Source organism: Phenylobacterium sp., from assembly GCF_036502675.1.
Taxonomy (GTDB): Bacteria; Pseudomonadota; Alphaproteobacteria; order Caulobacterales; family Caulobacteraceae; genus Phenylobacterium.
Genome location: NZ_DASXYF010000129.1, coordinates 1 through 40935, shown reverse-complemented (window position 1 = coordinate 40935; position 40935 = coordinate 1). Strand labels below are relative to the sequence as shown.

Annotated in this window: 47 protein-coding genes, 1 tRNA gene and 2 pseudogenes; 22 read left to right on the top strand and 28 right to left on the bottom strand. The window is 71.7% G+C overall.

All coding sequences use genetic code 11. The annotated features are described in order from the left end of the window. The 3 genes from VGL30_RS17150 to VGL30_RS17140 form a co-directional block, all read left to right on the top strand. Window positions 1–257, top strand: a 257-nt coding sequence (locus VGL30_RS17150) for a GNAT family N-acetyltransferase (RefSeq protein WP_331541238.1), incomplete at its 5' end; no start/stop codon positions are given. A gap of 68 nt (window positions 258–325) precedes the next feature. Continuing rightward, window positions 326–1138 (top strand): enoyl-ACP reductase, encoded by an 813-nt coding sequence (locus VGL30_RS17145; RefSeq protein WP_331541237.1) that lies wholly within the window; start codon window positions 326–328, stop codon window positions 1136–1138. A gap of 443 nt (window positions 1139–1581) precedes the next feature. Then, entirely contained in the window at window positions 1582–2826 is a 1245-nt protein-coding gene (locus tag VGL30_RS17140; protein WP_331541236.1) for a UbiH/UbiF/VisC/COQ6 family ubiquinone biosynthesis hydroxylase, read from the top strand. A gap of 83 nt (window positions 2827–2909) precedes the next feature. On the opposite strand, the gene VGL30_RS17135 is transcribed toward VGL30_RS17140, so the two are convergent. The 4 genes from VGL30_RS17135 to VGL30_RS17120 are packed head-to-tail and all read right to left on the bottom strand — an operon-like array spanning window position 2910 to window position 5272. Continuing rightward, the gene (locus VGL30_RS17135; protein ID WP_331541235.1) at window positions 2910–3107 is read right to left on the bottom strand and encodes a Trm112 family protein; all 198 of its coding nucleotides are present in this window, start codon (window positions 3105–3107) and stop codon (window positions 2910–2912) included. A gap of 9 nt (window positions 3108–3116) precedes the next feature. Next, the gene (locus VGL30_RS17130; RefSeq protein WP_331541234.1) at window positions 3117–3776 is read right to left on the bottom strand and encodes an LON peptidase substrate-binding domain-containing protein; all 660 of its coding nucleotides are present in this window, start codon (window positions 3774–3776) and stop codon (window positions 3117–3119) included. Between the two features lie 17 nt (window positions 3777–3793). Next, on the bottom strand, window positions 3794–4687 hold the full coding sequence (locus tag VGL30_RS17125) for a co-chaperone YbbN (RefSeq protein WP_331541233.1): 894 nt from the start codon (window positions 4685–4687) through the stop codon (window positions 3794–3796). Between the two features lie 36 nt (window positions 4688–4723). Beyond that, complete coding sequence (locus VGL30_RS17120; RefSeq protein ID WP_331541232.1) at window positions 4724–5272, bottom strand: prolyl-tRNA synthetase associated domain-containing protein; 549 nt, start codon at window positions 5270–5272, stop codon at window positions 4724–4726. A gap of 85 nt (window positions 5273–5357) precedes the next feature. Here VGL30_RS17120 and VGL30_RS17115 point away from each other — a divergent pair, with 85 nt between their 5' ends. Together VGL30_RS17115 and VGL30_RS17110 are read left to right on the top strand one after the other, a co-directional pair. Further along, window positions 5358–6101, top strand: coding sequence for a DUF6065 family protein (locus VGL30_RS17115; RefSeq protein ID WP_331541231.1), 744 nt, complete (start codon window positions 5358–5360; stop codon window positions 6099–6101). An 88-nt stretch (window positions 6102–6189) separates the two neighbouring features. Further along, window positions 6190–6264, top strand: a tRNA-Gly gene (locus VGL30_RS17110). 207 nt (window positions 6265–6471) lie between these two features. Here VGL30_RS17110 and dnaA read toward each other — a convergent pair. The 5 genes from dnaA to mutM all read right to left on the bottom strand — a co-directional run bounded on the left by dnaA (window position 6472) and on the right by mutM (window position 11303). Beyond that, window positions 6472–7911: a chromosomal replication initiator protein DnaA gene (gene dnaA, locus VGL30_RS17105; protein ID WP_331541230.1), complete on the bottom strand. Its 1440-nt coding sequence runs from the start codon at window positions 7909–7911 to the stop codon at window positions 6472–6474. Between the two features lie 436 nt (window positions 7912–8347). After that, window positions 8348–8617: a 30S ribosomal protein S20 gene (gene rpsT, locus VGL30_RS17100; RefSeq protein ID WP_331541229.1), complete on the bottom strand. Its 270-nt coding sequence runs from the start codon at window positions 8615–8617 to the stop codon at window positions 8348–8350. A gap of 105 nt (window positions 8618–8722) precedes the next feature. Beyond that, entirely contained in the window at window positions 8723–9499 is a 777-nt protein-coding gene (locus VGL30_RS17095; RefSeq protein ID WP_331541228.1) for an enoyl-CoA hydratase, read from the bottom strand. 30 nt (window positions 9500–9529) lie between these two features. Beyond that, window positions 9530–10390: a TraB/GumN family protein gene (locus VGL30_RS17090; RefSeq protein WP_331541227.1), complete on the bottom strand. Its 861-nt coding sequence runs from the start codon at window positions 10388–10390 to the stop codon at window positions 9530–9532. A 49-nt stretch (window positions 10391–10439) separates the two neighbouring features. Further along, on the bottom strand, window positions 10440–11303 hold the full coding sequence (mutM, locus tag VGL30_RS17085) for a bifunctional DNA-formamidopyrimidine glycosylase/DNA-(apurinic or apyrimidinic site) lyase (RefSeq protein WP_331541226.1): 864 nt from the start codon (window positions 11301–11303) through the stop codon (window positions 10440–10442). A gap of 90 nt (window positions 11304–11393) precedes the next feature. Between mutM and VGL30_RS17080 the strand changes: the two genes are divergently transcribed. Further along, window positions 11394–12146 carry a class I SAM-dependent methyltransferase gene (locus VGL30_RS17080; protein WP_331541225.1) on the top strand — a complete coding sequence of 251 codons (753 nt, stop codon included), beginning with the start codon at window positions 11394–11396 and terminating at the stop codon, window positions 12144–12146. 4 nt (window positions 12147–12150) lie between these two features. Continuing rightward, window positions 12151–13656 carry a 2-polyprenylphenol 6-hydroxylase gene (ubiB, locus tag VGL30_RS17075; RefSeq protein ID WP_331541224.1) on the top strand — a complete coding sequence of 502 codons (1506 nt, stop codon included), beginning with the start codon at window positions 12151–12153 and terminating at the stop codon, window positions 13654–13656. A 423-nt stretch (window positions 13657–14079) separates the two neighbouring features. Here ubiB and VGL30_RS17070 read toward each other — a convergent pair whose 3' ends face one another. Then, a complete protein-coding gene (locus VGL30_RS17070) occupies window positions 14080–14643 on the bottom strand; it encodes a hypothetical protein (protein ID WP_331541223.1) in 564 nt (187 codons plus the stop codon). A 116-nt stretch (window positions 14644–14759) separates the two neighbouring features. Between VGL30_RS17070 and coaBC the strand changes: the two genes are divergently transcribed. Both coaBC and dut read left to right on the top strand, forming a co-directional pair. Further along, on the top strand, window positions 14760–15950 hold the full coding sequence (gene coaBC, locus VGL30_RS17065; RefSeq protein WP_331541222.1) for a bifunctional phosphopantothenoylcysteine decarboxylase/phosphopantothenate--cysteine ligase CoaBC: 1191 nt from the start codon (window positions 14760–14762) through the stop codon (window positions 15948–15950). Beyond that, window positions 15947–16399, top strand: a complete 453-nt coding sequence (gene dut / locus VGL30_RS17060) for a dUTP diphosphatase (RefSeq protein WP_331541221.1) — start codon at window positions 15947–15949, stop codon at window positions 16397–16399. The genes coaBC and dut overlap by 4 nt, the downstream gene beginning before the upstream one ends. A gap of 1 nt (window position 16400) precedes the next feature. On the opposite strand, the gene dapB is transcribed toward dut, so the two are convergent. Beyond that, complete coding sequence (dapB, locus tag VGL30_RS17055; RefSeq protein ID WP_331541239.1) at window positions 16401–17165, bottom strand: 4-hydroxy-tetrahydrodipicolinate reductase; 765 nt, start codon at window positions 17163–17165, stop codon at window positions 16401–16403. 98 nt (window positions 17166–17263) lie between these two features. Next, the gene (thpR, locus tag VGL30_RS17050) at window positions 17264–17797 is read right to left on the bottom strand and encodes an RNA 2',3'-cyclic phosphodiesterase (RefSeq protein WP_331541220.1); all 534 of its coding nucleotides are present in this window, start codon (window positions 17795–17797) and stop codon (window positions 17264–17266) included. A gap of 158 nt (window positions 17798–17955) precedes the next feature. On the opposite strand from thpR, the gene VGL30_RS17045 reads away from it, so the two are divergent. Beyond that, a complete protein-coding gene (locus VGL30_RS17045) occupies window positions 17956–18705 on the top strand; it encodes a Bax inhibitor-1/YccA family protein (RefSeq protein ID WP_331541219.1) in 750 nt (249 codons plus the stop codon). Window positions 18706–18779: 74 nt separating this feature from the next. Here VGL30_RS17045 and VGL30_RS17040 read toward each other — a convergent pair whose 3' ends face one another. The 3 genes from VGL30_RS17040 to acnA all read right to left on the bottom strand — a co-directional run bounded on the left by VGL30_RS17040 (window position 18780) and on the right by acnA (window position 23028). Next, window positions 18780–19115, bottom strand: a complete 336-nt coding sequence (locus VGL30_RS17040) for a DUF2794 domain-containing protein (RefSeq protein ID WP_331541218.1) — start codon at window positions 19113–19115, stop codon at window positions 18780–18782. A 338-nt stretch (window positions 19116–19453) separates the two neighbouring features. Beyond that, window positions 19454–20170 (bottom strand): DUF1223 domain-containing protein, encoded by a 717-nt coding sequence (locus VGL30_RS17035; RefSeq protein ID WP_331541217.1) that lies wholly within the window; start codon window positions 20168–20170, stop codon window positions 19454–19456. A 170-nt stretch (window positions 20171–20340) separates the two neighbouring features. Continuing rightward, the gene (gene acnA, locus VGL30_RS17030) at window positions 20341–23028 is read right to left on the bottom strand and encodes an aconitate hydratase AcnA (protein ID WP_331541216.1); all 2688 of its coding nucleotides are present in this window, start codon (window positions 23026–23028) and stop codon (window positions 20341–20343) included. Between the two features lie 209 nt (window positions 23029–23237). On the opposite strand from acnA, the gene ccmA reads away from it, so the two are divergent. The 7 genes from ccmA to VGL30_RS16995 all read left to right on the top strand — a co-directional run bounded on the left by ccmA (window position 23238) and on the right by VGL30_RS16995 (window position 26933). Then, entirely contained in the window at window positions 23238–23840 is a 603-nt protein-coding gene (gene ccmA, locus VGL30_RS17025) for a heme ABC exporter ATP-binding protein CcmA (RefSeq protein WP_331541215.1), read from the top strand. Continuing rightward, the gene (ccmB, locus tag VGL30_RS17020) at window positions 23837–24502 is read left to right on the top strand and encodes a heme exporter protein CcmB (RefSeq protein WP_331541214.1); all 666 of its coding nucleotides are present in this window, start codon (window positions 23837–23839) and stop codon (window positions 24500–24502) included. The genes ccmA and ccmB overlap by 4 nt, the downstream gene beginning before the upstream one ends. 69 nt (window positions 24503–24571) lie before the next feature. Then, window positions 24572–25114, top strand: a complete 543-nt coding sequence (locus VGL30_RS17015) for a Spy/CpxP family protein refolding chaperone (protein WP_331541213.1) — start codon at window positions 24572–24574, stop codon at window positions 25112–25114. A gap of 103 nt (window positions 25115–25217) precedes the next feature. Next, the gene (gene ccmC, locus VGL30_RS17010; RefSeq protein WP_331541212.1) at window positions 25218–25946 is read left to right on the top strand and encodes a heme ABC transporter permease CcmC; all 729 of its coding nucleotides are present in this window, start codon (window positions 25218–25220) and stop codon (window positions 25944–25946) included. Next, complete coding sequence (gene ccmD / locus VGL30_RS17005) at window positions 25943–26092, top strand: heme exporter protein CcmD (RefSeq protein ID WP_331541211.1); 150 nt, start codon at window positions 25943–25945, stop codon at window positions 26090–26092. Before ccmC ends, ccmD begins: the two co-directional genes overlap by 4 nt. Beyond that, window positions 26089–26619 (top strand): DsbE family thiol:disulfide interchange protein, encoded by a 531-nt coding sequence (locus VGL30_RS17000; RefSeq protein WP_331541210.1) that lies wholly within the window; start codon window positions 26089–26091, stop codon window positions 26617–26619. Before ccmD ends, VGL30_RS17000 begins: the two co-directional genes overlap by 4 nt. 62 nt (window positions 26620–26681) lie before the next feature. After that, window positions 26682–26933, top strand: coding sequence for a hypothetical protein (locus VGL30_RS16995; RefSeq protein ID WP_331541209.1), 252 nt, complete (start codon window positions 26682–26684; stop codon window positions 26931–26933). Between the two features lie 53 nt (window positions 26934–26986). On the opposite strand, the gene VGL30_RS16990 is transcribed toward VGL30_RS16995, so the two are convergent. The 8 genes and pseudogenes from VGL30_RS16990 to VGL30_RS16955 all read right to left on the bottom strand — a co-directional run bounded on the left by VGL30_RS16990 (window position 26987) and on the right by VGL30_RS16955 (window position 33910). Next, window positions 26987–27523, bottom strand: a complete 537-nt coding sequence (locus VGL30_RS16990) for a MarR family winged helix-turn-helix transcriptional regulator (RefSeq protein WP_331541208.1) — start codon at window positions 27521–27523, stop codon at window positions 26987–26989. An 86-nt stretch (window positions 27524–27609) separates the two neighbouring features. Next, window positions 27610–28194 (bottom strand): inner membrane-spanning protein YciB, encoded by a 585-nt coding sequence (locus VGL30_RS16985; RefSeq protein WP_331541206.1) that lies wholly within the window; start codon window positions 28192–28194, stop codon window positions 27610–27612. Further along, window positions 28191–29129: a signal recognition particle-docking protein FtsY gene (ftsY, locus tag VGL30_RS16980; RefSeq protein ID WP_331541205.1), complete on the bottom strand. Its 939-nt coding sequence runs from the start codon at window positions 29127–29129 to the stop codon at window positions 28191–28193. Before ftsY ends, VGL30_RS16985 begins: the two co-directional genes overlap by 4 nt. A gap of 107 nt (window positions 29130–29236) precedes the next feature. Continuing rightward, a pseudogene (gene mtaB / locus VGL30_RS16975) lies at window positions 29237–30484 on the bottom strand (tRNA (N(6)-L-threonylcarbamoyladenosine(37)-C(2))-methylthiotransferase MtaB); the annotation flags it as partial. Then, a complete protein-coding gene (gene dapF, locus VGL30_RS16970; RefSeq protein WP_331541204.1) occupies window positions 30481–31308 on the bottom strand; it encodes a diaminopimelate epimerase in 828 nt (275 codons plus the stop codon). The pseudogene mtaB and the gene dapF, both read right to left, overlap by 4 nt. 73 nt (window positions 31309–31381) lie before the next feature. Then, window positions 31382–31879, bottom strand: coding sequence for a PadR family transcriptional regulator (locus VGL30_RS16965; RefSeq protein ID WP_331541203.1), 498 nt, complete (start codon window positions 31877–31879; stop codon window positions 31382–31384). Between the two features lie 197 nt (window positions 31880–32076). Continuing rightward, on the bottom strand, window positions 32077–32973 hold the full coding sequence (locus VGL30_RS16960) for a hydrogen peroxide-inducible genes activator (RefSeq protein ID WP_331541202.1): 897 nt from the start codon (window positions 32971–32973) through the stop codon (window positions 32077–32079). Window positions 32974–33058: 85 nt separating this feature from the next. Next, window positions 33059–33910 carry an aspartate/glutamate racemase family protein gene (locus VGL30_RS16955; protein WP_331541201.1) on the bottom strand — a complete coding sequence of 284 codons (852 nt, stop codon included), beginning with the start codon at window positions 33908–33910 and terminating at the stop codon, window positions 33059–33061. Between the two features lie 146 nt (window positions 33911–34056). On the opposite strand from VGL30_RS16955, the gene VGL30_RS16950 reads away from it, so the two are divergent. Beyond that, entirely contained in the window at window positions 34057–34413 is a 357-nt protein-coding gene (locus tag VGL30_RS16950) for a hypothetical protein (protein ID WP_331541200.1), read from the top strand. A 15-nt stretch (window positions 34414–34428) separates the two neighbouring features. Here the strand turns inward: VGL30_RS16950 and VGL30_RS16945 are convergent, their stop codons facing one another. The 4 genes from VGL30_RS16945 to VGL30_RS16930 all read right to left on the bottom strand — a co-directional run bounded on the left by VGL30_RS16945 (window position 34429) and on the right by VGL30_RS16930 (window position 36308). After that, window positions 34429–34965, bottom strand: a complete 537-nt coding sequence (locus tag VGL30_RS16945) for a methylated-DNA--[protein]-cysteine S-methyltransferase (RefSeq protein ID WP_331541199.1) — start codon at window positions 34963–34965, stop codon at window positions 34429–34431. A 94-nt stretch (window positions 34966–35059) separates the two neighbouring features. Beyond that, entirely contained in the window at window positions 35060–35485 is a 426-nt protein-coding gene (locus VGL30_RS16940) for a hypothetical protein (RefSeq protein WP_331541198.1), read from the bottom strand. After that, entirely contained in the window at window positions 35482–35898 is a 417-nt protein-coding gene (locus tag VGL30_RS16935; protein ID WP_331541197.1) for a hypothetical protein, read from the bottom strand. Before VGL30_RS16935 ends, VGL30_RS16940 begins: the two co-directional genes overlap by 4 nt. Next, a complete protein-coding gene (locus VGL30_RS16930; protein WP_331541196.1) occupies window positions 35895–36308 on the bottom strand; it encodes a hypothetical protein in 414 nt (137 codons plus the stop codon). Before VGL30_RS16930 ends, VGL30_RS16935 begins: the two co-directional genes overlap by 4 nt. Window positions 36309–37192: 884 nt before the next feature. Between VGL30_RS16930 and ffh the strand changes: the two genes are divergently transcribed. From ffh to rimM, 3 genes are read left to right on the top strand one after another with little or no spacing between them, the layout of a single operon-like run. Beyond that, window positions 37193–38722: a signal recognition particle protein gene (gene ffh, locus VGL30_RS16925; RefSeq protein WP_331541195.1), complete on the top strand. Its 1530-nt coding sequence runs from the start codon at window positions 37193–37195 to the stop codon at window positions 38720–38722. Window positions 38723–38742: 20 nt separating this feature from the next. Continuing rightward, window positions 38743–39285 carry a 30S ribosomal protein S16 gene (gene rpsP / locus VGL30_RS16920; protein ID WP_331541194.1) on the top strand — a complete coding sequence of 181 codons (543 nt, stop codon included), beginning with the start codon at window positions 38743–38745 and terminating at the stop codon, window positions 39283–39285. A 15-nt stretch (window positions 39286–39300) separates the two neighbouring features. After that, a complete protein-coding gene (rimM, locus tag VGL30_RS16915; RefSeq protein WP_331541193.1) occupies window positions 39301–39810 on the top strand; it encodes a ribosome maturation factor RimM in 510 nt (169 codons plus the stop codon). Window positions 39811–39813: 3 nt separating this feature from the next. Here rimM and VGL30_RS16910 read toward each other — a convergent pair whose 3' ends face one another. After that, entirely contained in the window at window positions 39814–40671 is an 858-nt protein-coding gene (locus tag VGL30_RS16910) for an acyl-CoA thioesterase II (RefSeq protein WP_331541192.1), read from the bottom strand. A gap of 92 nt (window positions 40672–40763) precedes the next feature. On the opposite strand from VGL30_RS16910, the pseudogene VGL30_RS16905 reads away from it, so the two are divergent. Further along, window positions 40764–40935, top strand: a pseudogene (locus VGL30_RS16905) (tRNA (guanosine(37)-N1)-methyltransferase TrmD); the annotation flags it as partial.

Below are 40935 nucleotides of genomic sequence, written 5' to 3'. Positions count from 1 at the left end.
CCTTCATTCCCGGGCTCTCCAACCAGGGCGCCGAGCGGGCGCTGATCGAGGCCGTGCGCGTCGAGGCGGGCCTGCGAAGCCAGGGCGTCGGCGGGGCGATGGTGCGCTGGGCCGCGCAGGCGGCGCGCGAGCGTGGCTGCGCCTTCATCGAGCTCCTCACCCACAAGAGCCGCGAGGCCGCCCAGCGGTTCTACGCCCGGCTGGGCTTCCAGCCGAGCCACGAGGGCATGCGGTTGACGTTCGGCCCGCCAGCCTGAGAGGCTTGCGCATTGGCGCGCGCCTCGCCACAACCAACCCACCTGCACGACGCGATGGGGATACCCGGATGGCCGAAGACTACGCCCTGCCCAAGGGCGAGCTGATGAAGGGCAAGAAGGGGGTCGTCACCGGGGTGGCGAACCACCAGTCCATAGCCTGGGGCATCACCGCCCAGCTGGCCGCCCAGGGCGCGAGCCTCAGCCTGCTGCACCTGCCGGGGATGGAGCGCCGGGTGCAGCCGCTGGCCGACAGCATCGGCGTGACCAGCCTCGCCGCCGCCGACGTGGCCGACGACGCCTCCATGGACGCGGCCTTCGCCAAGGTGGAGGCCGACCTGGGGACCCTGGACTTCTTCGTCCACGCCATCGCCTTCGCCAACAAGGACGAGCTGAAGGGCTCCTTCGTCGAGAACACTACCCGCGAGGGCTTCCTGCGCGCCCTCGACATCTCCGCCTTCAGCTTCGTCGACTGCGCCCGCCGGGCCGCCAGGCTGATGCCGAACGGCGGCTCCATCGTCACCCTGACCTACCTGGGCTCCGAGCGCGCCATCCCCAACTACAACACCATGGGCGTCGCCAAGGCGGCGCTGGAGGCGGCGGTGCGCTACGCCGCCCGCGACCTCGGCCCGCGGGGAATCCGCGTCAACGCCATCTCCGCCGGCGCCATGCGCACCCTGTCTCTGGCCGGCATCTCCGGCGGCCGCTCGATGCTGGCCCAGGGCCGCGCCCTATCGGCGCTGAAGGACGACACCCGCATGGAAGGCGTCGCCGGCTGCGCGCTGTGGCTGCTCTCCGACCTCGGCCTGTCCACCACCGGCGAGGTGGTCCACGTCGACGCCGGCTTCCACATCATGGGCCTGCCGGACGACGCGGGGGCCTGAAGACTTCGCCTTCGATGGGGCGGGGCGCGCGCTGGGAGTGGAGGCGCCTCGCAAGCGCTTACGGCCCTTTACATCATTAGCGCTTTGACGGGTCTTAAACAGCACTTCGGTGCTCCGATGTAGTGACTGTTAAATCAATGACTTATCGGAATTATGCTGAGCTGTAAGCGCCTAACAGGCGGATGCATTGCGGGTACTCCCCCGGGCGGCGCGGGTTCGTGTTGAACGGCAACGACATCTGCGGAGCGTGCGGACGGGGGCTGGCAAAGGATATCTCAAGCGTCGCCGCGTGACAAGAACATATGAGGAACATATAATCGTTTCTTCCTTCCCCCTGGAGGGGGGAAGGGTCGGGGATGGCCCCCTCGAGGGGGAAGTGAGCGGCTGTTCGCAGCGCCACTGTCCTCTGGACGCAACGCGCCGATCGTGGGCGTATCCGCCGCATGGGTGAGACCTTCGACGCCGATGTGATCATCGCGGGCGCCGGCATGGCCGGGGCCACCCTGGCGCTGGCGCTGCGGCAGGCGGGGCTGACCCCGATCCTCGTCGACCCGGCCCCCTTCGAGGCCCAGGCCGCGCCGACCTTCGACGGCCGCGCCTCGGCCGTCGCCTACGCCTGCTTCCGCCAGTGGCGCGTTCTGGGCGCGGGCGAGGCGCTGGCGCCCCAGGCCCAGCGCATCGAGCAGATCCTGGTCACCGACGGCCGCGCCCCGGGCGCGGCCTCGGGCGGGCCCTCGCCGTTCTTCCTGCGCTTCGACGCCGCCGAGATCGCCGAGGGCGAACCCCTGGGCTACATGCTGGAGAACCGTCTGATCCGCGCCGGCCTGGCCCAGGCCGTCCACGACGCCGGCATCCAGGTCCTGGCCCCGGCCAAGGTCGAGCGCGCCAGCTTCGGCCCGCGCGCCGCCACCGTCGTCCTGGGCGACGGCCGCGAGCTTGCCGCGCCGCTCGTCGTCGGCGCCGAGGGCCGTGGCTCGGTCATACGCCGCGACGCGGGGATCAATGCGGTGGGATGGGACTATCGCCAGGCCGCCGTCGTCGCCACCGTCCGCCTGGCCCGCCCGCACCACGGCGTAGCCCACGAGTACTTCCTGCCATCGGGACCCTTCGCCATCCTGCCGCTCACCGGCGACCGGGCGAGCCTGGTCTGGACCGAGTCCGCCGCCCGCGCCCAGGCGCTGAAGGAGGCCCGCGACGAGGTGTTCCACGCCCACCTGCGCCGCCGGGTCGGCGACCTGATCGGCCCGGCCGAGCGCGAAGGGCCGGTGTTCACCTATCCGCTGGCCCTGCAGCTCGCCGAACGGCTGAGCGCGCGCCGTGCGGCGCTGCTGGGCGACGCGGCGCATGGGGTCCACCCCATCGCCGGCCAGGGGCTGAACCTCGGCCTGAAGGGCGCCGCGGCGCTGGCCCAGACCCTCGTCGAGGCCTTCCGGCTGGGCGAGGACATCGGTTCGGAGATCGTGCTGGAGCGCTATGCCCGCTGGCGGCGCTTCGACACCGCCACCCTCTCGGCGGGCATGGACGCCTTCGTCCACCTGTTCTCCAACGACAACCCGCTGGCCCGCCTGGCCCGCGGCGCCGGCATGGCGGCGGTCAACCGCATCGGTCCCGCCCGCCGCTTCTTCATGCGCGAAGCCGGCGCCGCGGCCGGCGACCTGCCGCGCCTGCTGCAGGGCGAGGCGCCGTAGCCCGTTCTTCGCGCCCTGCACAAGATCTGGCGGGTCGCCGCTCCGCTCTGGCCGGGATGAGCGGAGTTTGGCGCCCGCGACGCCTATTCCCCCTCGGCCAGGTCCCGCGCCTCTTCCGGCAGCATGATCGGCGCGCCGTCGCGGATCGGATAGGCCAGCTTGGCGGCGCGGCTGATCAGCTCGCCCTTCTGGCGGTCGTATTCCAGCGGCCCGTGGGTCACCGGACAGACCAGGATCTCCAGCAGGCGCGGATCGACCTCTTGATCGGGGGCAAGGCTCATGGGCGGCGTCTATTGCATGGAATGCGAGTCGTCGTCGCCGTCTTCCAGCGCGTCGATCTCCAGGAGCGCGGTCAGCACCTCGTAGAGCCTGGCGAAGTCCCGCGCCTCCAGCAGCGCCTGCTTCTCGGCCGGCGCGAAGGGCAGGCCCATGGCCAGGCTGTTCACCAGGGCGTCGATGGGGGCGCTGTTGGCGGTGTCCCAGTCGATGTCCAGGTTGCGATGGTTCAGGTAGCTCTTCAGCGCCCGGATGAAGCGGCGCCGGTCCACCTGCGGCGACCGCCGGTCGGCGGTGAGGTCGGCGGCGAACGGGTCGAACCCCGCCCGCACCTGGCGGTAGGGCGTCGGCGTGCTCAGCTCCTCGCCGGTCTGGAAGCGGCAGACGCCGGTGAGCGTGATCAGGTAGCGCCCGTCCGGGGTCTCCGCATAGCTGGTGATCCGCCCGGCGCAGCCCACGTGCGCCAGGCTGGGCCGCGAGCGGTCGCCGCCGGGCCTAGTCTGCACCATGCCGATGATCCGGTCGCCGGCCATGGCGTCGTCCACCATGTTCAGGTAGCGCGGCTCGAAGATCTGCAGGGGCAGCTCGCTGCCCGGCAGCAGCAGCGCCCTGTCCAGCGGAAACACCGGGATCACCTGCGGCAGGTCCATCGTGCGCCGATAACCGCCCTGCATCGGGCCCTCCCGGGTTCTTAAGAGAACAGGATCGACGACAGCCGCCGCCGCCCCTGCCTGGCCACTTCGCTCATCGGCCCGGCGGCCTCGAAGACCGTCAGCAGCTGCCTGCGCGCCGCGTCCTCGTTCCAGGCGCGGTCGCGCTCGATGATCGTCAGCAGGTGGTCGGCCGCCTCGTCCAGCCGCCCGTGGCCGGCCAGCGCCTTGGCCAGCTCGAACCGCGCCTCGAGGTCGAGGCCGTCCGCCGCCACCCGCCGCTCCAGGTCCGCGGTCTCGGAGGGCGCGCCCTCGGCCAGGGTCAGGGCCGTGCGCACGCTGTCCAGCTCGGCGTCCTTGGCCCCCTCAGGCGCCATGTCCACGATCTGCCAGGCCTTCTCCGCGTCGCCGCCGTTCAGGTAGAGCCGCGCCAGGCCGGCGATGGCCTTCAGGTTCTCCGGCTCCTCCTGCAGCACCTGGGCGAAGGCCTGGGCCGCGCCGCCCAGGTCGCCCGCCGCCAGGGATTCCTGCGCCATCTCCAGCAGCTCGGCCGCCGGCCCGCCGCCGGCTGGTTCCGCGAGCCGGGCGATGAACGCCTTGATCTCGCTCTCCGGCACCGCGCCCATGAAGCCGTCCACCGGCCGGCCGTCGGCGAAGGCGAACACCGCCGGGATCGACTGCACGCGCAGCTGCTGGGCGTAGGCCGGGTTCTTGTCGATGTCGATCTTGACCAGCTTCACCGCGCCCTTGGCCGCGGTCACCGCCCGCTCCAGCGCCGGGCCGAGCTGCTTGCACGGTCCGCACCAGGGGGCCCAGAAGTCGACGATCACCGGCTGCTGGCGCGAGGCCTCGATCACGTCGGCCATGAAGCCGGCATCGGTCCCTTCCTTGATCAGGTCTGCGGGCTTGGCGTGGGTGTCCCCGATCAGGGTCATGGATCTTCCTCGTCTTCGGCGGCGCGGTCCTGGGGGTTAAATGGTCGGCCCCCCCGCCGCGTTCAACGCCGCCGCGCCGCCATGGATAACCCGCATCGCCGCGAAGTCCACCACCAGCGGCGAAACCCCGACCGCCGCCAGGAACCGCGCGAACCCCGCCCGCGACAGCGCCGTGGTCGCGGTGTTGGTCAGCGGGTGGAAATTCACCGTCTCCGCCTCGGCCAGCGTCCGGTCGAGCACGAAGCGCACCTTGTGCTCGGGGTCGTTGACCAGCGCCAGGGCGGTCACCGATCCGGGCGCCACCCCCAGGGCGGCGGCCAGCCGCTCGGCGCTGCCGAACGACAGCCGCGCCGACCCGATCACCGGCGGCAGCGCCTTCAGGTCGATCTCGGCGCCATCCGCCGCCGAGATCAGCCAGAGCTGGCCCTTGGCGTCCTTCAGGAACAGGTTCTTGCTGTGGGCGCCGGGCAGCCGGGCCTTGACCTCCGCGCCTTCCCCGACCCGGAACACCGCCTCGTGCTCCAGGGTCGGGTGGGCGACGCCGGCGGCGTCCAGCAGGGCGATCAGGTCGGCGCGGGTTTTCATCGCCTTCCCCATACCCGAACTGGACGGGAAGGCGACCGCCTCGCTACAGCACGTCGGACACCCCCTCTGGTCATTGAGCGTCCTCATGAACCTCGAGTGCTACCCGGTCACCGAACGGCCGCCGGAAATCGTCGCCGGCCGTCCCCAGCGCGCCTGGATGGACCGCTTCGCCGCCCGCCACCCCTACCGCTGCCTGCCGCTGGCCATGGCCAACTCCACCGGGTGGGAGATCCTCTGCCCGATGGGCTTCACCCTGGAGTGGAACGGCGGGGTGCGGCAGGAGGACATCCAACTCAAGCCCGACCACCCGCACCCGGACTTCCACAAGTTCGTGCAGTCGCACTTCAGCCACGGGGTGGCGACCTTCCACACCGGCTACCTGTTCCGCACGCCGCCGGGCTGGTCGATGTGGGCCATGGGGCCGCCTAACCACATCAAGGACGGGATCCAGCCGCTGGCCGGCCTGGTGGAGACCGACTGGCTGCCGTTCCCCTTCACCATGAACTGGCTGTTCACCCGCCCGGGCCGCGTGCGCTTCGAGAAGAACGAGCCCTTCTGCTTCATCACCCTCACCCAGGACAAGCCGATGGCCGACATCCAGCCGGTGATCCGCGCCATGAGCTCCAACCCCGAGCTGCGCGACCAGTACGACGTCTGGGAAAAGCACCGCACCGAGTTCAACCAGAGGATCTTCCGGCAGGACCCCGACGCCACTCGCGAGGCCTGGCAGCGCTACTACTTCAAGGGCGAGTTCCCCGAAGAAGTGGCCCCCGCCGCCCCGAACCACGTCAACAAGCGCCGCCTGAAGTCGCCGAGATTCGGCGGCTAGGCGCGCCGGCTTGCCAACCGATGGGGCGTCTGCCATAAGCCGCCTCTCGAAATTTCGGGGCGGGCCAAGGCGCACGACCTCGAGGAGCGCGGGCGTAGCTCAGTGGTAGAGCACAACCTTGCCAAGGTTGGGGTCGAGAGTTCGAATCTCTTCGCCCGCTCCAAATTTTCCGCGGCGATGACGAGCCTTCCGACGGCGTGAGCGCCGGGTCCCGGCGTCTGCGATCCGCCTGGGCGGGGGCGCCGCCGCCGCTTTTTCCGGCCTTGCGGAAGCGCGCGACGGCGCGCGCCCGAATAAACCAGGCCTTTGAAAAAAACCCGATTTATTCAGCGCGCGGTATGGCCGCGTCTCTTCCCGGGCTTCGTCGGCTTCAGCCCCTCAGCTTGCGCAGCAGGACGTCCAGGTCGCGGGCCAGGGTCGGGTCCTCGCCTTTCAGGGCCTCGATGCGGCGCACGGCGTGCAGCACCGTGGTGTGGTCGCGGCCACCGAACCTGCGGCCGATGTCCGGCAGCGAGCGGGTGGTGATCTGCTTGGCGATCCACATGGCCGCCTGCCGCGGACGGGCCACGGCGCGGGCGCGGCGTTCGGAGATCATGTCCGCCTGCTGCAGGCCGTAGTGCTCGGCCACCGCCTTCTGGATCTGGTCGACGGTCACCCGCTTCTCGGAACACGCCAGGTGCGGCTTGAGGATCGCCTGCGCCTCGTCGAGGCTGAGGCGCGCCAGGTCGGCGCCCACCCGGGCCACCAGGGTGTTCAGCGCCCCCTCGAGCTCGCGCACCGAGTCGGTGAAGCGGTCGGCCAGGAATTGCAACACCTCGGAGCGGGCGGAGGGCACGAAGCGGCCCTGCTGCGCCAGCGTCGCCAACTTGCGCTCCAGGATGCCCAGGCGCAGCGTCCGGTCGGCCGGCTCGACGCCGCAGACCAGGCCCGACTGCAGGTGCGAGCGCAGCCGCGGGTCCATCTCCGACAGCTCGGTGGGCGAGCGGTCGGCGCTCATCACCACCCGGCGGCCGTCCTCCACCAGGGCGATCAGGGTGTGGAACAGCTCCTCCTGGGTGGAGGGCTTGCCGGCCACGAAGTGCACGTCGTCGATCAGCAGCAGGTCGGCGTTGCGCAGGTCGTCCTTGAAGGCCGCCGTCTGCCGGTCCTGCACCGCGCGCACGAAGGTCGAGGTGAAGCGCTCGGCGGTCAGGTAGACCACCCGCTTCTCCGGCGCCGTGCGCATGGCCTCCCAGGCCATCGCGTTCAGCAGGTGCGTCTTGCCGAAGCCGTAAGGCCCGTGGAACAGCACCGGGTTGAAGTGGCCGTCCGACCAGGACGCCACCCGCCGGCCCACCGCGAAGGCGAACTCGTTGGCGGGGCCGGACACGAAGGTGTCGAAGGTGAACCGCTCCTGCAGCCCCTGCTGGCGGGCGGTGCGCACGATGTGGGGCGAGGCGGCCGCCTCGGCGGCTTCGAGCGCACCGCCGGCGGGCCGGGCCGGCAAGGCGTCCGGCATCTCCACGGAGGCGGGCTGGGCGGCGGCGTCGAACTCCATCCGCGACTTCAGGTCGAGGGGACGGCTCAGCGGGTCGTTCTGCGCCCATAGCTCGCTGATGCGGCGCCACGCATGGCGGCGGATCCAGTCGCGCGCCACCCCGGTGGCCGCGACCAGGCAGGCCTGGGCGGGGGTCTCGCGCAGCGACGCCTGGCCCAGCCAGGAGCCGAAGGTCGCTTCCCCCAGCTCATGCCGCAACACCACGCACGCCTTGGTCCAGACCGCCCCCCCTGGCGTGTCGGACACGGCTCCCGCGTAACCCCCCGTCGTCATCGTCTCCACCTTCAGCGCCCGCCCGGTCATACCGTTCGCAACCCCCACTGCTGCGTCGTGATTTGTTTAGGGTATACAGATCCTTACCCGGCGAACGCTTCCCGCTCGCCAGCGCCGTTTTTTTGATCCGAGTTCAGATTGAATACGCCTAAGACCAGCCAGACTAGTCGGGGGCCCTGGCCGGTCAACGGGGATTCTTCGCGCCGTCAATCGATATTTCGATTGACTCGCCGCAGGCCCCGGAGCCGCAAGGGAAACTTGTAAAACAACCTCCGAACGCTGAGCGGAATCGCCGCACCCGTCGCACCCGGAGGGCGCGACGGGCAGCCGAAAACGGCCCCTGGATAGAGGCCGTGATCAAGCCGGGTATGGCGGAAAAGAACGACCGGGTCGGACCGGTCCGACCGGCTGGTCGGGGCGCGAGCGCCCTGCCGGATCAGGCGACGGAAAGCTTCTTCAGCTGGGCCGCCAGGCGCGAGACCTTGCGCGAGCCGGTGTTCTTGTGGACCAGGCCCTTGGAGACGGCGCGCATCAGCTCCGACTGGGCCTCGACGAAGGCGCTCTTGGCCAGGGCCGCGTCGCCGGCGGCCAGGGCCTCCTCGAAGCGGCGCAGGAAGGTGCGGACGCGCGAGCGGCGCGCCTTGTTCACGGCGGTGCGGCGTTCAATCTTGCGGACCGCCTTCTTGGCGCCGGGCGTGTTGGCCATAAGTCAGCTCTCAATACGGATCGCGCCCGACGGCGCCGGGCGGTGAAAATCGGAGGCGCGGATATACGGGAAGCCCCGCCTGCGGTCAATGCGCTGCTGGAGGTCCTATTGCGCCTTGAAGACCGGCTTCCGCTTCTCGACGAAGGCGGCCATGCCCTCGGTCTGGTCGTCGAAGGCGAACAGGGAGTGGAACAGCCGCCGCTCGGTCTTCACCCCCTGGGCCAGCGGGGTCTCGAAGGCGGCGTTCACCAGTTCCTTGGCCATCATCACCGCCAGCGGCGAGAGGGCGGCGATGGCCTTGGCCGCGGCCATGGCGGTGGGGATCAGCTCGGCGGCGGGCACCACGCGGGAGACCAGGCCGCAGCGCTCGGCCTCGGCGGCGTCCATCATCCGGGCGGTCAGGATCATGTCCATGGCCTTGGACTTGCCCGCGGAGCGCGGCAGGCGCTGGGTGCCGCCGGCGCCGGGTATGACCCCCAGGTTGATCTCCGGCTGGCCGAACCTGGCGGTATCGGCGGCGATGATGAAGTCGCACATCATCGCCAGCTCGCAGCCGCCGCCCAGGGCGAAGCCGGCCACCGCGGCGATCACCGGCTTGCGGCAGCGGGCCGCCGCCTCCCAGTTGCGGGTGATGAAGTCCTCCTTGAAGACGTCGGCGTAGGACTTGGAGGCCATCTCCTTGATGTCGGCGCCGGCGGCGAAGGCGCGCTCGGAGCCGGTGATCACCATGCAGCGCACGGCCTCGTCCGCCTCGGCGGCGGCCAGCGCCGCGGACAGCTCGTCCATCAGCTGGCTGTTCAGGGCGTTCAGCGCCTGGGGCCGGTTCAGCCGGATCAGGGTCACGCCCTCGGCGGTCTCGACGATGAGGGTTTCATAGGTCATGGCCGGCTCCTGCTTGTGGTCGATCGGGGCTTAAGGCCCCTCGACGGAATAGCCAAGGGCCCGGAGGCGGGCCGGCAGGCCCCCGGACCCGATCAGGTGGCCGACGCCCACCACCACCACCGTCCGCCCCTTGCCCGCCAGCCGGGCGGTGAGCGGCCCCATCCAGCGGGCGTTGCGGTCGGTCAGCATGCGCTTGAACAGCGCGGGCGAGGCCTTGCGCAGGGGCGCCAGCGCCTCGCGGTCGAGCGCCGCCACGTCGCCGGCCATCCAGGCGGCCAGCAACTGCTCGTACTGGTGCGGATCGGTCTCCATCTCGCCCAGGGTCTCGTCAAGCGAGGCGATCTGCTCGGGCATCGGCGCGCCGTCGAACAGCGCCACCTGCTCGGCCGGAGTCTCGAAGGACCGGCGGACGGCCGTGGCGGGCAGGGCGGCGGACACCGCCTTCTCGACGCCGGCGTCGGCGGTCCCGCCGGACCTGGCGTACAGCGTCACGGCCAGCACCACCTCGGCGAACCAGGGCTCCAGCCGGTCGATGAGCGGCATCGAGGCGCCAAAGGCCTGCGCCACCCGCGCCAGCCGCGCCGCGTCCGGCGGACCCAGCATCGCCGACAGGGTCTGGCCGGGCGGCAGCACGCCCTGGGCCGCCGCCAGTCGCGCCACCTCGGCCTCGGAGGCGGCGTCGACCGGCAGCTCGAACCAGACGTCGTCGGCGGACTTCAGCGCCCGGTCGAGGGCCGGCGGCTTCCAGTCCAGGCCCGGCGGCAGGACATGGACGGAGCCGAACAGCACCAGCTCGGAGTCGCGGTCGCGGACGGTCCAGACCGGGGGCCTGGCCTGGGCGGCGCCGGCGGCGAGGGCGGCGGCGAGCGCCAGGACGAGGGATTTCCACATTGGGGGGACCTTAGCCGAGGCGGCCGGACGATGGCGCCCCGCGTCGGGGTTACGTCTGGCAGACCGGGCAATGGAAGGTGGAGCGGCCGGCCTGGGCCTTCCGCGCGACGACGCCGGCGCAGCCGCGGTTGGGGCAGGGGGCGCCCTCGCGGCCGTAGACTCGGAAGCGGTGCTGGAAATAGCCCAGCGCCCCGTCGGCGGCGGCGTAATCGCGCAAGCTGGAGCCGCCGGCCGCGATCGCCTCGGTCAGCACCGCGCGGATCGCCGCCACCAGTTTCACCAGGCGCGCCCGGGAGATTTCACCGGCCGGCCGGAAGGGCGAGATGCGCGCCCGGTGCAGCGCCTCGCAGACATAGATGTTGCCCAGCCCCGCCACGATCCGCTGGTCGAGCAGCAGGGTCTTGGGCCCCTGCCTGCGGCCGGCGAGGGCGCCGGCCAGGCGGTCGGCGTCGAAGGCGTCGGAGAGCGGCTCCGGCCCCAGGTTTGCGAACCAGGGGTGCGTTCCCAACTCCGCGGTCGGGATCAGCGCCATGTAGCCGAACCGGCGCGGGTCGTAATAGGTGACCTGCGCGCCTGCCTCGGTGGCGAACTGCACGTGGGCGTGCCTGGGGTCGGGGTCGGCGGCGTAGTGGAATTCGCCGGGCCGCACCGCGCCCTCCGGCCGGGCGATCTCGAAGCGGCCGCTCATGCCCAGGTGCATCACCAGGGTGTCGCCGCGGTCCAGCGCCCCCAGCAGGTACTTGGCCCGCCGCTGCAGCGTCAGGATCACCGCCCCGGTCAGCCGCTGCACGAAATCCGGCGGCAGGGGAAAGCGCAGGTCGGGCCGCCTGGCCTCCACCCGCGCCAGGCGCGCGCCGGCCAGCACCGGCTCCAGGCCGCGCCGCACGGTTTCGACCTCGGGGAGCTCCGGCATGGGCCGGGTGTGCACGCCGGGCGGCGGCGGATCAAGCCGCAAGCCGGCCCTGCGCTGGCGCGGGCGCGCTCCCGCGGCTATGAGCAAGCCATGCCCAGCGCCACCTTCGGGTTCCAGGACGTCGACCCCGCCGAGAAGCCCGCGCTGGTGCGCGGCGTGTTCGACCGCGTGGCCCGCCGCTACGACCTGATGAACGACCTGATGAGCGGCGGCGTCCACCGGCTGTGGAAGGACGCGGTCGCCGCCCGGCTCAATCCGCAGCCGGGGGAACTGATCGTCGACTGCGCCGGCGGCACCGGCGACATGGCCCGCCGCTTCGCGAAGATGGCCCGCGCGGCCCAGCTGCGCCGCGGCGGCGACGACGCCCGGGTGGTGGTGGTCGACTACAACGCCGAGATGATCGCGGCCGGCCGTGCGCGGGGCGCGCCGCCGGAGGTGGTCTGGGCGGTGGGCGACGCCCAGCGGCTGCCGCTGCCGGACGCGGCGGCCGACGCCTATGTGATCGCCTTCGGCATCCGCAACGTCACCGACATCGCCGCCGCGCTCGCCGAGGCGCGCCGCGTGCTGAAGCCGGGCGGCCGGTTCCTCTGCCTCGAGTTCTCGCGGCCGGTCACCGAAGCGCTGCAGAAGGCCTATGACGCCTATTCCTTCAAGGTCATCCCGGCCATCGGCGGGGCGGTGGCCGGCGACCGGGCGTCCTACCAGTACCTGGTGGAGAGCATCCGCCGGTTCCCCGACCAGGCGCGGTTCGCCGCGATGATCGGCGAGGCCGGCTTCTCGCGGGCGAGCTGGAGCAACTTCACCGGCGGCGTAGCGGCGCTGCACCAGGGCTGGGCGATCTAGCGGCATGAGCGGGGCCGCGGCGTTCGGCCGGCTGATCGGCGCAGGCTGGATCCTGGCGCGCAACGACGCCCTGCTGCCGCGGGAGCTGGACGCTCTCTATCCCCCGTCGGTGCGCAGCCTGGCGGCGGCGCTGCGGCTGGTCTCCGGCGGCCCGGCGCGGCAGGGCCGGCCTGGCGAACGGCTGGCCCGCGCCCTGGAACGGCTGGGACCGGTGGCGATCAAGCTCGGCCAGCTGCTCTCGACGCGGGCCGACGTGTTCGGCGCAGAGTTCGCCCAGGACCTGGCGCGGCTGAAGGACCGGCTGCCCCCCTTCGACACCGAAGTGGCCCGCCGCGAGATCGAGCGCAGCCTGGGCCGGCCGGTGGAGAGCCTGTTCGCGACCTTCGGCGCGGCGGTGGCCGGCGCCTCGCTGGCCCAGGCGCATGACGCGGTGCTGCTGGACGGCCGCCGCGTGGCGGTGAAGGTGCTGCGGCCGAACATCGAGCGGCGCGTGGCCGCGGACGCCGAGGTCCTGGCGCTCGCCGCCCGCCTGGTGGAGCGCTGGTCGCCCGCGGCGGGGCGGCTGGAGCCCCGGGCCCTCGCCGCCACGGTGATCCGCGCCACCGAGCTGGAGCTGGACCTGCGGCTGGAGGCCGCCGGCGCCGACGAGCTGGGCGCGGTGATGGCCGAGGACGGCTACATGGGCGCGCCCAAGGTGGTCTGGGACGGGGTCGCCAAGCGGGTGCTCACCCTGGAGTGGGCCCACGGCGCGGCGCTGTCGGATCCGCAGGCGCTGCAGCAGCCCGGGCTCGACCGCCCGGCCCTGGCCGACAAGCTGATCCGCGCCTTCCTGGCCCAGGCGCTGGACCACGGCGTCTTCCACGCCGACCTGCACGAAGGCAACCTGTTCGTGGCCGCGCCCTGCGAGATCACCGCCGTGGACTTCGGCATCGTGGGCCGGCTCGGTCCGCCGGAACGCCGCTACCTCGCCGAGATCCTCTGGGGTTTCCTGGAGCGCGACTACGAGCGGGTGGCCCGGGTGCATTTCGACGCGGGCTATGTGCCGCAGGGCCACAGCGTGCCGGCCTTCGCCCAGGCGCTGCGGGCGGTGGGCGAGCCGGTGTTCGGCCGCCCGGCCAGCGAGGTCTCCATGAGCCGGCTGATGACCCAGCTGTTCGAGATCACCGCCCTCTTCGACATGCGCCTGCGGCCCGAGCTCGTCCTGCTGCAGAAGACCATGATGACCGTCGAGGGCGTCTCCCGCCGGATCTATCCGCAGCACGACATGTGGGCCGCCGCCGATCCGGTGGTGCGCCGCTGGATGCTGCGCGAGCTGTCCCCCGCCGCCCGCGTCCGCCGCCTGGCCGAGGACGCCGCGCAGGCGCTGCGCAACCTGGCCCGCATGGTCCAGCCGCCGGAGGCCGTGGCGGTGGCCGAGGCCCGGGAGGCCTCTTCATCGGCCCTCCTGTGGTTCGCCGTCGGGGCCCTGGTCTCCGGCGCCGCCTTCGCTGCTGCGAAGATATTGTTTTAGAGCGGCGATTGTCCGGACCGAGTGTCCCTCGACGCCGCTCACCCCGGCGAAGGCCGGGGCCCAGAGTCAGCCTGAGCGTCTCGTGGGTTTCACCTGGTCCCGGCCTTCGCCCATAGGCGCCAACTTGAGCCTGCAGGGTTCGCCGCGGAGCTTTTCCTCCCCTGTCCCGAAGAGGTGGCGCGCTCCCCCCGGGGTCCGGCTTGTGGCCCGGCCCGAGGATGAGCTCCGAGGGCGTGACGGTGGGGGCGGCGACCGCGCTGCAGAACCCGCGCCCCTCCACCCCCGCTCTTCGGCGGGCGGTCCCCCTCCCCGTCCTCTTCGGGACAGGGGAGGAAAAGGCGTCGTCGCCCTTGAGTTAGCGCCTGTGGGCGAAGGCCCGGGGGGATCGGCCCAACCACCGCCGTCCGGGCGGCGGGCCTGCGACTAGCCCTCGCCGCGCGAGGCGGTCTGCCGGTCGCGGTCCTTCTGTTCGGCCCAGTACTGCGCGCCGTCGCGCGGCTTGAACATGGTCTTCGGCAGGCCGTCCTTGTTGGCCACGGCGAAGACGTTGGTCCTGGCGTCGTAATAGAGGGTGTCGCCGTTCGGCCGCTTCAGGGTCTCGGCGCCGGAGGGCGGGTTGGTGACGAAGTTGTGCGCCTTGGCCACATAGGCCTCCACATCGGCGGCGGCGAAGTCGGCCCCGTTGCGCTCGAAGCCGCGCCGGGCGCCCTCCTCGGCGGAATAGCGCTTGGTGGACGCCCACACGGCCTCGCCGTCCAGCTTCATCGCCGGCTCGGCGCGGTGGTCGACGCCGTCGCCGGAGGAGGCCCGGCCGCTGTCGGCGAACCGCCGCGGCGCCTCCGATGGTCCCGCGTCGTCGCGGGCGGCGGGCTCCCTGGCCCGGTCGCCGCGCGCCACCGCCGACGGCCCGTTGTCACAGCCGCTCAACAGCAGCGTCGCCGCTCCGACGGCCGCGCCCGCGACCGCCCAATTCCACACCTTCGCCATCCTCGTTCTCCCGTCCCAAGGCCCAGGTTGGAACAAATAAAGAACACTCCGGGAAGTTTGTCCAGCGCCTTCGGATGCCCTAAAGCGGGCGGACTTCAGTGACGGGGCGCGGCGCCTTGAGCGGCAAACGGATTCTCCTGATCGTCGGCGGCGGGATCGCGGCCTACAAGGCGCTCGAACTGGCGCGGCTGCTGCGCAAGGCGGACGTGGCCGTCCGCCCGATCCTGACGCGCGCCGGGGCGGAGTTCGTCACCCCGCTGTCGCTGGCGGCGCTCTGCGAGGACAAGGTCCATGGCGAGCTGTTCTCCCTCACCGACGAGGCGGAGATGGGCCACATCGAGCTGTCGCGCTCGGCCGACCTGGTGGTGGTCGCGCCGGCCACCGCCGACCTGATGGCCAAGGCGGCGAACGGCCTGGCCGACGACCTGGCCTCCACCACCCTGCTGGCCACCGACAAGCCGGTGCTGATGGCGCCGGCGATGAACGTGCGCATGTGGGGCCACGCCGCCACCCGCCGCAACCTGGCGACGCTGCAGGCCGACGGCGTGACCATCGTCGGCCCCGACGAGGGCCCGATGGCCTGCGGGGAATATGGCCCGGGACGGCTCGCGGAGCCTGCGGCGATCTTCCAGGCGATCATGGCGGCGCTCGCCGGGCCCGCCGGCCGGCCGCTTGCCGGCAGGCGCGCCCTGGTCACCGCCGGCCCGACCGTGGAGCCGCTCGACCCGGTACGGGTGCTGACCAACCGCTCCAGCGGCCGGCAGGGCTACGCCATCGCCGAAGCCCTGGCCGCGCTCGGCTGCGAGGTCACCCTGGTGTCCGGCCCCACGGCCCTGCCGGCGCCGGCCGGCGTGGTCCGCGTCGATGTGGAGACCGCCCGCGAGATGCTGGCCGCCTGCCAGGCCGCCCTGCCGGCCGATGTGGCCGTCTGCGTCGCCGCCGTCGCCGACTGGCGCCCGGAGGCCGCCGGCGCCGCCAAGGCCAGGAAGGCCGACGCCGCGCCGGTGCTGAAGCTGGTGGAGAACCCCGACATCCTGGCCACCCTCTCCCGCGCCCAGGCCCGCCCGAAGCTGGTGGTGGGCTTCGCCGCCGAGACCCACGACGTCGAGGCCCACGCCCAGGCCAAGCTCGCCCGCAAGGGCTGCGACTGGATCGTGGCCAACGACGTCAGCGCGCCGGGCGTCATGGGCGGCGAGACCAATACGGTGGCCATCGTCGGCCGCGGCGGGATCGAGCGCTGGGAGCGGGCCTCCAAGACCGACGTGGCCCGCAGGCTGGCCGCCCGCATCGCCGAGGCCCTGGCGTGACGCCGGTCATCGCCGTCCGCCGCCTGCCGCATGGCGCGGGTCTGCCGCTGCCGGCCTATGAGACGGCGCTGGCCGCCGGCATGGACCTGCGCGCCGCCGTGGACGAGGCGGCGCCGCTGACGCTGCAGCCCGGCGAGCGCCTCGCCGTGCCCACCGGCCTGGCCATGGCCCTGCCGGCCGGTTTCGAGGCCCAGGTGCGGCCGCGCTCCGGCCTGGCGCTGAAGGCGGGGATCACCTGCCTGAACACGCCCGGCACCATCGACGCCGACTACCGGGGCGAGGTGAAGGTGATCCTGGTCAACCTCGGGCAGGCCCCCTTCGTCATCCGCCGCGGCGAGCGCATCGCCCAGATGGTCATCGCCCCCGTGGTCCAGGCCGCCTGGGCGGAGGTGGAGACCCTCGACGACACAGCCCGCGGCGAGGGCGGCTTCGGCTCGACGGGACGGTAAGTCACCGGGTCCGAAAGCCCAGCACGTCGCGCATGTCGTAGGCGCCCGGCGGCTTGCCGGCCAGCCAGGTCGCCGCCTCCACCGCGCCGCGGGCGAACAGGCCGCGATCGCGGGCGGAGTGCGACAGGGTGAGGATCTCGTCCTCCGCGGCGAACACCACGCTGTGCTCGCCGACGATCTCGCCGCCGCGCATCACCGAGAAGCCGATCTCGCCGGCGGGCCGCACCCCGGTGACGCCCTCCCGCGTCCAGCGGGCCACGTCGTCCAGCGCCACGCCGCGTCCCTCGGCGGCGGCGTCGGCCAGCATCAGGGCGGTGCCGGAAGGCGCGTCGACCTTGCGCCGGTGGTGCGCCTCGAAGACCTCGATGTCGTAGTCCGCGGCCGACAGCGCCCGGGCCGCCTGCTGCACCAGCCCCATCAGCATGTTGATTCCCAGGGAGAAATTCCCGGCCCGCAGCACGGCGACCCGTTCGGATGCGGCCTGCACGGCCCTGAGTTGCTCGGCATCGAAGCCGGTGGAGCCGATCACCATGGCCGGCCCGCCCCGGGCGGCGCAGCGTTCGGCCAGCGCCGCGGAGGCCGCCCCGGTGGTGAAGTCGATCACCACGTCGGCGGCGGCCAGCGCCGCCTCCACGTCCACGAGGCCGGGCCCCTCGGCGCCCGGCTGGTCGAAGCGGGCGGTCACCTGCAGGCCGTCGCGGGCCTCGGCGGCGGCATGGACCACGCGGCCCATGCGGCCGAGCGCGCCGGCGACGGCGATGCGGATCGGGGCGGGGGGCAGGGCGGTTTCTCCAACGGCGGCGGTTCGCTTGGGCGCTACTCTCGCCAGCGCCGCCGCCGGGTCAACCGCGGAATGGCGGCGCCTCAGCCGGGGTAGTGCGCCTCCAGCCGGTAGGCCGAGCCGTCGCGGGTGCGCCAGCTCGAATAGAGGCCGAAGCGGTCCAGGCGGAAGGCCGGCGAGCGGAACAGGTTGTTGCGCTGGATCCAGGCCGCCACCTGCGAGGGATCGGGCCTGCGGGTATAGGCCAGCGTCAGGTGCGGCCGGTAGGCCCGCCGCTCCATCGTCAGGCCGGCCCGGCGGGCGGCGGCGGCGCAGGCCGCGGCCAGCCGCTCCAGCGCCGGATCGGCGACCACCGCGGCCCAGACGGTGTGGATGTCCGGCCCTTCCCCGAAGGCGCCCACCCCCTGCAGCGAGAGGTCCAGGACCGGGACGTTCACCCCGGCCAGCGCGGAATCCAGGTCGCGGGCCACGTCCTCGCGGACCTCGCCGTAGAAGGCGAGGGTGATGTGGAACGCCTCCCGCAGCCGCCAGCGGGCGCCGGGCAGGCCGTGCTGCAGGCGTTCCAGGTCGCCGGCCAGCTCGGGCGGGAGGGCGAGGGCGGTGAACAGCCGGATCATCCCCCGCCGTTTAGCGCCGCAACTCTCTGAATGCACGCCGCCGGGCGCACCCGGCGGCCTGAAGCAAGGGTTGTGCGCAGCATCTTGCGCAGACGGGGCGGCGCCACGATATTGAGATGGCGTCCGATCGGGGCGCTTTGATCAAGGCTGATCCTCACATGAGCGACCTCAACCGCGGCTATGCGCGCACGGTCCCCGCGGACCGCGCCGACATGTCGGTGGACGCAGGCCTGCGCAGCTTCATGCTCGGCGTCTATAACAAGGTGGCGCTGGGCCTTCTTCTCTCCGCCGGTCTGGCGTTCCTGACCGGCACGTTCGCGCCGGTGCGGGACCTGATGTTCACCCAGGCCGCCAACGGCCGGGTAGGCTACAGCCTGCTGGGCATGGCCGTGGCCTTCGCGCCGCTGGCCATCCTGCTGCTGTCGTCATTCACGATGCGCAACCCGAACCCGCGTTCGGCCGGCGCGCTCTACTGGAGCATCGTGACCCTGATCGGCGCCTCGCTCGGCGTCCTGGCGCTGGTCTATACGGGCACGTCGATCTTCTCGACCTTCCTGATCACAGCCACGGCGTTCGGCGCACTGAGCCTGTTCGGCTATTCGACGAAGAAGGACCTGACCGCGGTCGGCAGTTTCCTGATTATCGGCCTGTTCGGGATCATCATCGCCTCGCTGGTGAACATGTTCCTGCACTCCTCGATGATGGCCTTCATCGTCAACGTGCTGGGCGTGCTGATCTTCGCGGGCCTGATCGCCTACGACACCCAGCGGCTGAAGATGAGCTACTATCAGATGGGCGGCGACCAGTCGGCGATGGGCGTGGCCACCAGCTATGGCGCGCTCAGCCTGTACCTGAACTTCATCAACCTCTTCCAATTCCTGCTCAGCCTGTTCGGCTCGCGCCGCTAAGGCGCGTTCAGGAGCGGAACGACCTGGACCCCGGCCTCACCGCCGGGGTCTTTTCGTTCGGGCGTCGGAAGGGCCTAATCCACCACGCGGAAACGGCCGCGGTCGAAGACCTTCAGCACCTGGTCCAGGTCGTGGCCGCGGCGCAGCACCACCCCGCCCTGGCCCAGTACGGCCCAGGCGCCTTGCGCCCGGGCCAGCGCCGGACGCTTCTCGATCCGGTAGAGCGGCGCTTCCGAGGCGCGGCGGAACACCGAGAACACCGCCGCATCCCGCAGGCCGTCGATCGCGTAGTCGCGCCATTCGCCGGCGGCGACCATGCGGCCATAGAGGGAGAGGATCCGATTCAGTTCGCGCCGCTCGAAGAAGATCGGGGCGTGCCGGGGCGGCGCGGGGGTCGGGTCGAACGTCATCCGATCCCAGCCTAGACCGAAAACCGCCGGGGAGGCGAGCCGCCGCGCTCTGCGGCCGACCGCCACAGCGGTCGCTTCGCCTCGAAATGACCTTATTTCGGTCCCGCCGCAGCCCCCTTGCGCCGCGATAGAGGGAGCGTCGGTTGGTCGGAACCTTGCTGGTCCCGGATCCTGAACAGCCCCCCCAGCCCCCCTGGATCGCGGGCTTCGATCAACCGGCACATACTTCCCAGGCACAAGCTATCGGCCTTCGAAGTCCACACGATTCAAATAACGCCTTCCCAAAGCGTTTCGCCCGCGTGGTCCTCTCCAGCCGCGCGGGCTTCGCTTTGCCGGGGTCAGGGCTTCGCGGCGCCGGCGGGCGCGCCCGGCTGGGCCACGGCCAGCACCCGGCCGCCCTGCGCGGCCTGCACCAGCACCACCGTCGAAAGCCCATCCTCCGGCGGCGGCGTCAGCCGGTAGGCGGTGGGCCGGCCCTTCCAGGCGCCCAGGCGCTGGACCTGCCGCACCACGTTCTTGTGGGCGATGGTCTGGCCGCGGTTGTCGCCGGTCTTGACCTCCACGTCGCGCTCGCGCGGGTCGTAGCGGACCAGCCAGACCTCGGCCCCGCCGTGGGGCGGCGCGCCGAAGCCCACGTCCACCCGCCGCGCGGTGATGAAGCGGACGTCCGGCGGGTCGCGGCGCGCCCGGGCGGCGTCGCGCACCAGGGCCTCGATCCTGTCGGTCTGCTGGCCGGCCGCCTGGGCGTGGCCGTCGATCACCACCTGCGGCGTATAGGGCTCGCGCAGGGCCAGCCTGGCCACATAGGCCTTCTGGCGCTGGGCGAACTCCGGCTTGGCGAAGGTGTCGGCCCAGCCCAGGTAGTCCCAGTAGTCCACCGAGAAGGTCAGCGGCAGCAGGCCCGGCCGGTCCGCCAGCTTGCCCACGAAGGCGTTGGCCTCCCCGCAGGAGGCGCAGCCCTGGGCGGTGTAGAGTTCGACCACCACAGGGGCTTTGGCCGCCGCGGCGGCCGGCGCCGCCAGCAGGACCAGGGATATGAGCGCCGCCCTTCGCATCGGCGCGCACTTAACCGGAGTTCCCGGGCGCCTGCGTGTCAACAAGGTGTGAGCGTGGCCTTGCCGATCGGCTGACGGAGGGGGTTCTCCGCAGATACGAGAGCCCCCTCCGTCGCGCTTCGCGCGCCACCTCCCCCAGCGAGGGAGGACCATGGAGCGCATGTCCGCCGTCAGGCCGCGGGCCGCGCCAGGTTGCGCAGCACGTAGTTCAGCACCCCGCCGTTCTTGAAGTATTCCAGCTCCGTGGGGGTGTCGATCCGGCAGCGCACCGGGAAGCGGGCGATGCGGCCGTCCGACGGGCGGTACATCTCCACGATCAGCTGCTTGCGCGGGGCGAGCTCGGTCAGGCCGCGGATGGTGACGATCTCCTCGCCGGTCAGCCCCAGCTTGTGCCAGCCTTCCTGCAGGAACTGCAGCGGCAGCACCCCCATGCCCACCAGGTTGGACCGGTGGATCCGCTCGTAGCTCTCGGCGACCACCGCGCGCACGCCCAGCAGCTTGGTGCCCTTGGCGGCCCAGTCGCGGGACGAGCCGGTGCCGTATTCCTTGCCGGCGAACACCACCATCGGGCGGCCTTCCGACTGGTAGCGCATGGCCGCGTCGTAGATCGACATCACGTCCTGCGACGGGAAGTGCTTGGTCACCCCGCCCTCGATATCCGGGGTGATGCGGTTGCGGATGCGGATGTTGGCGAAGGTGCCCCGCATCATCACCTCGTGGTTGCCGCGGCGCGCGCCGTAGGAGTTGAACTCCGACTGCGGCACCTGGTGCTCGCGCAGGTAGGTCCCGCCCGGCGAGGTGGCCTTGATCGAGCCGGCCGGGGAGATGTGGTCGGTGGTGATCGAGTCGCCGAACACGCCCAGGATCCGGGCCTCGACGATGTCGGTGATGGCCGACGGCTCCATCTGCATGTTGGCGAAGTAGGGCGGGTTCTGCACATAGGTGGAGCCCACGTCCCAGGCGTAGGTCTGGCCGCCGGCCACCTGGATGCCCTGCCAGTTCTTGTCGCCCTTGAAGACGTCGCCATAGCGGTTGGCGAACATCTTGGAGGTGACGTGCTTGCGCTGCAGGGCGGCGACTTCCTCGCTGCTGGGCCAGATGTCTCTCAGGAACACCGGCGTCCCGTCCTTGCCCACGCCGAGCGGCTCCCTGACCAGATCGATCTTCATGCTGCCGGCCAGCGCGTAGGCCACCACCAGCGGCGGCGAGGCCAGGTAGTTGGCGCGCACGTCCGGGTTCACCCGGCCTTCGAAGTTACGGTTGCCGGAGAGCACGCTCACCGCCACCAGGTCGCCCTTCTGCACCGCCTCCGCGATCGGCTCGGGCAGGGGCCCCGAGTTGCCGATGCAGGTGGTGCAGCCGTAGCCCACCAGGTTGAAGCCCAGCGCGTCGAGCGACTTGGTCAGGCCGGCGCTCTTCAGGTAGTCGGTGACCACCTGCGAGCCGGGGGCCAGCGAGGTCTTCACCCAGGGCTTCACGGAAAGCCCCTTCTCGATCGCCTTCTTGGCCAGCAGGCCCGCGGCGATCAACACGCTGGGGTTGGAGGTGTTGGTGCAGGACGTGATGGCGGCGATCACCACATCGCCGTCGCCCACGTCGAAGATCTCGCCCTCCACCGGCATGCGGGGCGCGTCGACGGTGCGGCCGAAATCGCTCTCCAGCGCCACGTTGAAGGCGGAGGCCGCGTCGCTCAGCAGCACCCGGTCCTGCGGCCGCTTCGGCCCGGCCAGCGACGGCAGCACCGTGGGGAGGTCCAGCGACAGGGTGTCGGTGAACACCGGGTCGGCGTCGCCCGGCTCGTGCCACAGGCCCTGCTCGCGGGCGTAGGCCTCGACCAGCGCCACGCGGGCGGCGTCGCGGTTGGTGGCGGTCAGGTAGTCGATGGTCGCCCGGGTGATCGGGAAGAAGCCGCAGGTGGCGCCGTATTCCGGGGCCATGTTGGCGATGGTCGCCTGGTCCTCGAGGGTCAGGTTGGACAGGCCGGAGCCGTAGAACTCCACGAATTTGCCCACCACGCCCTTCTTGCGCAGCATCTGGGTGACGGTCAGCACCAGATCGGTGGCGGTCGCGCCCTCGGGCAGCGCGCCCGTCAGCTCGAAGCCGATCACCTCGGGGATCAGCATCGGGATCGGCTGGCCCAGCATGGCCGCCTCGGCCTCGATGCCGCCCACGCCCCAGCCCAGCACGGACAGGCCGTTGATCATGGTGGTGTGCGAGTCGGTGCCGACCACGGTGTCGGGATAGGCGGTGGTCGCGCCGTCCTCGTCATTGGTCCAGACGGTCTGCGCCAGGTACTCCAGATTGACCTGGTGGCAGATGCCGGTGCCGGGCGGCACGACGCGGAAGTTGTTGAACGCCGAGGATCCCCAGCGCAGGAAGCGGTAGCGCTCGATGTTGCGCTCGTATTCGCGCGCCACGTTCTGCTCGAAGGCCTTGGCGGCGCCGAAATAGTCGACCATCACCGAGTGGTCGATCACCAGGTCGACGGGGTTCAGGGGATTGATCTTTTCAGGGTTGGCGCCGAGGTGGGTCATGGCGTCGCGCATGGCGGCCAGGTCGACCACCGCCGGCACGCCGGTGAAGTCCTGCATCAGCACCCGCGCCGGGCGGAAGCTGATCTCGTGCTGGGTGGCGCCCCTGTTGTCCAGCCAGGCGGCGAGCGCGCGGAGGTCGTCCTGACCCACCGACACGCCGTCCTCGTTGCGCAGCAGGTTCTCCAGCAGCACCTTCATGGAGACCGGCAGGCGCGATACGCCCGCCAGGCCGCCGGCTTCCGCCGCCCGCAAGCTGTAGTAGACATAGGTCTTGTCGCCCACCACGAGCTCGCGGCGGGTTTGCAGGCTGTCGATAGACGCCATCAGGGGATCCTCTCTCTGTTCCCGGCCGCTCACATACCGCATCGGGGATCGCGCGCTCTTCAAGGCGGACCCACAGCGTCCGCCCCCGCGCCGCGTACGCCCCCCAAGGTGGCGACGGCCGGGGGCGTCATAGCCGCAACCACCGGTCCCGTCCATGCGGGCGCACGTTCCGCAGCGCTGCGGCGGCGCCTGCACGAAAGCGAGGCGCGGTGATCCAGGCCCTGACGCTGTCCGGCGTCGCCGTCCGGCGGGGCGGCCGGCGACTGTTCGAGGGACTGAACCTGAGCCTCGCGTCCGGCGAGGCGGCCGTGCTTTCCGGCCGCAACGGCGCGGGCAAGACCAGCCTGCTGCGCGCCGTCGCGGGCCTGGTGGCGCTCGAGGCCGGAACCGTCGCGTTCGGCGGGGCCGATCCCGCCGCGGCCCGCGCCGGCGGCCTGCACCTCGTCGGCCACCAGGACGGGCTCAAGCCCGCCCGCACCGCCGGCGAGGAACTGGCCTTCTGGGCGGCCTGGTGCGGCGGCGCGGCTGCCGGGGCCACGGCGGCCGTGGAGCGGCTGGCGCTCGAACCCCTGCTCGACCTGGAGGTGCGCCGGCTCTCCGCCGGACAGCGGCGGCGGCTGGCGCTGGCCCGCCTGCTGGCCGCGCCGCGCCCGCTCTGGCTGCTGGACGAGCCGATGGCGCCGCTGGACGCCGGCTGGCGCGTCCAGTTTGGCGCGATCCTGGCCGAACACCTGGCCGGCGGCGGCCTGGTGCTGGCCGCGGCGCACGACCCGCTGCCGATCCCCGCGCAGGTTCTGGAGATCGCCGGATGAGCCCGGCGCTGCGCCTGCTGGCCCGGGAGGCGGCGCTGGCCTGGGGCCGGGGCGGCGGCGCCCTGGTGACCGTGGGCTTCTACGCCGGGACCGCTGCGCTGCTGCCGCTAGCCGTGGGGCCGGAGCCGGCGCGGCTCGCCGCGGTGGCGCCGGGCGTGGCCTGGATCGCCCTGGCGCTGGCCTCCCTGCTGGGCCTCGACCGGCTGTTCGAGCGCGACTTCGAGGACGGCTCGCTGGACCTGCTGGTCCTCTCGCCCCTGCCGCTGGAGATCGCCTGCGCCATCAAGTGCCTGGGACAGTGGATCGCGGCCGGGGCGCCCCTGGCGCTCGCCGCTCCCGTGGCCGCCGTCGCCCTGGGCGCCGATCCTCGCCTGGCGCCGCTGATCCTCGCCTGCGCCCTGGTCGGCGGCCTGGCCTTCGCCTTCACGGGGGGGATCGGCGCCGCGCTCAGCCTGGGCGCCCGCCGCGGCGGCCTGCTCACGGCGGTGATCGTCCTGCCGCTCCTCACGCCCCCGGTGATCTTCGGCGGCGGCGCCCTCGACGCCTTCGCCGGCGGCCTGCCGTGGAGCGCCGGCTTCGCCCTCTTGTCCGCCTACGCCGCCGCGGCCGTCGCCCTGGGTCCCCTGGCCATGGCCGCCGCCTGCCGCAACGCGCTGTCCTGACCCGCGCGACGGAGTTGGCCCACGGCCGCGTTGAACCGGGTCAGGGACATAGAACGGAGCCACCCATCCATGAAGCCCACCCTTCTCCGCGGCCTGGCGATCGCCGGCGCCCTGGCCGTCACCGCCGCCGCGGGCGTCAGCCTGGCGCAGCAGGCCTCCGCATCGCCGCCGCCCGCCGCCCGCCAAGGCTGGGACCGCGGCGAGCGCCCCGACCCCGCCGCGATGGCCCAGCGCCACGCCCAGCGCCTGCGCGACGTGCTGCAACTGCGGCCCAACCAGGAGCCGGCGCTCACCGCCCTGATGGACGCGATGAAGCCGCCGGAAGGGATGCGGGACCGGATGCGCGCCGAACGCGAGGCGATGCAGGGCCTGACCACGCCCGAACGCCTCGACCGGATGCGCGACCGCATGACCCGGCGCCAGGCCGAGTTCGACCGCCGGGCGATGGCCATCAAGCGCTTCTACGCCCAGCTCGCCCCCGGCCAGCAGAAGGCGTTCGACGCCATGGCGCCGACGGACGGCGGCATGGGCGGCCACCGCGAGGGCAAGGACGGCGGCGGCCGCCACGGCATGGGCGGCATGGGCCATATGGGCGGCGCGGGCGGCGAATAGCCGCCCCCGCCCGGGGGCCCGGCCTGCGAAGTTCTCCCCGGGGGGGAGGCGTCTCCGGCCCCGCCGCTTGCCCGGCGACCCGGCGGGGGCTAATGCCCGCGGCATGATCCCGGCGCCCGCCTTCCTGTCCAATCCAGAGCGCTTCATGGCGTTTTCGCGCTGGGCGGCGCCGCTGATCGGGGCGGTCGCGGTCGCCCTGGGGCTGGCGGGCCTGTGGCTGGGCTTCACCGCGCCCGAGGACTACCAGCAGGGCGACACGGTGCGGATCATGTTCATCCACGTGCCGGCCGCCTGGGTCGGCATGTTCGCCTACCTCTGCCTGGGCGTCGCCAGCTTCCTGGCCCTGGTCTTCCGCCACGCGCTCGCCGACGCGGCCGCCGCGGCCGCCGCGCCCCTGGGCGCCGGCTTCACCTTCCTGGCCCTGGTCACCGGCTCGCTGTGGGGGCGGCCGATGTGGGGGACTTGGTGGGTATGGGACGCCAGGCTCACCTCGGTCCTGGTGCTGCTGCTGCTCTACCTGGCCTATATGGCGCTGCGCGGCGCGCTGGACGACGAGGCCAAGGCCGGCCGCGCCGCCGCCATCCTGGCGCTCGTGGGCCTCGTCAACCTCCCGATCATCCACGGGTCGGTGACCTGGTGGAACAGCCTGCACCAGGGGGCCTCGGTGTTCCGGGCCGGGGGGCCGGCCATGCCGCCGGTCTACCTCTGGCCGCTGGGGCTCATGGGCCTGGCCTACACCGCGGCCTTCGGGGCGCTGTGGCTGGTGCGCATCCGCGGCGAGGTCTGGCGCCGCCGGGCCGAAGCCGCCGAGCAGCGACGGGCCGCCGCGTGACGCTGGATCTCGACGCCGGCCGCTACGCCGCCTTCGTCTGGCCGGCCTATGGGATCACCGCCCTGGTGTTCGCCGTGCTGATCGTGGCCTCGCTGCGCCACGCCCGCCGCTGGCGCCGCCGCGCCGAGGGCCGGGACCGGCGATGACCCGCTGGCTCGCGGCCCTGCCGCTGATCGCCCTGGCGGCGCTGGCCGTGCTGTTCGCCGCCTATTCCCTGCACCGCAACCCGCAGGTCGATCCCCAGGCGCTGGTCGGCAAGCCGATGCCCGCCCTCAGCCTGCCGGCGCTGGAGGACGGCCGCCCCGTCGCCCTCGCCGCGGCCCGGGGCCAGGGCCCGGCGCTGGTCAACTTCTACGCCTCCTGGTGCGCCCCCTGCGAGATCGAGCACCCGGTGCTCCGCGCGCTGAAGGCCGACCAGGTCCGCATCCTGGGCGTCGCCTACAAGGACGCCCCGGAGAACACGCGGGCCTTCCTTACCCGCCTGGGCGACCCCTTCGCCGTCCGCCTGGTGGACCGCGACGGCCGCGCCGGCGTGGAGTTCGGCGTCACCGGCGTGCCCGAGACCTACCTGGTGGACGCCCGCGGCGTGATCCTCGCCAAGCACACCGGGCCGATGGGCCCGGACGACGCCCAGGCCCTGCTGGCCCAAGCTCGGGTCGACAAGGCGCGTTAACCGTCTGTTGAGCGGCGCGCCGACATGGTAACCAGGCGATTAACCATGTTCGTGAACCGCCCGTGACCCCGGTCCGCCCGACATCGCCGCAGCCCCAGCGCCCGGCCGCCTCGCCGCAGGCCGACGCCGCACGTTCGGCCGCGCAACGCGCCTTCTTCCAGGCCGCGCTCTCCGGCCCAGCCGCCGCGGCCCCGGCGGCTACCACCACGATTCCCACGGTCTTCGCCCAGCCGGTGCAGCGGATTCCCGACCCCGCCGCCGAGCCGCCCGCCCGCATCCTGCGGCCGGGCTCGCTGCTGGACATCAAGGTGTAGAAACCCCTTCTTCCCCTTGCGGGAGAAGGGCAAGCGCGGCGTCGCCGCCGAGCCTAGGCCGCCTTCTTCCGCTTCTTCTTCCCCGGCGGCTTCTCCGCCTTCGGCTTCTTGCGCTTGCCGCCCTGCGGCGTCTCGCCGTCGTCGCCCGCCCGGGCCAGGTCGCGCAGCAGGTTGACGAAGGCGTCCCGCCGGCCGCCGCCGGACAGCAGCTTCAGCAGCCGCACGTCCGCCGCGGCCACCTTGGGCCGCACCGCCTCCAGGGTCGTGCGGCCGACCTCGGTGAGGCGCACCGCATTGGCCCGCGCGTCCACGGCCGAGCGCTCCCGCTCCAGCAGGTCCTTGGCGATCATCCGCTGGGCCATGTCGGCCAGGGTCGAGCGGTCGATGCCGGTGATCCTGACCAGGTCGCTCTGCGTCCCGCCCTCGTTGTCGGCCACGGCGGCCAGCACCGCGTACTGCCGTTGGGTCACCCCGTCCGGCCCGATCTCCTCGGCGTAGAGATCGAGGGCCAGTTGCAGCGCCCGGTGCAGCAGATGGCTCGGCGACCGGTCGAGGATGGCGACCCCGCCCCTGTCCTTGGCCTTCGACATCGGATGTCCGTCCCTCGCACCGTCTATCCGGGCACGGACACTATCGCGGCTTTGCGTCGGTTTGACGACGGACGGTCGCCCGCGGCCTATTCGGTGGGCGGCGGCGGCGGTTCGTGCTCCTTGGCGTGCTTCATCATGAAGGGCGCCTGGGTCAGGGAGAAGACGATCGCCAGGATCTGCAGGCCGGGGAAACGGAACCAGACCCAGGTCTGCTCCGTCTGGGTGCGCCACACCGCCTCGTTCAGCGCCGCCATGCACAGGAAGAACACCCCGTAGCGCAGGGTCAGCGTCCGCCAGGCGCCGTCGGGCAGGTGCACCGCCTCGCCCAGCAGCGCTTTCAGCGGATTGCGCTTCAGCGCCACCCCGCCCAGCAGGAAGCCGGCGAAGCCCAGGTTCAGCACCGTGGGCTTGATCTTGATGAAGACGGCGTTGTGCAGCGCCAGCGTCAGGCCGCCGAAGATCAGCGCCGCGACGCCGGCCACCAGCGGCATGGGCGCCACCCGCCGCTCGGTCGCAAAGCCCACGAGCAGCGCCGCCGCCGCGCCGCCCACCAACCCCCAGGTGGCCGTGATCGGGCTGCGGGTGATCAGGAAGGTGACCAAGAAGGCCAGCGGCGCGCCGTAGTCCACCGCGGCGCGGACCCAGGGGCGGGCCTTGGACGACAGGCTCATGCGCTCTCCAGCCCCACCAGCGTGCGGGCGAAGGCCCGGGCGTCGAAGGGCTGCAGGTCGTCGATCCCTTCGCCCACCCCGATCAGCTTGATGGGGGAGTCCGAGGCCTGGGCCACCGGCACCAGCACCCCGCCGCGGGCGGTGCCGTCCAGCTTGGTCATGACGATGCCGGTCACGCCGATCTGGTTGCCGAAGACGTTCTCCTGGGCCAGCGCGTTGCGCCCCACCGTGGCGTCCAGCACCAGCAGGGTCTCGTGCGGGGCGTCGGGGTCCAGCTTCTTGAGCACGCGGATGATCTTGTGCAGTTCGTCCATCAGCCCCTGCTTGTTCTGCAGCCGGCCGGCGGTGTCGATGAGCAGGACGTCGTAGCCCTCGGCCCGCGCCTTCTCCAGCGCCTCGAAGGCCAGGCCCGCGGCGTCGGCCCCCGTGGGCTTGGACATGAAGTCGGCCCGGGCCCGCCTGGCCCAGATCTCCAGCTGCTCCACCGCCGCGGCGCGGAAGGTGTCGCCGGCGGCGATCAGCACCCTGGCCCCGCCGCCGGGCAGTTCGGCGGCGATCTTGCCCAGCGTCGTGGTCTTGCCCGAGCCGTTCACCCCGATGAACAGCACCACATAGGGCCTGGGGCCGGAGAGGGCGTCGAAGCGGCCCTGGCGGCTGCCGAGCTCCTCGCCGATCGCCTGGGCCAGGGCCTCCTTGATCTCGTCCTCGCCGATGCTGCGGCCGAACCGGCCCTCGCCGAAGCGGGCGGTGATGCGCGCCGCCGAGTGAGGCCCCAGGTCCGCCTCGATCAGCATGTCCTCCAACTCGTCCAGCTTGGCCTGGTCGAGGGGCGCCCTGGCGACGAAGGCGCCGGCGAGCTGCTCGCCCATCGCCTTGGACGAGCGCGAGAGCCCCTGCGTCAGCCGCTGGAGCCAGCCCTTCTTGGGTTCGGTCATGGGCGGGGGTTCTAGAGGTCCGGCGGGGAAAGGGAAAGCGCGGCCCCGGACCTGGCGGCCTCCCGCTCCTCCGCCGCACTGTCCCCTTTCCCCTGGAGGGGGAAGGGCGTCAGGAATTCCCCGATCGCCCGGCGCCCGTCGTGGCCGGTGATGCGCAGGCCGACGATCTCGCCCACCGGCGCATCGCCCGCAAAGTCGATCTCGGTGAAGTCGTCGGCCCGGGCCAGGCCGGGCCGCTCCACCAGGCCGGACACGGCGCGTCCCACCTGGCCGTCCAGATGCCGCGCCAGCGCCGCCGCGCCGGCTGCGCGCAGGCGCGCCGCGCGGGCCTTCACCTCCGCGCGCGGCAGGGCCGGCATCCGCGCGGCCGGCGTGCCGGGCCGCGCGCTGAACGGGAAGACGTGCAGGAAGGCCAGCCCAGCCGCCTCCACCAGGGAAAGCGTGTTCTCGAACATCGCCTCGGTCTCGGTGGGGAAGCCGGCGATCAGGTCGGCGCCGAAGGCCGTATCCGGCCGCACGGCGCGCACCTCGGCCACCAGCCGCAGGGCGTCGGCGCGGGAATGCCGGCGCTTCATCCGCTTGAGGATCATGTCGTCGCCGGCCTGCAGCGACAGGTGCAGGTAGGGCATCAGCCGCGGCTCCCCGGCCAGGCAGCGCATCAGGTCGGCGTCGATCTCGGCCGCGTCGATGGACGAGAGCCGCAGCCGCGGCAGCTCGGGGACCAGCTTGAGGATCCGCGCCACCAGCTGGCCCAGGCTGGGCGCGCCCGGCAGGTCCGCGCCCCAGCTGGTGACGTCCACGCCGGTCAGCACCACCTCGCGGTAGCCCTGGGCGGCCAGGCGGCGGATCTGCTCGACCACCTCGCCGGCCGGCGCCGAGCGGGAGTTTCCCCGCCCGAACGGGATGATGCAGAAGGTGCAGCGGTGGTCGCAGCCGTTCTGCACCTCCACATAGGCCCGCGCCCGCTCCTTCAGCCCGTCGATCAGGTGGCCGGCGGTCTCGCGCACGCTCATGATGTCGTTGACCCGCACGCGCCCGGCCCCGGGCGCCGGGACATAGGCGCCGGGCGCGCTCTTCTCGGCGTTGCCCAGCACCAGGTCGACCTCCGGCATGGCGGCGAAGGCGGCGGGGTCGATCTGCGCCGCGCAGCCGGTGACGATCAGCTTCGCGCCCGGCCGCTCGCGCCTGGCCTTGCGGATCGCCTGCCGCGCCTGGCGCACCGCCTCGGCGGTCACCGCGCAGGTGTTGAAGATCACCGCGTCCGCCAGCCCGTCCTCCGCGGCGCGGGCGCGCACCACCTCGCTCTCATAGGCGTTCAGCCGGCAGCCGAAGGTGACGACGTCCACCTCGCTCACGGCAGCACCCCCGCGAAGTCGAGCTTGGCGGGGCCGGTCATGATCACGTGGTCGTCCGCGGCCCGCCATTCGATGGTGAGGTCGCCGCCGTCCAGCTCCAGGGTGGCCTTGCGGTCCGCCAGCCCGCGCCGGCTCGCCGCCACCAGCGCCGCGCAGGCGCCGGTGCCGCAGGCCTTGGTGAGGCCCGCGCCGCGTTCCCAGACCCGGAGGCGGATGCGGTCGCGCGCTTTCACCTGGGCGAAGCCGACATTGACGCCCTCCGGGAACAGCGGGTGGTGTTCGATCAGCGAGCCGGACTGGCGCACCGGGGCGGTGTCGGCGTCCGGCACGAAGAACACCACGTGCGGATTGCCCATGGAGACGCAGCCGGGCGTATGCAGATGCGGGTTGTCGATCGGCCCCACCTGCAGCTCGATCCCCCGGGTGTCCATGGCCTCGGACAGCGGGATCTGGTCCCAGCGCAGGCCGGGCTCGCCCATGTCGACGCTGACCTTGCCCTCGCCGGCCTTCAGCGCTGTGAGCAGGCCGGCCCGGGTCTCGAAGCTGGCCTCGTCCCGGCCAGAAGCCTGCATCAGCAGCAGGCCCACGCAGCGCGAGCCGTTGCCGCAGGCGTCGATCTCCACCCCGTCGGCGTTCCAGAAACGGACGGAGGCGTCGGCCCGGTCCGACTCCCCGATCAGGATCAGCTGGTCACAGCCCACGCCGACTTGGCGGTCGGCGATGGCGCGCACCTCCGCCACGCTGGGCTCAAAGGGCGCGCTGCGGGTCTCGACCACGACGAAGTCGTTGCCGAGGCCGTTCATCTTGAGGAAGGGGCGGCTCATGACGGCCGCACATATAGTCGAGATTGGGCGAATTTGCCTCCCCCATCCCGTGGCGGGCGGGGGAGGGCGCGGCTTATGCCCGCTCGATGGCCGCGGCGGCGGCGTCGATAGCCTTGGTGATGGTCTCGACCTGCGCGTCGCCGACCTCGCCGCTGGAGAGCCGGATGCGCAGGGCCGAGGCCAGGTTCTCCATGGCGCGGCGGATCCGCGGTCCGGTCTGGGTGGACTGCGCCTGGGCCTCGGCCATCCGCCCGAAGACGGCGTCCACGGCGGGGCGCTCCTTCTCCAGGGCCGCGCGGCCTTCATCGGTGATCTCGTACTGCTTGCGTCCGTCCGCAGTGTTCGGAACGACGAAGCCCTCGTCCTCCAGCAGCGACAGAGTCGGATAGATCACCCCCGGGCTCGGGCGATAGGCCCCGCCGGTGCGTTCCTCCAGCTCGCGGATCAGGTCGTAGCCGTGCCGCGGCTGCTCGGCCAGCAGGGCCAGCACCACGAACCGCAGGTCCCCGTGCTCCAGGAACCGCCCGATCCGTCCGCCCGGGCCGTGCCGCCCATGGAAGCCGCCCCGCATGTGACGGCCTCCGAAGCCCTCCCGGGCATGGTGCTCATGGCCCCGCCAAAAATGTCTGTGCATAATTTAGATCCTATTTCGATACGTCTATAACGTAGATATATCGAAACTATGTCTGAGTGCAAGAGGGGACGGTCGGGCGGTTTGTGAGAAAAGGGCGCGGGGCGGCGGGCGCCCCGAGAGCGGGAGCCGTCAGCTCAGGCGTCGCGCAGCACTTCGGCCAGCAGGCGGCCCTCGGCGGCCCGGCTGGAGCCGGCGCGCCAGACCACGACGATCTCGCGGCTGGGATGGGCCACCGCCAGCGGCCGCACCGCCACCGGGACCGTCGAGGTCAGCCCCGCCTCCACCGCCATGGCCGGCAGGAAGGTGACGCCCAGGCCGGAGCCCACCATCTGCACCAGGGTGGGCAGGGAGGTGGCCGCGAAGCCCTGGTCGTCGTCGGCGGCCCTGGGCGGCTTCAGCCCGCAGGCGGCCAGCACGTGGTCGCGCAGGCAGTGGCCGTCCTCCAGCAGGATCAGGTCGACGGTGTCGTCGGCGGAGGGCGCGACGCTGGCCGACCTGGCCCACGGGTGGTCCTCGGGGGCCGCGGCCAGCAGCTCGTCGTCGGAGACGTGCGCCCAGCCCAGCCCCGTGATGTCGAAGGGCAGGGCGATCAGCGCCGCGTCGAGCTGGCCCGCCTTCAGGTTGGTGAGCAGCCGCTGGGTCAGGTCCTCCCGCAGGAACAGCCGCAGGTCCGGGAATTGCCTGCGCAGCGCCGGCAGGGCGCGGGGCAGCAGGTAGGGGGCGATGGTCGGGATCACACCCAGGCGAAAACGGCCGGTCAGCGGCTTGCCGGCGTTCTGCGCCGCCTGCATCAGCTCCTCGGCCTCGTTGAGAATTATGTGCGCCCGGCGCAGCGCCTCCTCGCCCACCGGCGTCAGGATCACCCCGGAGCGGGCCCGGTCGACCACGGGCGCGCCCAGGGTGCGCTCCAGCTCCTGGATGCCGGCCGACAGGGTGGGCTGGGTGACGTGCGCCGCCTCGGCCGCCCGGCCGAAGGCGCCGTGCTCGGCGAGGAGTTTCAGGTACTGCAGCTGGCGGAGGGTCGGGAGCATGCCTGAATATATAGGCCTCTCCTATGGCAGACCCAAATATTATCGATTGGACGGATATAGTTGGAGGACGCGAACGAGCCCGTCCTCACGCCCGCTCGAAGCTGAGGGGGCCGCCCCAGAAGGTCTCCACCAGGCTGTGCTGCGCCCCCGGGCGGCCGGTGGTGAGGAAGCGGCGCACACCGGCGCGGCCGGAAGCGAACTCCGGATGCCGCTGGAAATAGCGCTCCAGCGCGTCGGCCGTCGCGTCCGGCTGGTGGATCAGCGGCGTGCCCGGCGGCAGGGCGGCGCGGAACAGGTCGGCCACGATCTCGTAGTGGGTGCAGCCGAGGATCGCCCGGTCCGGCGCCCGTCCGATCCGGGTGGCGATCGCCGTCACGTGCCGGTTCACCGCCTGGGCCAGTTCCGCCGCGCCCGCGCCGGTCTCGATCATCCCGGCCAGGTCCGGGCAGGGCTCGGCGAACACCGCCACGTCCTGCCGCCGCTTGTCGATCTCGATCTCATAGACCCGGCTGGCGGCGGTGGCCGGCGTGCAGAACACCGCCAGGATGTCCAGCTTCTCCACCTTCTCGCCGCGTCGCTCGGCTTCGTGCTCCCAGGGCAGGCCGGTGGCCGCCTCGATGGTCGGCACGATGATCCCCAGCACGTTCACCGCCCGGCCGAGGCTTTGGCGACAGCCGGGCAGCCAGGTCTGCTGCAGCCGGCGCAACGCGATGCCGGCGGCGGTGTTGCAGGCCAGCACGATCAGGTCGCAACCCTCGGCGAACAGCCGCTCGCAGCCCGCCCGCGTCAGGTCGACGATCTCGGGTCCCGCGCGGCCGCCGTAGGGCGTGTTGGCCTGGTCGGCCAGGTAGATCAGGTCGGCGTCGGGGAAGCGGTCGACGAGCTTGCGGTGGACCGTCAGCCCGCCCACCCCGGAATCGAAGACGCCGATGCTCATGTCATGGGTTTAGCGGCGCAGGAGCCGGTCGCCTAGCCCATGGCGATAGCCCCGTTTCGGCCTCGGCAGGGCCGTTTCATGGTCTCAAAGCTGCGAAAGGTTGCCGGGGCGTCGGGGATCGCCACTCAGATGGGAGACTTAACCTCATGCGCTCAATCGCCACCTTCGGGGCCGCGGCCCTGACTCTCGCCTTCGCCCTTCCCGCCGCCGCCCAGATGTCGGACACCGCGCCGGCCGCGCCCCCGAGCGCCAGTTCCAGCGCCGCGACGCCCGCGGCGGGCGACAGCGCCGCCATCACCACCGGCCAGACCGTGAAGGACAAGACCGGCGCCACGATCGGCAAGGTCACCCAGGTGAAGGCCGACGCCGCCGGCAAGAAGGTCGCCACCATCCAGATGGGGGCCGACACCTTCGCCGTCGACACCTCGGCGCTGGCCGTCGACAACGGCGCCGCCGTGATCAACGCCTCCCAGGCCGAAATCAAAGGCATGATGAAGAAGTAGGGACGCCTGCGCGGCCTAGCCGAACAGCGACGGCTGGGCCGCGGCCTTCGCCCCCTCGATGGCCAGCAGCCTCAGCTTGGTGGCCGCCCCGCCGCGGGCGGAGAAGCCGCCGAGCTTGCCGCCCGCCGCCGTCACCCGGTGGCACGGCACCACGATCGGCCAGGGGTTCCGGCCCAGCGCCTGGCCGACGTCGCGCGCCAGCAGCCGGTCGCCCAGCCGGGTGGCGATCTCGCCATAGGTCAGGGTCTCGCCGGGGGGGATGGCCCGGGTGATGGCGTAGACGCGGGCGTCAAAGTGCGACGTGCGCGACAGGTCCAGGGGCGCATCGGCCAGGTCCGGCTTGCCGCCGGCTATCAGCTCACGGACGCCGGCGATCACCGCGGCCATGGCGGGCGGCGGCTCCGCCTCCTGCAAATCGGGAAACCGGCGCAGGAAGCTGCGGTGAGCGGTGTCGGGCTGGCGCTCCGGCAGGTGTACGGCCGCAAGGCCCGCGTCGCCCCAGGCGACGCCGGCCCAGCCGATGGCGGTTTCGAAGAGGGTGTATTGGGTCATGGGGCGAATATAGCCCCGAGGGCGGTGCGGTGCTGGCGGTTTTCGGACGTGGTCCTAGTGGCTGGGCCACGTTAGCGAACGGAGGCTCCCATCGTCAGGCCTCGACTACAGGACCAGACGTGCCCATTTCTTCAGGCGGCATTCCCATGGTGTGCCAATGGATGTTTCTGAAGCGTGGATCTTGCTGAATCCAAGCATTTATTAAGTTCAACGTGTTCACATATGCCTGTTTTGATTTCCTAGTGAACTTAAAGAGACCCATATGAACGGTATCTAGATAGTATTCTCCGGCCGCCTGCACCTGAAACCACACTTCAGTTCCGTGGCGATTGGCGTGGAAAGTCCAACCGTGCTCGGGCTCTTCCTCGGGTTCAGTGAGCGCATAGCCCGCCTTTCGAAGCACCTCCGAGATGGCGTCCACGACGTTACGACCGCCCCACCCGATGACGAAGCCGTCCTCGTCGCAGATAGAATCGTCAGGGAAGTCTGCTTCGAATCTGACGACCGGCCTGACCTTCACCAAGTGTCCTCCTTATGCTGCAGATCGTGGGCGAGTCCTCCTACGCCACCGGCGACGCCCCCGACCGTGGATTTCAACGCCTCTGGCGCACCGAACACGAGCCGTCCGATCAGACCGTAATTCGTCAGGCCCAGCGCTTTGGCCTTCCACGTTTCTCCGGGTAGAAGGCTGTTCGCCTGGGCCGATTTGTCGACGCGACGATGGTATTCGTAGAATTCGCCTTGATCCAGGCCTCGCGGCTTTGAAACGATGAGCGGATGGTCGCGAATTGCGCGGACGACCCGCCCATCGCCCAAATGCTTCAAAATTGCTCGCGGCACATAATGGTGCCCCATGCCCTTGTACGGTTTCGCCAGCCGGGCCGCAGCCTCTGGGCTGAACCCCTGGGCCAGGTACTTTGGGACGCCGGTCAACTTCGACGCGGAACCGAGCCTGTCAAGGCGTTGATCTCCGGACCGCCAATGGCGAGCGATCCCACGTTCCATGCAAGCTCGCCCTGGTTCGCCCCGATGCCGAGTCTGTGGTCCACTTCCTCCCGGACCGTTTGACCGGTTGGCGTGGCCGCCGAGTCAAGATCGACGCGGAGCTGATGTGCGCCATTTCGAACGTCATCGACGACGATCTGCGGGTTCGCGAGCGCTCTCTTCGTGTAGTCGGCTACGCTCTTGCCAGCGCCCAAAACCTGATCACCTGCGGATTGGCCGGGTGCGCTCATCAACCGGTCATACGGATTGGTTATCCGGCCCAGGAACATCGCTCCGCTGGCGAGACCTTCGGCCGTATGAAAGGCGCCTCTGATCACCCCGCCGACGTTGCCGGCCATCTGCGCTGCTTGGCCTGCAGCCGCGATCGCATATGGGTTTCGGTCAAGCGAGGTCGTCCTGCGCGCCGGCGGCGCGACAGGCGCCCCCTTGGTCTGACCGATTGGGCGCTGGGTCGGCAATGTGTCGGCGCTTGCCGGCCGGGGAATGGGCCGCGCCGAGCTCCCCGCGCGCTTAGTCTCTGTCCGGCGTGCTTGAGCCAGGTTTGCGCCATAGGCTCTGACGTCGCTGGGCGTTGGAAGGTTCAGCGTCCGGCCGGCTCGGATCGCCTGCCCCAGCGCCTCGTGCGCAGCGCCCTCTACATCGCGGCCGAGATTCTCGCTCTCGCGCCGCCTGCGCTCCATGAATTCCTCAATGCTCTCGACGCCCCGTCGAACCAGGTTAGAGCCCGCCATTCAATCCCTCGACTATTGTGAGAAGCCGCTCGGTGCGCATATGACCAAGGGTTGAGACTATGCCATGCGGTCGGCGATTGCAAGAACAAAAGAAGAACGTATGTTGTCGGTACGCGATCCATCTCCCGTCGGTCCTTGATTTCGCTTGGACGGCAGGCTCGCATCTGACCATGGGATTTTAAGGACCGGAAGCATCCGTAGATGCTTTCGTGAGTTCGGATCTGGTCGAGCGTGTTCGGGCGCTTGCTGCTGATCGGCGCTTCCACCGTTGGCGGCGCGGCGGCGATCTGGAGATCGGTCCGGCTGATGCGGCGGCGCCCCGCTTCCTTGACCTGAACCATCCACAGGCGCATAAGCGCCCTTCCGGCGCAGACTCTGCAGCGCCCTCCACCGCCACGACCCCCATCACCATATGGGACGAGGGCGGCGAGGCCCCCCGTCGACGTGATCGTCCACGGGGGCTTGCTGTGTTTGGCCATAGGAGCGGCTGAGTGTTCGACGGACTAACCGAACGACTGTCAGGGGTGTTCGACCGGCTCTCCGGTCGCGGCGTGCTGTCCGACAAGGACATCGACGAGGCCCTCCGCGAAGTGCGCGTGGCCCTGCTCGAGGCCGACGTCGCCCTGCCGGTGGTGCGCGAGTTCATCGCCAAGGCCAAGGAGCGCGCCTCCGGCGAGGCGGTGATCCGCTCGGTGCGTCCCGCCGACCAGGTGGTGAAGATCACCTACGACGGCCTGGTCGAGATGCTGGGCGGCGACGGCGAGCCCGAGGGGCTCAACCTTTCGCTCAACCCGCCCACCGTGATCCTGATGGCCGGCCTGCAGGGCTCCGGCAAGACCACCACCGCCGCCAAGCTGGGCCTGCGCCTGGTGCGCGAGCGCAAGAAGGTGCTGCTGGCCTCGCTGGACACCCGCCGCCCCGCCGCCATGGAGCAACTCGCCGTCCTGGCCGTGCAGGCCGGCGTGGAGTCGCTGCCCATCGTCGCCGGGCAGTCGGCGCCGGACATCGCGCGGCGCGCCCTCTCGGCGGCGAAGCTGCAGGGCTACGACGTCGTCATCCTCGACACCGCCGGCCGCACCACCCTCGACGAGGCGATGATGGCGGAGGCGGCCGAGATCGCCCGCATCGCGACGCCCTCCGAAACGCTGCTGGTCGCCGACAGCCTCACCGGCCAGGACGCGGTGCGCACCGCCAAGGCCTTCCACGAGCGTCTGCCGCTCACCGGCCTGGTGCTGACCCGCGCCGACGGCGACGGGCGCGGCGGGGCGGCGCTCTCCATGCGGGCGGTCACCGGCCTGCCTATCAAGTTCCTGGGCGTCTCGGAGAAGATCGACGGCCTCGACGCCTTCGACGCCCGCCGCGTGGCCGGCCGCATCCTGGGCCAGGGCGACGTGGTGGCCCTGGTGGAGAAGGCGGCCCAGGACATCGACCTGGCCCAGGCCGAGGTCCTGGCCAGGAAGCTCGCCAAGGGCCAGTTCGACCTTGAGATGATGGCCGAGCAGCTCGCCCAGATGAAGAAGATGGGCGGCATGGAGGGCCTGATGGGCCTGCTGCCCGGGGTGCAGAAGATCAAGAAGCAGATCGCTGAGGCCAACATCAGCGACCGGATGCTCGACCGGCAGACGGCGATCATTTCCTCCATGACCAAGCAGGAGCGGAAGAAGCCCGACATCCTGCAGGCCTCGCGCAAGCGCCGCATCGCCAAGGGCGCCGGCGTCGACGTGGCCGAGGTGAACCGGCTGCTCAAGCAGCACCGCCAGACGGCCGACGCCTTCAAGATGATGAGCCGCAGCGGCGGCCGCGGCTTCGCCCAGATGGCCAGCATGCTGGGCATGGGCGGCGGCGGCCCGGGCGGCGGCGGGGGCGACCTCGCCCGCCTGAAGGCGCTCGGCGGCGGCAAGCCGCCCAGCGCCGAAGAGATCCAGAAGGCGCTGCCGGGCTTCGGCGGCGGCGCGTCCGACGGTGGCCTGAAACTTCCCGGCCTGGGCGGTCTGTCCGGGCTCAACCCTTTCAAGAAATAGAATTTTCGAAGGACCTGCCCATGCTCAAGATCCGTCTCGCCCGCGGTGGCGCCAAGAAGCGCCCCTTCTATTCGATCGTCGTGGCCGACAGCCATTCGCCCCGCGACGGCCGCTTTATCGAGAAGGTCGGCACCTACAATCCCCTGCTGGCCAAGGACCACGCCGACCGCCTGCGGGTGAAGTCGGAGCGGGTCCAGGAATGGATCGGCAAGGGCGCCCAGCCCACCGACCGCGTCGCCCGCCTGCTGTCGCCCGGGGGCCTGACCCAGTGGCAGAACAGCGACAACCCCAACAAGGGCAAGCCCGGCAAGAAAGCCCAGGAACGCGTGGAAGAGCGCACCCAGCGCGAGGCCGACCGCGCCGCCGCCCTGGCCGAAGCCGCCGCCGCCCCGGCGCCGGAGCCGGTCGTCGAGGAAGCGCCCGTCGTCGAGGCTGAAGCCCCGGCCGCCGAGGCGCCCGCCGAGGACGCTCCCGTCGAAGCCGCCGCCGCTGAAGAAGCTCCGGCCGCCGAGGCCGTGGCCGAAGAGGCGCCCGCCGCCGAAGCCGACGAACCCGAAGCCTAGGGCGCGCTCCGGCGCATGGGCGAGCGCCTGATCCTGGTGGCCGTGGTCGGCGGCGCGTTCGGCGTTCGCGGCGAGGTGCGGATCACCACCTACACCGAGGATCCGGCGGCCATCGCCGGCTACCGCGACCTGCTGCGCCAGGACGGCTCGCCCGGCCTGACCGTCGTCTCCGCCCGGCCCGCCAAGGCCGGCGTGGTGGCGCGCGTCGGGGAGGTGACCACCCCGGAGCAGGCCGACGCGCTGCGGGGGCTGAAACTGTTCATCCCGCGCGACCGCCTGCCGCCGCCCGACGACGAGGACGAGTTTTACCTCGCCGACCTGATCGGCCTTTCCGTGGTGACGCCGTCCGGGGAGCCGCTGGGCCAGGTCAGGGCGGTGCAGGATTTCGGGGCCGGCGACCTGCTGGAGATCGCCCCCGCCGCCGGCGGCGCCACCTGGTGGCTGGCCTTCACCCGCGAGGCCGTGCCCGAGGTGAGTCTCGCCGAGGGCCGGCTGGTCGCCGTGCGCCCGGAAGAAACCGAATAGCGGCTAGGTTTTCGGCGGCCGCATCCGCATCAGGCCTTCCTGCGCCACGGAGGCCACCAGCGTCCCGTCCGCGCGGAAGATCGAGCCGCGGTTGAAGCCGCGTCCGCCCGAGGCCGAGGGGCTGTCGTGGGCGAAGAGGTGCCAGACGCTGAAATCCGACGGCCGGTGGAACCACATGGCGTGGTCCAGGCTGGCCGACTGCAGCCCGGGCGTCTCCCAGGTCAGCGGGTGCGGCAGGAACGCGGTGCCCATCAGGCCCATGTCGGAGGTGAAGGCCATCACCGCCTGCTGCTGGCGCGGATCCGGGCCGATCGCGCCGCGGGCGCGCATCCACACCTCCACCGTGGGCGTGCCGCCGGGTCCGGCCGGCGGGGGCGGCGCCGGCCGCGTCTCGATGGCGTCCAGCCGCATGGCGCGCCGCAGCAAGCTTGCCGCCGAAGGCCCGTTCGGCGGCCGGAAGCTCGCCTCCGGGGGGGGCAGGCTCTCCGGCGCCGGGACCGGCGGCATCTGCGACTGGTGCTCGAAGCCGGTCTCCGCGTCCTGGAACGAGGCGGCGAAGTTGAAGATCTGCCGGCCGTTCTGGATCGCCGCCACCCGCCGGGTGGTGAAGCTGCCGCCGTCGCGGGCGCGGTCCACCTCGAAGAGGATCGGGATCTTCGGGTCGCCGGGCCGGATGAAGTAGCAGTGCAGCGAATGGCAGATCCGCGAGTCCACCGTCTCATACGCCGCCAGCAGCGCCTGGGCGATCACCTGGCCGCCGAAGATCCGGTCGCCGCTCCTGGCCGGGGTGGTCCCGCGGAACAGGTTCAACTCGATCCGCTCGAGCGCGAGCGAAGCGATCAGGCGGGCGACAGGGTCCATGCGGGGGGCTCTAGCTTCCGCCGGACCCCGCGGCAAGGCCGGAGCCGGCGCCGGAGCTTGACGGGACGCGCCTGCGGGCCTTGAAGGCGGCCATGTCCTTCGACGTCGCCGTCCTGACCATGTTCCCCGAAGCCTTCCCCGGCCCGCTCGGCGTTTCGCTGATCGGTACCGCCTGGCGCGAGACGGGCCTCTGGAGCCTGGAAACAGTGGACATTCGCCGCTTTTCCAAGGATAAGCGCGGCTTCCTGGACGACACCCCCGCTG

Coding starts and splice junctions, on each gene's coding strand:
- VGL30_RS17145 (WP_331541237.1), top strand. CDS start 326: ATGGCCGAAGACTACGCCCTGCCCAAGGGCGAGCTGATGAAGGGCAAG.
- VGL30_RS17140 (WP_331541236.1), top strand. CDS start 1,582: ATGGGTGAGACCTTCGACGCCGATGTGATCATCGCGGGCGCCGGCATG.
- VGL30_RS17135 (WP_331541235.1), bottom strand. CDS start 3,107: ATGAGCCTTGCCCCCGATCAAGAGGTCGATCCGCGCCTGCTGGAGATC.
- VGL30_RS17130 (WP_331541234.1), bottom strand. CDS start 3,776: ATGCAGGGCGGTTATCGGCGCACGATGGACCTGCCGCAGGTGATCCCG.
- VGL30_RS17125 (WP_331541233.1), bottom strand. CDS start 4,687: ATGACCCTGATCGGGGACACCCACGCCAAGCCCGCAGACCTGATCAAG.
- VGL30_RS17120 (WP_331541232.1), bottom strand. CDS start 5,272: ATGAAAACCCGCGCCGACCTGATCGCCCTGCTGGACGCCGCCGGCGTC.
- VGL30_RS17115 (WP_331541231.1), top strand. CDS start 5,358: ATGAACCTCGAGTGCTACCCGGTCACCGAACGGCCGCCGGAAATCGTC.
- dnaA (WP_331541230.1), bottom strand. CDS start 7,911: ATGACGACGGGGGGTTACGCGGGAGCCGTGTCCGACACGCCAGGGGGG.
- rpsT (WP_331541229.1), bottom strand. CDS start 8,617: ATGGCCAACACGCCCGGCGCCAAGAAGGCGGTCCGCAAGATTGAACGC.
- VGL30_RS17095 (WP_331541228.1), bottom strand. CDS start 9,499: ATGACCTATGAAACCCTCATCGTCGAGACCGCCGAGGGCGTGACCCTG.
- VGL30_RS17090 (WP_331541227.1), bottom strand. CDS start 10,390: ATGTGGAAATCCCTCGTCCTGGCGCTCGCCGCCGCCCTCGCCGCCGGC.
- mutM (WP_331541226.1), bottom strand. CDS start 11,303: ATGCCGGAGCTCCCCGAGGTCGAAACCGTGCGGCGCGGCCTGGAGCCG.
- VGL30_RS17080 (WP_331541225.1), top strand. CDS start 11,394: ATGCCCAGCGCCACCTTCGGGTTCCAGGACGTCGACCCCGCCGAGAAG.
- ubiB (WP_331541224.1), top strand. CDS start 12,151: ATGAGCGGGGCCGCGGCGTTCGGCCGGCTGATCGGCGCAGGCTGGATC.
- VGL30_RS17070 (WP_331541223.1), bottom strand. CDS start 14,643: ATGGCGAAGGTGTGGAATTGGGCGGTCGCGGGCGCGGCCGTCGGAGCG.
- thpR (WP_331541220.1), bottom strand. CDS start 17,797: ATGATCCGGCTGTTCACCGCCCTCGCCCTCCCGCCCGAGCTGGCCGGC.
- VGL30_RS17045 (WP_331541219.1), top strand. CDS start 17,956: ATGAGCGACCTCAACCGCGGCTATGCGCGCACGGTCCCCGCGGACCGC.
- VGL30_RS17040 (WP_331541218.1), bottom strand. CDS start 19,115: ATGACGTTCGACCCGACCCCCGCGCCGCCCCGGCACGCCCCGATCTTC.
- VGL30_RS17035 (WP_331541217.1), bottom strand. CDS start 20,170: ATGCGAAGGGCGGCGCTCATATCCCTGGTCCTGCTGGCGGCGCCGGCC.
- acnA (WP_331541216.1), bottom strand. CDS start 23,028: ATGGCGTCTATCGACAGCCTGCAAACCCGCCGCGAGCTCGTGGTGGGC.
- ccmB (WP_331541214.1), top strand. CDS start 23,837: ATGAGCCCGGCGCTGCGCCTGCTGGCCCGGGAGGCGGCGCTGGCCTGG.
- VGL30_RS17015 (WP_331541213.1), top strand. CDS start 24,572: ATGAAGCCCACCCTTCTCCGCGGCCTGGCGATCGCCGGCGCCCTGGCC.
- ccmC (WP_331541212.1), top strand. CDS start 25,218: ATGATCCCGGCGCCCGCCTTCCTGTCCAATCCAGAGCGCTTCATGGCG.
- VGL30_RS17000 (WP_331541210.1), top strand. CDS start 26,089: ATGACCCGCTGGCTCGCGGCCCTGCCGCTGATCGCCCTGGCGGCGCTG.
- VGL30_RS16990 (WP_331541208.1), bottom strand. CDS start 27,523: ATGTCGAAGGCCAAGGACAGGGGCGGGGTCGCCATCCTCGACCGGTCG.
- VGL30_RS16985 (WP_331541206.1), bottom strand. CDS start 28,194: ATGAGCCTGTCGTCCAAGGCCCGCCCCTGGGTCCGCGCCGCGGTGGAC.
- ftsY (WP_331541205.1), bottom strand. CDS start 29,129: ATGACCGAACCCAAGAAGGGCTGGCTCCAGCGGCTGACGCAGGGGCTC.
- dapF (WP_331541204.1), bottom strand. CDS start 31,308: ATGAGCCGCCCCTTCCTCAAGATGAACGGCCTCGGCAACGACTTCGTC.
- VGL30_RS16965 (WP_331541203.1), bottom strand. CDS start 31,879: ATGCGGGGCGGCTTCCATGGGCGGCACGGCCCGGGCGGACGGATCGGG.
- VGL30_RS16960 (WP_331541202.1), bottom strand. CDS start 32,973: ATGCTCCCGACCCTCCGCCAGCTGCAGTACCTGAAACTCCTCGCCGAG.
- VGL30_RS16955 (WP_331541201.1), bottom strand. CDS start 33,910: ATGAGCATCGGCGTCTTCGATTCCGGGGTGGGCGGGCTGACGGTCCAC.
- VGL30_RS16950 (WP_331541200.1), top strand. CDS start 34,057: ATGCGCTCAATCGCCACCTTCGGGGCCGCGGCCCTGACTCTCGCCTTC.
- VGL30_RS16945 (WP_331541199.1), bottom strand. CDS start 34,965: ATGACCCAATACACCCTCTTCGAAACCGCCATCGGCTGGGCCGGCGTC.
- VGL30_RS16930 (WP_331541196.1), bottom strand. CDS start 36,308: ATGGCCGGCAACGTCGGCGGGGTGATCAGAGGCGCCTTTCATACGGCC.
- rpsP (WP_331541194.1), top strand. CDS start 38,743: ATGCTCAAGATCCGTCTCGCCCGCGGTGGCGCCAAGAAGCGCCCCTTC.
- rimM (WP_331541193.1), top strand. CDS start 39,301: ATGGGCGAGCGCCTGATCCTGGTGGCCGTGGTCGGCGGCGCGTTCGGC.
- VGL30_RS16910 (WP_331541192.1), bottom strand. CDS start 40,671: ATGGACCCTGTCGCCCGCCTGATCGCTTCGCTCGCGCTCGAGCGGATC.